The organism is Amycolatopsis sp., from assembly GCF_036008905.1.
Classification (GTDB): Bacteria; Actinomycetota; Actinomycetes; order Mycobacteriales; family Pseudonocardiaceae; genus Amycolatopsis.
In genome coordinates this window covers 1-54,940 of the sequence record NZ_DASYMU010000135.1, presented here as the reverse complement: position 1 = coordinate 54,940, position 54,940 = coordinate 1, and the positions used below count along the sequence as shown (strand labels likewise).

Below are 54,940 nucleotides of genomic sequence, written 5' to 3'. Positions count from 1 at the left end.
GTTGAGGCCGCCGGTGTCATCGAGGCGGTGGGCCCGGACGTGAGCGACTTCGCCGTCGGCGACGAGGTGCTCGGCTGGCCGCTGACCGGATCGTATGCCCAGTATGCGCTGGCCAGCTTGCTGATCGCCAAGCCCGCCGCGCTCGACTGGGACCGGGCCGCGGCGTTGCCCGTTGTCGGTGAGACCGCGCTGCGCGTGGTGGCGCTGCTCGGGCTGCGCGGCGGCGAGACCCTGCTCATCCACGGTGCGACCGGCGCGACCGGCGCGATCGCCACCCAGTTGGCCGTCGCCCAGGGCGTGACTGTGATCGGCACCGGCAGCGCCTCCAACAGCGACTACATCGCCTCCCTCGGCGCGACTCCGACGACCTACGGCGAGGGCCTGGTCGAGCGCGTGCGCGCGCTCGCGCCGAACGGTGTCGACGCGGTGCTCGACGCGGTCGGCCACGGCACGCTGCCCGACTCGATCGAGCTGCGCGGCGGCACCGAGCGGATCGTGACCATCGCCGACCCGGCTGTGGCGGCCGCCCTCGGTGTCACCTTCTCCGCCGGCAACGTGCAAGACAGCACCCTTCCTGAACTGGCCAAGCTCGCCGAGCAGGTGGCCAGTGGTGAGATCACCATCGCGCTCTCGCGCACCTTCGCGCTCGCCGACGCGGCCGCGGCGCACGAACTGGTCGAATCCGGCCACCCCGGTGGCAAGATCCTCATCGACCCCAGCTGACCGGCGAGAAACGTACGGGGCACCGAACTCCAGGGCGAGGAGCGCGACCGCCGTCGCATTCCTGCTGTCCGACGAGGCCTCCTGCAGCAACGGCGCATTCCTCGCTGTCTACGGCGGCTTCCTCGCCGTTTGCCGTATCCGTGACGGTCCTCGCCGAACACCCGCTCATGCGACTTAGCGCGGCGGCCCGGTGGATTCCCGGACGACGACCTCGACGGGGTCGGTGACGACCTCGGTGATGGTTTCTTCCGGGCCCCGCTGCGCGAGGAGTTCCAGCGCGCGGCGGCCGAGTTCCTCCAGGGGCATACGCACGGTGGTCAGGCTCGGGACCAGGTGGCTGGCCAGGGCCATGTCGTGCACGGCGATCACCGAGACGTCCCGCGGCACCGACAGGCCCCGTGCGTGCACGGCGTGCAGTGCGCCCACGGCGGAGGCGACGTTCGCGACGAACACCGCGGTCGGCGGGTGGGGGATCGACAGCAGTTCGTGCATTGCGGCGGCGCCACCGGCGGGGGTGTAGTCGGCGTGTGCGATGTGGCCGGGGTCCACGTCCAAGCCGGCCGCGGCCATCGCCGCTGAGTAGCCGGCGCGCCGCCGCCTTGCGGTGTCCGCGCCCTCGGGACCGGCAAGGTGCGCGATGCGCTGGTGCCCGAGCGAGACCAGATGGTCCACGGCCAGCTGGCTGCCCCGCTCGTCGTCGAGGATCACATACCGGTGCGAGCCCTCCGTCCGGCGGTTCACCAGCACCCATGGCACCTTCGACGCTCGCAGCTGCTCCAGGTCGTGCCCGGACTCCTCACCGGCGAACAGCAGCCCGTCGACCCTGCCTTGGCCGAGCAGGTCGAGGTAGTGCCGCAAACCGATCCGCACCCCGTTCGAGCTCGCGGTCATCAGCCCGTAGCCGAGCTGCCCCGCGGCCTGCTCGGCGCCCTTGATGATCTCGGCATATACCGGGTTCGCGAAGTCCGGGATGAACAGGCCGTACACGTAGGCGCGCGCGGTGCGCAGACTGCGCGCCGCGGCGTTGGGCCGGTAGCCGAGCTTGTCGATGACGTGCTGCACCCGGGTACGGGTTTCGGGTCGGACACTCAGGTTCGGGTCGTCGTTGACGACCCGCGACACCACGGACCGGTCGACTCCCGCCAGCCGCGCGACGTCGTTGAGCGTCACTTTGGCCGGCCGTGCCGGTTTCCGCATATCCGGCATAGGCCTCCGCCTTTTCCGCCTGAAGCATTCCTGCCCACCCTAACTGTCGCGAGCCGGAGGTTGGGCAGGCCGGGCTGGGCCGTGCGATGCCCGGCCGGTGGTACCGAAGCGGTCCGCACCGCCGCCGAAGACAGGTACGCGGTCAGAAGAGGCACAGGGGGTTGACGGGCGATCCGGTCCCGCCGGGGACGCGCAGCGGTGCGACGGTGAGCAGGAATTCGGCCGTGCCGAGCTCGGCGCAGACCTCGACCAGTCCGGCGAGGCGCGGGCAGTCGAGCAGCACCAGCCCCATCGCCACCAGTCCGATCTGGTGCAGCGGCAGCGGGACGGCCTTACTGGGGAACGGGATCTGGTCGACGCAGTCACCGCTGTACACGGCGACTTCGCGTTCGTGCAGCCAGGGCAGGCAGCTCGCGTCAAGCCCGGCGCGCACGCTCGGGTCCTCGGTGCCCTGCTCGGCTTCCCGGCGCTCCAGGCCGACGTGCACGAACACCGCGTCGCCGGAGGTGACTTCGGTTCCGGACAGGCGCTCGGCGGCGGTCAGATCCTCGGCGGTGACGGCCTCGCCCGGAGTCAGGAACGGCACCCCGCGCACGGCCGTGACGTCCAGCAGGACGCCGCGGGTGACGATCCCGTCCCGTTGCGCGTGGATCGAACCGGACCGCAAGCCGTCGGGCCGCAGCAGCTCGTCCGAGCGGCGGCCGTTGTAGGCGTTGCCCTCCCAGAACACGTGGGTGATCGCGTCGAGGTGGGTGATGGCGAATCCGTGCGGAGCCAGCTCGAAACTGTCCAATGCGGACGTCGGGGACGTCGAATCGAACAACATCCGGTGCCGCAGCGGATCCGCGTTCAGCTGATCGGCCACTGTGGACAGATCACGGCCGATGGACACGCTGCGGCCGTGCTTCACCAGTGCGGCGGCCGCATGCCGTGTGGCGTCGGTGATGTAGTTCAGCGTGCCGAGCTCGTCGTCGGCACCCCACTTGCCGGTGTTGGAACAGCGGTCGAACAGGGCAACGATCTCGTCGTCGGTCACTGATTCGCTCCTTCGTCCGGGTTCAGCCGGTGTGCGGGCGGCTGGACCATTTCGAGCACGATCTGGTCGGGATCCTCGAAGTAGCAGGTGAATCCGCCCGCGTTGATCCCGGCCGTGATGTCGTTGGGCGGCGAGTAGAACTTGACGCCCGCCGCGGTCAGAGTCCGGTAGCGGTCGTGGATGTCGTCCACGGTCAGCGCGAGGTGCGCGGCACCGGGATTGCGGATCTCGGCCTCGCCGCGGGTGCCCTTCGGCTGCAGATACTGCACGAGCTCGAGGTCGTGGCTGGACAGGCCGCGCGGCTGCCCGGGCACCACCAGCTGCGCGATCCGCAGATGCGCGTCGGGATAGCCGACCAGCCGGCGGGTGTACTCGTTGCTCTGTTCCTGGGTGTGGATCAGGTCGAAGCCGAGCTGGTCGGTGTAGAACGCCACCGAGGTGTCCAAATCGGACACTGTGAAACTGAAATGCCAGACGCCGTGCAACACGTGAACTCTCTCAATCCATTTCGAGGCCGCCGCAGACGTTCACGGCCTGCCCGGTGATGTAGGAAGCGGACGGCGAAAGCAGGAAGCCCACTGTCTCGGCCACCTCCGCCGGGGAAACGATGCGCCCCAGCGGGATCTGGGCGGCTTGCTTGTCGAACGACTCCTGCGGGGTGATGTGCTCGATCTTCGCCTTCGTCTCGTGGATGGCGCGGGTCATTTCGGTGTCGACCACCCCGGGACAGATCGCGTTGACGTTGATCCCGAATTCCGCGAGGGCCTGGGCCGCCGAGCGGACGACGCTGATCACGCCCGCCTTGCTCGCCGCGTAATCCGCGGCGGTCGCCCGGCCACCGCGCCCGGCGACCGAGGCCACCGCGACCATGGCTCCGCCGCCGTGCTCGCGTGCCCGCCGGGCCACCGCCTGCAGCAGCAGGAAGGTGCCCTTGAGATTGACCGACATCGTCAGGTCCCAGCTGTCCTCTGGCAGTTCGAGGAATGGCCGGTTGCGGATCATCCCCGCGGCGCTCACCGCGAGGGTCAGCGGCCCCAGCTCGTTTTCGGCCATGGCCACGACCTGCTCCACGGCTGCGCCCGAGGTGACATCCACGGGATAGACGCGGGCCACGCCACCGTCGCCGGTGATCAGGTCCGCGGTCTCCTGGGCCGGCCCCGTCGCGATGTCGGCGACGGCCACCTTGGCCCCTTCCGCGGCGAGCAGCCGGGCGCACGCGCGCCCGATCCCGCCACCCGCACCGCTGACGATCGCGGTCTTTCCGTCGAAACGTCCCATTGAACCTCCTCGTTCTTGGGGCTTCTGCCTTTAGATTTCTGTGCTCCACAACGCGAGTGCTGCGTTGACGGTCTCATGTGGACGGCCGAGATAGGACTCGGGCGGCAGCTCCTCGATCGTCGCGGCCACCTCAGCCGGCAAGGCATGGCGCAACGCCGTGAACAGCGGTTCGCCGGTCGCGCGGCAGTGGCCCACGGCTTCGTAGACCACGTCGTGGGCGCGTTCGCGGCCGAGCCGGTCCGCCAGCCGCATCATGTACGCCTCCGCCATCACCAGGCCGCCATCGGCACGCAGATTGGCGCGCATCGCTTCCGGGAACACCTGCAGCCCGGCCGCGATCGAGGCGGAGGTGCGCAGCGCGGCCGCGCTCAGGCAGACCAGCTGCGGGAGTACCTGCCACTCCGCCTGCCATTCGCCCGCGGCGCGCTCGTGCCCTGCCTCCATCACCCGGAACAGTGCCGAACTCAGTGCCCCGGTGGTGGCCGACAGGCCGATCACCGCCTCGGACTCGATCGGGTTGACCTTCTGCGGCATCGTCGAGGACGCGCCTCGGTGGTGCCCGGAGGCCTCGCCGACCTCGGCGATCTCGGTGCGTGACAGGTCGACGACCTCGCGGGCGAAGCGCGCGCAGGTCCCGGCGAGCAGGGAGCAGACCAGCCCGAACTCGGCGAGCCCGTCGCGTGCCACATGCCACGGGACGTCCGTGGTGCGCAGGCCGAGCAGCTCCGCGACCCTCGCGCGCAGCGCCACCGCGCGGTCGCCGTACGCGGCGGAGGTCCCGCCCGCGCCGAACAGGGACACGACCGCGAGCCTGGTGCGAGCCGCCGCCAGCCGGTCGCGGTGGCGCGCCAGCTCACCGACGTAGGTGGCGAGCTTCGCGCCGAACGTCGTCGGCACGGCCTGCAACGCGTGGGTGCGCCCGGCGATCACGGTCTCGACGTGTTCCTCCGCCAGCCGGGCCAGCGAATCGCCGAACTCGGTGAGCAGCTCGCCGAGCCGGGCGGCGGCCTCGTCCAGCTGCAGGGCCAGCCCGGAATCCATGATGTCCTGGGTGGTGGCGCCGTAGTGCACCCGTCCCCGGTGGACCTCGGGCAGCGCGGCGTCGATCTGGCGGACGAGCGACAGGATCGGGTACCCGACCGTGCGGGTCTCCTTCCAGAGCCGTTCGTGATCGATGTTCCCCGGCTTCGCGGCGTCGGCGATCGCCCGCGCGTCGGCGGCGTCGAGTACGCCCAGTTCTCCCTGTGCGGTGGCCAGTGCGGCCTCGACGCGCAGCCACGACCCGACTGTCGCCTCCTCGGACAGGACCTGCGCGGTGCGGTCGTCGCCGTACAAGCCGACGAGCATCTCGAAGCGCTGCGGACTCATCGCCCTCCTTCTTGCTCGGTAGTCGATCAACATGCAGTCAATCGATTGTCTAATCCTACGGCGGCTCAGAGTCAAGCTCAATGCACACCGGGTTTGCAAGTCTCGGAACCCTGTGTTTTAGTGAGATCAATCGTTTGACTAACCGAGCGGGACACCGCGGTGGTGGAGGTATCGATGACAACGGATCGGCTCGCAGCTGACCTGCGCGCGATGTGGCGGATCAGGGCCTTCGAGGAGAAGATCCAGGCCCTGCACAAGAACGGGGACGTGCGAGGCTCGGTCCACCTGTGCATCGGCCAGGAGGCCGGCCCGGTGGGTGCGTGTGACGCGCTCGGCGAGCCCGACGCGCTGTTCGCGACCTACCGCGGGCACGGCTGGGCCATCGGCCGCGGGACGCCGCTGCGCCCGCTGTTCGCCGAACTGCTGGGCCGCGCCACCGGCGTCAACGGCGGCCGGGGAGGCTCGGCGCATTTCAGCGCCCCCGAGTACGGCTTTTACGGCGAGAACTCCATCGTCGGCGGCGGGGCTTCGCACGCCGTCGGGGCCGCGCTCGCCGGCAAGTACGACGGCACCGACCGGCTCGCGATGACCGTCTTCGGCGACGGCGCGATGAACCAGGGTGCGGTGCACGAGGCGATGAACTTCGCCGCGGTGTTCGGCCTGCCGGTGCTGTTCCTCTGCGAGAACAACCGGTACTCCGAGCTGACCCCCATCCGCGACATGGTCCGCAACGAGCAGCTGACCGACCGCGCCACCGCGCTCGGCATGCCCGCCACCCGCATCGACGGCAACGACCCGGCCGTGGTCCGCGAGACGGTCGCCGATCTCGCCGAGGCCGCCCGCGAAGGCGGCGGGCCGGCGTTCGTCGAGCTCACCACGCAACGCCTTGTCGGGCACTACATCGGCGACGTGCAGCAGTACCGCACCAAGGAGGATCTCGAGGCCGACGCTCTCGTCGAGCCGATCGTGGTGGCGACCAAGAAGCTCGCCGAGTCCGGTGTGGACACCGACGCCATCGAGCGCGAGGTCCGGGAAGAAGTGGAAACCGCGGCGCGGCAGGCACTCGCCGATCCGGCCGCCGACGTCAGCAAGGTCAAGGAGCACCTCTATGCCTGAGCTCAACTACTCCGGCGCCGTCAACGCGGCGCTCCGCCGCTGCCTCGAAGAGATCCCGGAAACCCTGCTGTACGGCGAAGACGTCGCCAAGCCCGGCGGCGTGCACGGCGTGACCCGCAGGCTGTGGAAGGACTTCGGGGATCGGGTGTTCGACACCCCGATCAGCGAGTCGGCGATCCTCGGTTCCGCGATCGGCGCGGCCATGCTGGGCCGGCGGCCGATCGTCGAGATCATGTGGGCGGACTTCTTCCTCGTCGCGCTCGACCAGATGGTCAACCAGGCCGCCAACGTCCGCTACATTTCCGAGGGCCGGCTCACCGCACCGCTCGTGGTGCGCACCCAGCAGGGGAACTCGCCCGGCGCCTGCGCGCAGCACTCGCAGAACCTCGAGGCGCTCTTCACGCACACACCCGGCCTGCGGGTGGCGATGCCGTCGACCCCGCAGGATGCCTTCGACATCATGGTGTCCGCCGTGTACAGCGACGACCCGGTGGTCGTGATCGACAACCGGACGCTGTACTTCGGCGACAAGCAGGAGGTCGTCACCGACGCCGCGCCCGCCCCGATCGGCGGCAGTCACCTGCGCCGCACCGGTGACACGGCCACCGTTGTCACCTGGGGCGCGATCACCCACCAGGTGCTCGCCGCGGCGGACCGGCTCGCCGAAGAAGGCGTGCAGGTGACCGTCCTGGAAACGCCGTGGCTCAACCCGTTCGACCACGACGCGCTGCACCAGTCCCTTGCGTCCACCGGCGGACGGCTCGCCGTCGTGCACGAGGCCAACACCACCGGCGGGTTCGGCGGCGAGGTCATCGTGCGCGCGCTCGAAGCGGGAGTCCTTTCCGGACGTCCACTTCGGATCGGCACGGACGATTCGCGGATCCCCGCCACTCCCGAACTCGCCGCCGCCCTCATCCCGGGCGCCGACCGGATCTTCACCGAGCTGAAGCAGTTCCTCACGAGGTGAACTGAACCCCCTGGAGTCCCCCCTTCCTGGAGTCAATGATGACCAAGGTTCGTTACCAGGTGTTCGCGATGAACTTCGTGGCCTGCCTGATCAACTACGGCGACCGCATCGCCCTGTCCGTCGCCGCACCGTTCATTCTCGCCGAATTCCATTTCTCGCCCGCGCTGTGGGGAATCATCCTCAGCGCGTTCTTCTGGACGTACTCGCCGTTCGCGCTCCTCGGCGGATTCATGGTCGACCGGATCGGCGTCCGCAAGGCGTACACGATCTGCATGCTGGTGTGGTCGCTGACCATCCCGCTCACCGCGAGTGTGTGGAGTGCCGCGTCGCTCATCGTCGCCAGGCTGCTCTTCGGGGCGGGGGAGGGGCCCCAGGCGCCGATCAGTACCAAGCTGACCGCGAACTGGTTCCCGATGCGGCAGACCTCCACGATGCTCAACCTGGCCCAGTCGGGCACCACGATCGGGCCGATCATCGCGACCCCGCTGGTGGTGTGGGCGTGCACGACCATGGGCTGGCGGCCCGCCTTCGTCATCCTCGGCGCCCTCGGGATCGTGTGGTGCGCGGTGTGGTGGTTCGTCGCCAGGGACCGGCCGCAGGACCATCCGCGTGCCGATGCCGCCGAGCGGGCCTACATCACCGCCGACCACGAGACCGTGCCGGGCACGGCGAATGAAGGAAAGGTCCGGTTCTGGGCGCTCCTGCGCACGCCGTACGTCCTCGCGTTGGCGATCGCGTTCTTCGCCTACTCCTGGGTCCTGTTCATGTTCCTCACCTGGTACCCGACCTATCTCGTCGAGGCGCGCGGGGTGAACAAGGCCGACCTCGGCGGGATCGCCACCCTCCCGTGGGTCGCGGCGACGGCAGGCTTGATCGCCGGCGGGTTCATCGCGGACAGGCTCATCAAGCGGTCCGGCAGCTTCGTGAAACCGCGCAAGTGGATGATCGTCGGCTGCCTGGTCGCGGTGGCGGTCTGCTTCGGGCCGTCGCCGTTCGTCCAGTCGCCCACACTCGGACTCGTGCTGGTCTGCGTCGCGATCTTCTTCCTGCTCGCCAGCTACCAGTACCAGGCGCTAGTCGTCGCGCTGGTGCCCGAAAGCCATCGCGGCCGCCTCGCCGGTGTGATCCAGATGTGCTCGACACTGGCCGGCATCTTCGCGCCGATCGTGACCGGCGCGGTGGTCGAGGCGACCGGCAGCTACACCCCGGCGTTCGTGGTCGGCGCCGCGCTGGCTGTCGTCGGCGCACTCGCGGTCCTGGTGCTCGTGCGGGAGAAGCGGATCGTGTCCCCGGCGAGCCCGGTAACGGCCGCCGCACTGGCCTAGTGTTGCGTAACCCTGCTCGTCTTACGATTTGCTGGGGCTCAGGCGGCGCCTCGCTGCGTTGTCGAACAACCAGGTACAACAGAGGTACCCGGTTGTCCTCCGCCTTGCGATGCATCCACCTGAATCCCCAGCAAATCGTAAGGAAGCAGGATTACACAACACTAGGTCGTGTCGGCGGCGAGCGGGTGGGTCGCGAGCGCGGTCACGGAGATGTCGGCATAGCTCCACACCGGCAGGCTGGTCAGTGCGTCGTGCAGCTCGTCCGGCGTCGATGCCGACCAGATGCCGACGTTGGCCAGCCGGCCGGGAATCCGCCAGATCTGGCGCAGCGTGCCGGAATCACGGAGCACCCGGCCGCGCTCGGCCTCACGCCGAAGCAATGTGGCCCGCTCGGCCTCCGCCAGCTCTGGTGGCAGGCTCACCTCGATCCGCACCAGGAAGTCCATCTGCCGTCCATTCAGTCCAGTGTGGATTTGATTCGTCGTGCGGCGGCGGCCGGTTCGTCCGTCGAACCGGCAACCAGCCGCCCGCCTTGTCCGATGTGGACAAACGTTTGCCCGATCGTAGGCCTGGCTGTTGGCGGCGGTCAACCAGCGGCGGCAATATGGCTATTGACAAGAGATCGGGCACGGGTGAGGCTGTTCACACCGATCCAGTCAATCGTTTGTCCTGGCCTCGTGTCGAGCGTTTGCTCGAGGCCGCCAAGCACGTCGTTTCCGGTGCTTGTGTCCCAACCACCCAGCAACCTGATTTCGAACGGGGTCAAACCAGTGAGCGCAGTCATGCACAGAGCAGTGCGGAAAGTAGTGCGCAGGAGATTTCCGGCCCTCGCCGCGGGAGTCGCTTTGGTGGCGTTCACGGCGGCGTGTGCGTCGCCCGATGCCACCACGCCGGGCAGTTCGTCGAACTCCGGCGGTCCCTTCACCATCGGCTTGGCCAACCAGCAGGAGTCGGTGACCTTCCCGGCCGCGATCACCAAGGGCGCCAAGGACAAGGCGGCACAACTCGGTGACAAGCTGGTCTCCCTCGATTCCCAGGGCGATCAGCAGAAGCAGGCCAGCCAGGTCCAGGACCTCATCGCTCAGCAGGTCAGCGCCATCCTGCTGGTGCCGCTTTCGCCGGGACCGGCGCAGGCACTGGTGGATCAGGCGAGTGCGGCGGGTATCCCCATCGCGACCGTCCACGGTTACGTCGGAGCCGATCGCGCGGTCGACGACCCGTACTCGAAGCTCAAGTTCGTCCTGGACGAAAACGAGGCCGAATCGGGCGCGACGGCCGGCCAGATGGCGTTGAAGGCCTTCCCCGCGGGGGGCCAGGTCGCCGTGATCACCGGTGCCCCCGGCTTCGTCGAGAACACGACCCGCGTCACCAAGTTCCAGGCCGCACTCGACGGCGCTGGGGCGGGCAAGTACAAGATCGTCGCGAACCAGCCGGGCAACTGGACCAAACAGGACGGTCAGTCGGCCTGTCAGAACATCCTCGCCGCCAATCCCGCGGTCGGCCTGCTCTACGCGATTTCCGACGACATGGCCGTCGGCTGTGCCGCCGCGGTCAAGTCGGCCGGGTCGAGTGCGAAGGTCATCGGCATCGGTGGTTCGGCGGCCGGCATCGAGGGCATCAAGTCCGGTGAGCTCTACGGAACCGTCTGCTACAAGCCGTATGACGAAGGCGGCATGGCGGTGCAGATGATGCACGACGCGCTGGCAGGCAAGACTTCCACCCCGCCGAAGACGACCTTCTACGACACACCGGGCGTGACGGCCGACAACGTGTCGAGCTGCGTCCCCCAATGGTGACTCCCGTGGCCCCGTTGCTTGCCGTCGAGGACGTCCACAAGGTCTACTCCAGTGGCACCCACGCCTTGCGCGGTGTCTCACTCGCTGTCCGGCCCGGCACGGTCCACGGGCTGATCGGTGCGAACGGCGCGGGGAAGTCGACGCTCATCAAGATCATCTCCGGGGTGGAACCACCCAGCAGCGGCGGGCTTTCCTGGAAGGGCGAGCCCGCCACCTGGACCAGCCCACTCGGCGCGCTTGACGCGGGCTTGGCCGCGGTCCACCAGCACACCCCGCTGGTCGAGCCGATGAGCGTGCTGGACAACGTGTTCCTCGGCCGGCGTGAGTCGGCCCGCTGGGACGCGCCGGCCCGGCGGCAGGAGCTGCGCGAACTGTGCGAGCGGATCGGGTACGACCTGGAGCCCGACGAAGCCGTCGGCAAACTCTCGGTCGGTGGCCGCCAGATGGTGGCGATCCTGCAGTCGCTGGCCAGGAATCCCGCGCTGGTGCTGCTCGACGAACCCACAGCCGCGCTGTCGCCCACGGAACGGGACATCCTGTTCCGGTCCGTGCGGCGGCTGCGCGAGCTGGGCACGACCTTCATCTACGTGTCGCACTTCCTCGACGAGATCCTCGATCTCACCGACCATCTCACCGTGCTGCGGGACGGCCAGGTCGTGGTCGACGAGGACACGAGTGCCACCACCGAACAACAGCTCGTCACCGCGATCGTCGGTGCCCGGCTCGCCCGGATCGAGCAGAGCGGGCCCACGCCCGCGGCTGCGCTCGGCGAACCGCTCCTCACCGTCGAAAACCTGTCGTCGCCCGGCAACTTCGGCCCGGTCAGCTTCACCGTGCGTGCTGGTGAAGTCGTGGGGATCGCGGGGCTGCTCGGCAGCGGCCGGACCGAGCTGCTCGAAGCGATCTTCGGCGCGGACGCCGCCGCGAGCGGCAAGGTCCGGATCGGTGAGCGGACCTTGCGCGGGCGATCACCGCGCCGCGCGGTCCGGGCCGGGCTCGCCCTGGTCCCGGAGGACCGGTCGCGGCAGGGCCTGCTGCGGGACTGGGAGATCTGGCGGAACACCTCGCTGCCGTACCTGCCGTCGATGTCCTGGCGTTCGCTGGTGCCCGATCGTGACCGTGAACGCGGCTTGGCCGGGCGGGCGGTCGCCGATCTCCGGATCGCGGCAGGCTCGGTCGAGACGCCCGTCGGCGAACTCAGCGGCGGCAACGCCCAGAAGGTCGTTTTCGCGAAATGGCTCTACGGCCCCGCGAAGGTCTTCCTGCTGGACGAGCCTTCGGCAGGGGTCGATGTGGGTGCTAAGGCCGACATCGTCGGGCTCATCCGGAGCCTGGCGGCCGACGGCAAGGCAGTGCTCATCGTCTCCTCCGAGTTCGACGAGCTGCGCGGCGCGTGCGACCGGATGCTGGTCATGCGCAGGGGGCGGATCGTCGCCGAACGATCCTCGGCCGCCACCGATCTCCATGAACTGACCGCTCTCGCCAGCGGCCTCTGACTCAATCAACAACGACAGAGAGCGAAACCCATGAGCTCCGCCACCACGACCGGCGACCGTCCTTCGGGCGGGTGGCGCCGCGCGTTGTCCCCGCGTTCGGCAGGCGTCGTCTACGCGCTGCTCCTCTTGGTGACCATCTTGACGATCACGACGTCGGCACAGGGCCGCCCGCCGTATCTCAGCAGCGTCAACCTGAGCAATATCCTCGATCAGGCCTCCCTCATCGGGATTCTGGCGATCTTCATGACGCTCACACTGATCACCGGCAACTTCGATCTCTCCGTCGCGTCGACCGCGGCGCTCGCCGGGACGGTCGCGTTGAAACTCGTCGACCAGTACGGCGCGCTTTTCGCGCTCGTCGCGGCCCTGCTGACCGGTGCCGTGGTGGGATTCGTGAACGCGGTGCTGGTGCAGAAGGTCGGCGTCAACGCCTTCATCGTCACGCTCGGCACCTTGACCGCCGTCCGCGGTGTCGTGCAGGCGATCCTCGACGGGCAGAGCATCACCGCCAAGAACAGCTCCTTCCACGATTTCGCCACCGCGCGGTGGGCCTTGCCGTCGGTGGCCGCCGTCGTCATCGGTGCCCTGCTGGTGATCGCGGCCGTGGTTCTGGCCCTGCGCAAGGAAAACCGGATCGCCGGGCTGGGTGCGACAGCGCCCTTGTCCCTGTCCGGCATCGCGCTGGCCTTCATCGCCATCGCTCAGCCCAAGATGCTCACCCAGACCACACCGGTCTGGATCATGCTCGCGCTGACCGTCATCGTGAGTCTTGTCCTGCGGCACACGGTCGTCGGGCGCAATCTTTACGCCACGGGCGGCAATTCCGAGGCCGCGAGGCTTTCCGGCATCAGCGTCGACCGCTACAAGATGGGTGCGTTCGTCCTCAATGGACTCGTGGCCGGCGCCGTCGGCGTGCTGTACGCGGGCCGGTTCAACTCCGTCGACCCGACCGTGCTGACCGGAGGCGAGCTCACCGTCATCGCCGCGGCCGTGCTCGGCGGAACGTCGCTACTCGGCGGTTCCGGGTTCGTCTCGAAATCCGTGGTGGGCACACTCATCCTGTTCACCTTGAGCAACGGCTTCAACGTGCTCAACATCGGCTCCAACTACCAGAACGTCGTCCAGGGCGGGGTGCTGGTGGCCGCCGCGGCGTTGTACACGGCGACCAGTTCCCGTGGCCGTTCTGTGGTTCGTTCGTGGTTTTCGCGGCGCACCCCCAGCGGTGGCACGGCCGGGGTACCCGCTGTCGAAGCAGAGCAGCCGAAAACCGCCGCGGACGCCGGGGAATTGGGTGGCTTGCGGCGGTGACCGGTCACGTCGGCGGTCTCACCTCGGTGGTGCCGTGCTGTCCCGGACGATCAGTTCCGTGGTGTCGCGCACGACCTTTTTGATGTCCGCGCCGACATCCTCGTCGAGCAGGGCGAGGATGCCGGCACGGCCCATCTCGGCCAGCGGCATGCGTACGGTGGTCAGCGCCGGCGCGAGGTTCGCCGCCAGCGCGATGTCGTGGATGGCGACCACGGACAGCTCGTCGGGGATTTTCACCCCGGCCGAGCGTGCCGCGGTGAGCGCGCCGATCGCGGCGGCCACGTTGGCGACCAGCACCGCGGTCGGGCGCTCGGGCATCGCGAGGAGTTCCCGCATCGCTTCGGCCCCGGCCTCGCTCGTGTACCCGTTTCCGACGACCAGGGCGGCGTCGGGCTGTAGCCCGCCCGTGCGCAGCGCCCGGCGGTAGCCGTTGAGGCGCCGCCGGGCGGTGTCGCTTTTCACAGGGCCGCGGATATGCGCTATGCGCCGGTGGCCGAGTTCGATCAGGTGCCGCACGGCGATCCGGCTCGCCCGTTCGTCGTCGGCCAGGATCATCCGCTGGACGCCGGGAATGCGCTGGTTGACCGAGACGACCGCGCGGCCGGTCGCGATCATCGCTTCGATGGCGTCCGGCGGAATCCGGTCGGAGGCGAGGAGAAGTCCTTCGACGCGGCCCGAGGCGAGCATCCGCACATACCGCTCGGGACGGTCCTCGAGCGCGGTGCCGGTCAGCAGCAGCGCGTCATGCTCGTCGGCGGCCTGCTCAGCGCCCTTGATGATCTCGGCGTAGATCGGGTTCGCGAAATCGGGAATCAGCAGCCCGAAGGTGCCCGACTGCGCTGTTCGCAGGCTGCGGGCAGCGGCGTTCGGGTGGTAGCGCAGCTCCTTGATCGCCGCGACGACCCGCGCGCGTGTCTCGTCCTTGATGACCAGCCGCTCATCGCCGCTGATGACCCGGGACACCACAGAGGGGTCGATGTGGGCGAGCGCCGCCACGTCGGCAAGGGTGACTCGAGTGGGCCGCTGGTTTCTTGGCACGGTCACCGCGCCGGAAGTGCTTGTGTGGCACCGGAATCGATAGCCGCGTAGCAGGCCTCGACCAGCCGCAGGGTGTCGAGGCTGTCGGCGCCCGTCGTAGGTGCCGGGGTGCCGTCGGCGATCGCGGCGAGCAGCGCACGCATGGGGCCGGCGAACGCGTCGGGAATCCAGCGGGTGGTCACCGGGTAGGGGACCCAGCCATCGGTAGGGAGCGCGATGCTGTTCACCTCCAGGGTGTCGGGACGGCCATCCGGATAGTCGTACAGCAGTCCGATGGTCCCGCGCACACTGCCCTGCGAACCATCGACGCGCAAGCGGGCGTAGTGGTCTCCGGTGATGTTCTCGTGGTTGACGTTCACCAGTGCGCTGCGGCCGTCGTCGTACAGGAGCGTGGTGGTCGTCCTGGTCTCACCGGCCGCGAGCTGGCCGGGGCGCCGCCCGGCGGCGCAGAAGACGCGCTGGGGAGTGCCGAGAATCGAGCGGATCGAGTCGAAGTAGTGGATCGAGTGGTACATCAGGTCCAGCCGCGGCGAGGTCACCAGCCAGTTCCACGCCGACCAGTCGGTGCTGATGTTGACGTCGATGGTGACCGAGGTGAGCTCACCCAGCCAGCCCGCTTCGGCAATGGCCCGGGCGGCCGCGATTCCTTCGCCGTAGCGCATCTGCTGGTTCACCACCAGTTTCCGGTCCAGTTCCGCGGCGAGCTCGACGAGTCCGCGGGCCGTGTCACTGTCCACCGCGAGCGGTTTCTGTGCCAGGACGTGCTTTCCGGCGCGCAGCGCGCGACGCGCGATCTCGGGCTGGGCTTCCGGCACCACGGCGATGTCGAGCACATCGATCTCGGGGTCTTCGAGCAGTTCGTCCAAACTGGACACGCGTGGCACGCCGAACCGGTCGGCGACCTCTTTCGCGAGGTCCTGGTTGAGATCGCAGATCGCGGCGACGGGCAGGCCGGCCTTGCGATACGCCGGCAAGTGTCCGACTTGGACGATCGCACCGGCGCCGACCACGCCGATCTTTCGGTGATGGCCGGGCGGAATGGTCAGCTCGCAGGCGGCCGCGATAGGGGCGAACATGTCGAGCACGGAGGGTCTCCTGGATATCTCGAGCGAACTTCGGATGGCGGATCTCTTCCTCATTTGACCACCGCGTGATAGGAACAGTCAATCGTTTGAGTGGAAGGTGTGAATGGATGTCAGAGACGACGTCGCTGGTAGTGCTCGGCCGGAAATTCGAGGGGTTCGACCGCGCGCTGACCGCGCAACTGCGAGAGCTGTCCGAAGTGGACGCACGCTTCGAGCTGGTTGAGATCGGCGATCTGCAGCACCAGATCCTCGACGGCAACGGCACGTCTTCGGGCGAGTACGACGTGCTCATGCTCATCACGGACTGGCTGCCGTCGCTGATCGAATCGGGCAAGCTGGTGCCACTCGATGAGTATTTCGACGCCGATCCTCCGGAGGGCTGGCCGTCGGCATGGGTGCCGTCGCTGCGTGACCTGCAGAAAGGACCGGACGGCAAGACCTACGGCGTGGCCTACCACGACGGTCCGATGCTGCAGCTCTACCGCACCGATCTGTACGCCGACCCCAAGGAACAGGCCGGTTTCGCCGAACGGTTCGGCTACCCGCTCGCACCGGCCGCGACCTGGTCACAGTTCCATGACCAGGCGGTGTGGTTCAACCGGCCGGAAGAAGGCTTGTACGGGACGGTTCAGGCCGGTTTTCCGGACGAGCACAACAACGTCTACGACTTCCTCACGCACCTGTGGAGTCGCGGGGGAGAACTGGTCGACGCCGACGGCCGCTCGGGCCTGGACCAGCCCGCCGCCCGCGAGGCCATCGGCTTCCTGCACGACCTGTGGCACGTGAGCAAGGTCGTCGACCCGGCTGCGGCCGAGTGGGACAGCGTGGCTTCCGGAGTGCATTTCGCGGCCGGAGAAGCGGCGATGATGGTCAACTGGTGTGGTTTCGCCGCACTGTCGGCCGATCCGCAATCGCCCACGCACGGTCTCGTCGGGTGCGCGCCCACCCCAGGCCACGACGGTGCCAACGGCTCCGCGGTGACCATGAACGCCTACTGGGTACTTACCGTGCCCCAGGGCGCGCGCGAGCCCGAGCGGGCCGTCGACCTGGTCCGCAAACTCGCGACCCACGAGATGGACGTCCTCACCGCGATCGGAGGTGGCTCCGCGACCCGGCGTGACTCCTGGGCGGCTCCGGAGGTCCAAGCGATCGCGCCGTACTACGAAGTGCTGGAAGAGGCCCATGCCCACGCACGGTCGGTGCCGGTCGACTCTCGCTGGCCGCAGATGGCGGCGATCCTCAACGAGATGATGCGGGCAGTTGTTTCCGACGTTGCCGGGCAGCAGGCACTCGACGTCGCGCACCGTGAACTGGAGGCACTCCTCCGCCGTACCGCGTGAACCGGATTGCCTGGCGACCGGACGGCGCCGGTCGCCAGGCAATCCCGGCCCCTCTCCCGTGTTTCCAAGCCTGTCATGATTCCGCGTCGGGTTCGTTGGTCGTCGGGCGCAGTGCGGGGAGCCGCACGGTGAAGGTTGTGCCACGGTTCCCGGTTTGCGGGTCGGTGATGGTGATGGCGCCGCCGTGTGCGGTGGCGATGTCGCGGGCGATGGAGAGTCCGAGGCCGGTGCCGGTGGTGTCGCCGGCTTTGCGGGTGCGCGCGGCCTCGAGTCGGACGAACCGGTCGAAGACTCGGTCGCGGTCGGCGGGGTCGATGCCGGGGCCGTCGTCGGTGACCTGGATGACGGCGTCACCGCTGGGGCCGGTGGTGACGGTGAGGCTTACGGACGTGGCGGCGTGGCGGTCGGCGTTGTCGAGCAGGTTTCGGATCAGGCGGGTGAGCTGGTCGGGGTCACCCGTCACGCGGACGCCCTCGGCAACCTTGACCTCGACCGGGATGCGGGCCGACGCGGTGTCGACGGTGGTTCGGGCCACGACGGCCAGGTCGAGCGGTTCGCGGTGGCGATCGAGGGCGTTGCCATCGGCGCGGGCGAGGAGCAGTAGTGCGTCGACCAGGTGTTGCATGCGGGCGGTCTCGGTGACTGCGCGCCCGGCGAGCTCGGGCCAGGGCGCCCGGTCGGGGTGGGCGAGGCCGACCTCGAGAGAGGTGCGGACGGTGGCGAGTGGGGTGCGTAGTTCGTGGGAGGCGTCGGCGACGAAGCGGCGCTGGCGGGTGGCGGAGTCCTCCAGGCGGGCGAGCATGGTGTTCAAGGTGCGGGCCAGGCGTCCGATCTCGTCGTGGCTGCTCGGTTCGGGGACGCGGCGGTGCAGGTCGCTGCCGGTGATCTCGGCGGCTTCCACCCGCATGCGCTCGACCGGGCGCAGCGTGCGCCCGATCAGGAACCAGGAGATGGCGACCGCGCCGATGAGGACCGGCGGCAGGGCGTAGAGGAGTTTCCCCTGGAGGTCGTCGGCCAGGATGCCGAGAAGGCGGGTGGAGCTGCCGGCGTAGATGACGACCGGCGTGGTGCCGATGACGTAGCGCTGGGCGACGACGCGTTCTTCGCCGCGTCCGGCGCCGGACGCTGTGGGCTGAGGCGTGGTGCTGCCGCTGGGCAGGGTGTACAGCGCGGGCCGGGTGTCGACGTTCGCAGTGGCGGCGACCACGGTGCCGGAGGAGTCGACGACCTGCGCCCACATGCTGGGGTCGTCGGTGGCGGCGGGCAGGTTCGCCGGCCAATCCTCCTCGGTGGCGGAGCGGGCAATGGAGGCCGCGTAGGCGTTGAGCGTGGTGGTCACGTTCGCCCGCACCGAGTTGGCGAGCGCGATGACCAGGATGGCAGTGGCCAGTGCGGCGGTGACGGCAATGGCGAGGGTGGCCAGGACGGTGAGCCGCAGCCGCAGCGAGCGACTCGACCTAGGGTTGTGGGTCAATGCGGTACCCCGTTCCTCTGACCGTCTCGATGGTGCGGACGCCGAAGGGCACGTCGATCTTGCGGCGCAGGTGGTGGATACGGACCTCGACGACGGCCGGGTCGCTGTCGGACGTGGCGTCCCAGCAGTGTTCGAGCAGTTCGGTCTTGGAGACGGCACGGCCGGCCGCGCGCAGCAGGTACTCCAGGACGATGACCTCGCCCATGGTGAGCGCGACCGGCTGGTCACCGCGGCGGACCTGGCGGGTGGCCGGGTCCAGCGTCAGCTCCCCGGCTCGCAGCAGCGCCGGCCGGGCGGGTGCGCCCCGGCGCAGCAAGGCACGCAAGCGGGCGAGGAGAACCGGATACGCGAAGGGTTTCGTCAGGTAGTCGTCGGCGCCGAGGTCGAGTCCCTCGGCCTGGTCGAGATCGGCGTCCATGGCGGTGAGCATGAGTACAGGCGTCCACCTGCCGGCCTCACGCAGCCGCGCGCACACCTGGTAGCCGTCGAGGCCAGGCAGCATGACGTCGAGGATGATCAGGTCGAAGTCGTGCTCGGTGGCTTCCCATAGGCCGTCGGTGCCGTTGGCGACGAGTTGCACGGTGTAGCCCTCGGCGCGTAGTCCCCAGGTCAGGGAAGCGCCGAGGGCCTCGTCGTCCTCAATCACGAGGATGCGCATGGCTCAAGCATGCACGGACGGCTGCTTGTCCGGCCTGTTCAACGCTCTGTCGTGGTCGCCGGCCGCGCCGCCTGGCCGGACGCGTAGCAGGCGTGCCGCCCAGGCGGGCAGATACCAGTTGGCGCGGCCGAAGAGGATCACGAGCGCCGGTGTGAGCAGCGTGCGCACCACCAGCGCGTCGATGAGTACTCCGCTGGCCATGCCGGTGGCGACCATCTTCACCGTCACGTCCGGGGAGGACGCCAGCGCGGCCAGTGCCAGGAACAGGATCAGTGCCGCGCTGGTGACCAGACGTCCGGTACGACTGACCCCCTCGACGACAGCGGCACGGGTGTCGCCGTCGCGGTCGTAGGCCTCGCGGACCCGGGACAGGATGAACACCTCGTAGTCCATGGAGACCCCGAACAGGAAACCGAACATCAGCATCGGCACGAACGCGGCGATCGACCCGGTCGCCGGGATGCCCCAGAACGCCTGGGAGCCGTAACCGAGCTGCCAGACCAGCACCAGCACGCCGTAGGCCGCGCCGACGGACAGCAGGTTGAGGGCGACGGCTTTCGCGGGCAGCAAGAGCGACCGCATCCCACGGGCCATCAGCAGGAAGGTCACCAAGGCGACCACGGCGAGCAGTATCGGGAACCAGCTGGACAGGATGCCGGCGACGTCGGCGGCCTGCACCTGGTTGCCGCCGATCATGGCGTTGTGCGGGGCGGCCGCGTGCAGGTCGGCCACCGCCGTGCCGGTGTCGGCGGTGCCCGTTTCGCTCTTCGGCAGCGCCATGATCACCGAGCTGTTCGTCTGTTGCCAGGCGGGGGTGTTGGCGACGAGCACGCCGTGCACGTCGGGCAGGGCGCGCAGTGTCGCGGCGGTCGCGGCCGGGTCGGTGCCTGCCGGCAGTTCGATCGGGACCGAGGTGAGCACACCGGTCGGGAAACCGTCGTGTTGAAGAGCCTCGAGTCCTTGCTGGGCCGGGCCGCCGGCGGCGAGCGAGGTGCTCGCGGGCGACGCGATGCTGAGGGTCAGACCGAAGCCGGCGAGCACCGCCAGGATCACCCCGCCCAGCGTCGCCGCGGTCTTGGGCCGCGCCACGATCGTGCGCGCGATCCGGGTCCACGTCCGGTCATCGCCGGCGGCCCGGCGGCGCCACAGCCGGATCCGGTCGAGCCGCGGACCGACAGTGGACAGCAGCACGGGAACGACCGTGAGCGCCACCAGCGCCGCGATGGCGGGGATGAACACGCCGGACAGCCCCACTCCCTGGACGAACGAGACGGGCACCACGATCAGCGCGAACAGGCCGAGCGAGGCGATGACCGCGCTGACGGTCACCGAGTGCCCGGCCAGGCGGGTCGCGCGGCGCACCGCCTCGTGGTTGTTCGCGCCCTGCTCGCGTTCCTCGCGCCACCGGTTGACCATCAGCAGCGCGTAGTCGATCGACAGACCGAGCCCCAGCAGCGCGACGATGAACTGGACGGAGGGATTGATGGCGATGTCGGTGGCGTAGGTCAGGCCCCAGATCGCGAGCTGCATGGTCAGCACGGACACGATCGCGGACAGCAGGGGCAGCAGGGCGAGCGCCGAGCCGAACACCCATGCCAGAACGAGGAGGGCGAGGCCGACACCGACCAGGAGCTCGGAGAACACGCTGGCCCCACTACCGGGGGAGTCGGCTTTGAGCTGCTCGATCCCCGTCTGATGCACCTGGGCGCCGGGGACGGCATGGGTGAGCGCCGAGCTCATCGCGTCCATGATCGGCGCCGGGACCGCGCTGCCCATCCCCGGCGGGTACACCATTACCAGCGTGGACGCACCGCCGGTACCGACCAGCGTGCGGTCGGCGGTGTTGGCGTAAGACAGACTACGAATCCCCGGTACGGACGCGGCGGTCTTGTCAGCCGCGTCGAGGCCGGCCTTGACGGCCGGTGAGTCAGCGGTGATACCGGACGGCAGATCGACCACCAGCACGCTCGGATTGGCGGCCACCCCGCCGTAGTCCCGCTGGAGGGCGACGTTGGCGTCGTAGCCGGCGCTGCTGATGGTGGTTCCGCCCCTGAGGCGGTCGGCGACATGCGGTGCCATCAGCACCCCGGCCACGGTGACGGCGAGCCAGACCAGGCCCACCCACAACCGGTGCCGCATCACGAATTCGGTGAGGCGCTCCACATCGGACTCCCTGATCTTGGGGCCGCCCCAAGCCAGGGCCGGCGACGGCGCCGACCGTAATCGCCGCCACCTTACGATTCCCTTAACCAGCCGCGGCGCCGATTGTTCAGCCTCCGAAGTGCGGCATAGATTCGCTCGCGCCGTTCTCCAGTTCGACGCTGACCGACCAGGTTTACCTCTGAGAACCTATGAGAGAACGTTCATGAGCAGCTACCTCATCAGCCGGGAATGGCATCTGGTTGCCCGGCCGGACGGGTCGTCCGCAACCTGCCGATTTCGCTCTCCGGGAAGGCACGGTGGCCGCCCCTGTGGGTGAGCAGGTCCTTGTCCGCAACCGGTACCTGTCGGTCGACCCCTACATGCGTCGGCGGATGGACGATGTCGAGTCGTACGTGCCACCGTTCCGGCTGGGCCGCCCGATGGACGGCGGTGCCGTCGGCGTCGTTGTCGAGTCCGCATCGGACAAGTTCACGGTGGGACAGCACGTGCGGCACATGCTGGGCTGGCGTGAATACGCTCTGCTCGACGCGGATGAGGTGACAGCCGTCGACGCGGACGCCGCCCCGTTGTCGGCGTACCTCGGCGTGCTGGGCACGACCGGGCTGACGGCGTACGCCGGACTGCGCAGGATCGCGCAGCTGAAGGCCGGCGATGTCGTCTTCGTCTCCGGCGCGGCCGGCGCAGTGGGCAGCCAAGTCGGCCAGCTCGCGAAGCTCCTTGGTGCTTCCCGGGTGATCGGATCCGCAGGAGCGGACGACCGGTAGTGGACATCGAATGGCCACTACCGGTCATGATGGGACGATGGCGAACACCTCACATCGGGCGTTGCGGCTGCTGTCCCTGCTCGGATCAGGACGGCAGTGGTCGCTGCGCGAACTCGCCACCCGGCTCGGGGCCAGCGAACGCACTGTCCGCCGCGACATCGAAACCCTGCGCCGGCTCGACTACCCGGTCGCCACCATCCACGGCCCCGGCGGCGGCTACCGGCTTGGCACCGGGCGAACCCTGCCGCCGCTGCTGTTCGACCACGACCAGGCCCTCGCGGTCGCGGTGGCCCTGCAAACCGCGCCAAGCACGATGTTCGGCCTCGGAGACGACACGGCGCGGGCATTGGCCACCCTGCACCAGGTCATGCCCCCTGCGCTGCGGGCATCGATGGAATCACTGCGCCTGACCCGGCTGCAGAACTATTGGGAGTTCCCCGCGCCCCCATCGACCCGGCCGCCCTCACCGCCGTCGGAACCGCGGTACGCCACCGCCACCTCCTTGTCACCGAGACACTGCGTCCCGACGGCACACGCCCCGAACCAGGTGACCCCGACTTCCTGCCCGCCCACCGCATCGAGCCTCACCGCCTGGTCGTCTGGGCCGCCCGGTGGTACCTGGTCGCCTATGACCTCACCGATCACCAATGGCGAGTGCACCGCGTCGACCGACTGCACCCCCGCCCCACCACGCAGCACTTCTCCGCCCGCGCGCTTCCCGGCGACGACCTCGCTCACTTCGTGATGAGCACCCACGACCGCGGCGACACCTCCGCCGCCTGGCAATGCACCGGGACCGCCCGACTCAACCTGCCCGCTCACATCGTGGCCCGCTGGGCACCAGGCGGCTCCGTCGTGGAACACGTCGACACCGAGCACTGCCGGCTGACTCTCGGCGCCTGGTCCTGGGCCGCATCGCCGGCATCCTCGCCACCTTCGATACCGAACTCACCGGCCTCCATCCACCCGAGCTCGTCCACGCGTGCCGACGCCTCGCACGCCGATGGGCAACTATTGCCGACACCGGAGAGAACCTGGGCCATTTCTCATAACTGGTCAGGTGTGACAGTTCTGACCAAGAGGGATCCGAGGCGAAGAACAAGCTCACCGAATCCTTCGTGACCACGATGATGGCGAGCTCACCGCCGGCAGCAACTTCACGATCGCCGACGTGGTGGGGGACTGGCTGTCGTACGGGCTCAATGGGCGCGAGGAAACACCAAGCGGAACCGGACGATTCTTGCTGAGGGGCTCACCACCCGAACGGGAACGTCACAGAGCAGATCTACCGGCATTAGCACAACCCGATGATGGAGAAGGGGCTACAGCGATGAACGAGATCTTCCCCGCCGTGGTGCTGAGCTGGAGGCGTAGCCACTCAGTTATTGATGGGAAAGGCGAATGTGGCGTGGCTCGGGATGTCGCAAACGGGCCGTTAGTGATGTTGAGCCCGTAACGGCGCGTTTGCGACATCGCCGATCAACGGTGCAATGTGAAGCGGACAGTCGGGAGTGCGAAACGGTCGTGCGGACGGTTCCGCTGGGCAGGTGGGTCGTGAGTGGCAACGAGTGTTCTAACACTTGTTGCCACTCACGAGCCACCCACGCGGCCGCCTGACCTGCGATGCCCTGAACGGCGCGTTCGTGTCACTCGATGACCTCAACGCGTCGTTCAGGGCATCCTGCGACACGCCACGTTGCCTTACCCGCCAATAGTCAATCGGAGGCGAATCGGGAGTTGGCGGCTCCACAGTGGACAAATGAAAAGTACCGCTGACCGTGCTGGCCAGGGGTACTTTTCACGGTGGTGCGCCCTCGTTCCGGCGGGTTCCGACGCGCGCGACCGGAGGACATCCGCTGCGCTATCGAACCTCGCCACCGCTGAGCCAGAACGCTGGATTCCGTCCTGGTGACCGCCCGCGGCATCGGTGTGGGCGACACCGATGCCGCTGATCCCTCAGCGCACCTGAGGGAAGATTTCCTTCTGCAGCCAGGAGTACAGCTCCCGGGCTTCGTCCACCGCGCCGAAGGTCGGGACGATCAGCTCGTCCAGGCCGGCCTCGCGCCAACGGCCGATCGCGTCGACGATCTGCTGTTCGGAGCCACCGACGACGAATCGCCCAGGCGTCGACGTCTCCTTCCCGGGCTGCAGCATCGCCTGCGTGGTGCGGCGGATGGACCGCGGGTCGCGGCCGATCCGCTCGCAGTGCTCGTCGAGGACGGCGGACTTCTGCGCGAAGACTTCGGGCGTCGACCAGCAGTTCCACTCATCCGCGTGTTCGGCGACAATGCCGAGCATGCGGCGTTCCCCGCTGGCGCCGATCAGGATCGGAACCCGTGGGCGGACGACGGGTACGCGCGGCGCGTCGGTGATCGTGTAGTACTCGCCGGCGATCGTGGTCCGCGGCTCGGTCAGCAGTCCCCTGAGCACGGTCAGGCCTTCCTCGAACCGGTCGATACGCTCACGGACGGAACCGAGCTGGATGCCGTAGGCGGCGTGCTCGTTGAGCTGCCAGCCCGCGCCCACACCGAGCACCAGGCGGCCGCCGCTGAGCGCGTCGATGGTCGCCGCCGTGTTCGCCAGTACGGCCGGGTGCCGGTAGGTGATACCGGCGACCAAGCTGCCCAGCCGGACACGGGGCACCGCCGCCGCCAGCGCGGCCAGCAGGCTGAAGCACTCGTACATCACCGGCTCCGCGACCTCCTCGGTACCGGAGTTGGCCATGAAGTGATCCGCCATCCACACGCTGTCGTAGCCGGCCTGCTCGGCCTCACCCGCCACTGCCAGCACGTCCTCGGGGGACCACGCGGGACTCACCCACGCCCCGACCGCCAGTTCCGCCACGAAGTACTCCTCTCGTCGGGCCACATCTACGAGGGCCCTGTCCTCACCTTGCCACAACGGGGAATCCGGTGCGGGGCGGCGGTTGCGTGCCTCCGCATTTGTTCATCGGAGAGCGCCCAGGAACGAATCAGGGAACAGCTACACCCGACGAATCGACGTTAAGAATGGGCGTGCCGTATGCCGCAATTGAGGGCTGACATGAAAAGGTCGACGCCGATGGTCATTCGCGCGACAAACTCTTCTCGAGTGGTCGCTTCGTGCTTGATGCCACCGGCAGTGCTCAGCAACGTCCGGGCCATGTCCTCTGCCATACCTGCGCGCTCAGAAGGCAGGTCGGCCGCGATGGCAGCAGTGACCATCTCGAGAAAACGCTTGGGATAGTCGATGACAATAGGGCCCAGCAGTTCCGGATTGGTCTCGATCAAGATGGCGACCTCTTTCGCCATGGGACCGATGTAACGCCCGGTCCATAAGTCGAACGCTTCGATCAGCCGATCGCGAAGCGGGCGCTTACTGTCTGCCAGAGACCGCTTCGCGGCATCGACATCGCTGTTGAGGGCGTGGGTGACGGCGGCCCGGAACAGGTTCTGCTTCGAGGTGAACAGGAAGTACAGACCGGGCCGGGAGATGCCGGCAGCCCGGGCGACATCATCCATTGACGCCTTCCTGTACCCGTAGCGGGCGAAGGTCTCGAGAGCGGCTCCTAGGACGTACTCCCGTCGGCCACTCTCATTCTGACCCTCTTCGACGATGACGGACTCCGGGTCGCTCACGGGCGCTAGCGTACCACCAGCGAGACGACCTAGACAAACTAAGCCGATAAAGTATAGTCGGTTCAGCCGGGACTACTGCCGGTTGGTTGTCACGCGGATAGGACCCGATCGGCCTCCACCGCGGTGAACGTTCGTCCTTCAGGAGGCCTCCATGCCAACACCTCATCGACTGATCACAACCCGATTCGATGCCAGCAGCACCGCTGACGACGTCGTGGCGGGCCTCGACCTCGCCGGCGTCCGCGCCATCGTCACCGGCGCGTCGTCGGGGATCGGCGTGGAGACGGCCCGCTCCCTCGCGCGCACCGGAGCAGAGGTCACCCTCGCGGTCCGCAACACCAGCGCCGGCGCGAAGACTGCCGAGGACATCGCGGAGTCGACCGGCAACGGCAAGGTTCACGTCAGCGCGCTGGATCTCGTCGACAGTTCCTCCATCGCCGAGTTCACCCACCGGTGGACCGGGCCACTGCACATCCTGATCAACAACGCCGGCGTCATCGTCAGCGACCTTGTCCGAACCTCGGAAGGCTGGGAACTTCAATTCGCCACAAATCACCTTGGCCACTTCGCCCTGAGCCTCGGCCTGCACGAAGCCCTCGCCAAAGGAGCCCGCGAACGGGGTGAGGCCCGTATCGTCTCGCTGAGTTCCACGGGACACATGAGGTCGCCGGTCGTGTTCGACGACATCCACTTCGAGCGGCGCGAATACGACCCTCAGGCCGCGTACTCGCAGTCCAAGACAGCCAACTCGCTCTTCGCGGTCGAAGCCACGCGCCGGTGGGCCGCCGACGGCATTGTCGCGAACGCGGTCAACCCCGGGGGCGTCTCCACCGGCCTGCAACGGGACTTCACCCCAAAGCAAAAGGACTATTTGGCCGCAGCCGAGGCATCTGGAGTCTTCGTCTACAAGACCGCCCAGCAGGGGGCCGCCACGACACTCGTCGCGGCGGTCGCCCCCGAATTCGCCCGAACCGGCGGCCACTACCTCGATGACGGACGCGAGGCCTACACCGTAGGCAACGACGCGGATCTGTTCGACAACAGCCACGGTGTCAAGGAATGGGCGCTCGACCCCGACGCCGCCCAGCAGCTGTGGACGGTGTCGCTGGACCTCATCGGCCATCCCGCAACACGCGAGACGGCGGCGTCGTAGAGGAGACCGCCACCGGCGGCGTCGACTGTCGGCGTCGGGAACACAACACTCCCTCTGGAGCCTCCAGTGACGAGCGCGTCTTCCTGGATCAAGGACGTGTGGCGGGGATGCGAGACCGCGGCTTCGGCCGACCCGCGTCGTGGGTGGCCGGGCGCCTGCTGCAGCAGGCTGGGCGCCGTCCGCACCCGCCGGTCCCGCTACCAGCCGTCGTGCTGTGGCTGGTGGTGGCGATCCCGTCGATGCCGCAATTCGTGTTCCCTCCGCTGCTGCGCGCGCTCGAACGCGAGCCGAACCAGATTGAACACCACGGCCAGGTCTGGCGCGTGCTGACGTACGTGGTGGTCCAGGACGGCGGTGTGGTGGGGACGGTGAGCAACCTGGTGCTGCTGGCGGTCGTCGCGCTGGTGACGGCGCAACGATGCGATCGGGGACCACCGTCGGTGTTTTCGTGCTCGGCGCACTGTGGTTCGCCGGGGTGAGCCTGGCGTTCGGACGTGCCGGGATGGGGAACTCCGGCGCGACTTTCTGCCTGGGGGCCTGCCTGGGCGGTCTGGCGGTGATCCGCGGCCGCGACATACTGACCCGCGTGCTTCCGGCCATCCCGGGGATCGTTCTGTCGCGCTGTCCGATACGCACGGGTACGCGCTGGTGTTCGGCACACTGGTCGGTCTGCCGCCGGGCGGCACCCTCCGCACGCAGGTTCGCAGGGTCGCTCCTCGTCGACCTACCCGCGAAACTACCCTCGACGAGGCCATGGGATAACCTGGGACCTACCGTCACTAGGCGTCAGCGACTCGTTCGGCTCCTGACCTGGAGTGACCTCGGCTGCGGTGTTTCAGTCCGCCCGCATCGACACGCTCCCGGCACATCAAAGCGGTGAGCACTTTCGAACGCTCCCACATCCCCAGCTCGTTCCAGTTTCTGGATGCGTCGACGTTGTCCGCAATCCCACACTCAACCGCAGCCTTGTCGCCAACCACGCCGACCGAGGCAGGACCACGCAGATTTCTCAGCCGCGCAAGAGAATGGAGCGAAAACCCATGAGTACCAACAGAATTACCAATGGCGTCGAGCGAGCGATCATCGAGAACATGCTCGATCGCAACCGCGAAGCCCTGACCGAGACCGCACGCGGCTTCTCCGAAGCCGACGCCCGCCGACGACTCGTCCCGTCACTGACGACACCGATCTCATTGATCAAGCATGCCGCGGCCGCCGAACGGATCTGGTTCCAACGATTCTGGGCGGGACTCGACGAATCCGAATGCGACGGATACTCGAACCGAGACGAGGGCACCTTCACCGTCGCAGACGACGAATCCCTGGCCGACGTGATCGCCGAGTTCGAGCGTGCAAGCCAACGATCACGTGTGATCGCCTCCCGCTTCAGCCTCGACGACACCAAGGACAATCCCCGTGAAGGAACAGTCAGCATGCGATGGACCCTGCTCGCCATGATCGAAGAATTCGCCCGGCACGCAGGACACGGCGACATCCTTCGCGAACAGATCGATCAGACCCCATCTCGACAGCCAAACCCGTGAAACTTCGGCGCTACCAAGCACGTGTCCCCGGCGCTGCAGTGGTCGGTGGAGGACGACGAGTGGAAGTCGTGGACTCCCTGCGACGACTGCAAGACATCCCGTGTCCGGACACGCCGATGAAGCTCGCGGAGCGGCGTTGGGCCTCCTATGCCGATGACCCGATGCTCTTCGCCGGTGACCACCTGCTGCACACCCGTACTCTTCGGTGCTGGTCGAAGGTCCTGAGATCGCGATCTCTCCGGTGGGTATCCCGCAAGGCTCGTGCAGGCGACAGTCGGTGAAGGTGGCGATGGCTGCTGTCGCCTGCACAGGTACTGCACTCGGTTCGTGAATTCCTGCCCAGTTGGCGTCAGTCTGTCGGGTCGAGTCCGGCGAAGTACGCGTTGAGTGCTTTCCAGCCGTGCCAGGCCCTTGTCACGCCGAACTGGGCGTTGAAGCGCAGGACGGCGCGGACGTCGTCACGGGAAGCGCCGCCGCGCACGGCGCGGCCGATGTGCGCGTGGAACGTCTCGTCCAACGTCTGGTAGTGCACGTCGACGCTCAGGCTCGCGAATCCGCGCTCCCGCTCGGTGAGTGTGTCCGGACCGTGTCCGGAACGCATCCGGGATTGCAGGTCGAAGTGCTCGAGGAAGTGGTCGTCCAGTTCGCTCAGTTGGGTGCGGACCGCCTCCGGCAGCGGGCTGGGTGCCGCGCCAGGGCCGGTCGTGAGGAGGTCGTCGGACAGCGGCTCGACCTCCGGGCGTGGAATGCCGTTCCCGGCTTCGAATTCGGCGAGCCGTTCGAAGCCTGCGGTGGCCGCGTGGTACCCGCAGTCGTAAGAAACGAAGCGCAACAGTGCGCGAATGTCCGCAGTGGACACGCCGTGGGCCAAGCCCGTTCTGACGTGTGCCTCGAACGCGAATCCGAGGCTCGCCTGGCAGACGTCGGCCACCACGCACAGGAAGGTCTTCTCGCGGTCGGTCAGTTCGGGAATCGCCCGGGCGTGCCCGGCGGTGGCGCCGACCATCTGGGCGAACACTGGGTCCACCGCGGCCAGCCGCTCCAGGTTGGTCGCGGGGTTCGTCTCGGTCGTAGTACTCAAGGGAACTCCTGTAGGTAGACGGTCGTAGCGCTACACCTGTAGTCTGAAGAGACACTACAGGTGTAGCGCAATGGTTGTCCAGCTACACTGGCGAGATCATGGGACAGACCTCGAAGCCCGCTCCCCGACGGCGGCCCAACGCGCGAGGCCACGGTGATCTGCTGCGCGAGGAGATCACCGTGGCCGCCGCGAGGATGCTCGACGACATCGCCGACGACGAGGCACTGTCATTGCGTGCCGTGGCGCGCGCGGTGTCGATCGCCGCGACCTCGGTCTACCTGCACTTTCCGGACCGGGACGCGCTCGTGCTGGCGGTCCTGCGGCGCTGCCACGAACAGTTGGTCGATGCAGGCGACGCGGCCGCCGCGGAATGCGGTGACCCGGCGGCCGCGCTACGCGCACGCATCCTGGCGCAGGCAGCATGGGCGCAGGAGCATCCCGGCCTCTACAAGGTGCTCCACGAAAGCAAGGTGCACCGGCGGCTGGGCATGCCGTTCAAGAAGGTACTGGCCGAGCGCACCAGTGTGGCCGTGCAGGACTGCATGGACGCCGGACTCGCCCCGGCCGACGACGCGGCCACCGTCACGATCGACCTCCGGACCGCCGTGAACGGCATGCTGACGCAACGCATCAACGAGCCCGACTTGCCATGGCCGCCCGCCGAGGAACAGATCGACCGCTTCCTCGCCAAACTCGTCGGCCTCACCCCGCCGGCCGCGGCCGCGGATCCTGACGTCGTCCGGTCGACGTAGCCGGCGAACCGCAACCGCCGCAAAGGAGCTCCCGAACTCCAACGAGTCGGCATCCGACGCCCTCCAGTCAAGGTTATGCGCTCTGCACGGCTACTTGCGGTGGTGCAACGCCAACGCCCGCCATCCCGATGTCCTCGCCGCCCAACGCCGCGAACGGCAGCTGGATCAGGCGGAAGCTCGCTGACAGCCGCGTTGGAAGTGTCCTCACCGACGATCCGGGCGTACGTGGTGGTGTCTCTCCTCGCGGGCGCTCGGACCGAGGAGATGCGCACGCTCACGTGGTCGCACGTTGATCTGCAAGGGAATCTCGACGCGACGCCGCCGCTCCTGCCAGCATCCGGGTGTGGAGGTCGGTCCGGGGCGACGGCGACACCAAGACCCGGAAGTCTCGCCGAACGTTGGCGATGCCCCAGCGGTGCGTGGATGCCCTGGAGGACTTGCGGGGGCGCAGGGAAAGGTTTGGACTCGAGTGGGGGAGAAGTGGCAGGACAACGATCTGGTCTTCGCCACCCGAACGGGCACCGAGTTGCTGGCGGGCAATGTCCGCCGGGCGTTCCGGTTGGTGGCGAAGGCGGCCGGGCTGGAAACGGGGGAGTGGACCCCACGTGAGCTACGACACAGCTTCGTCTCACTGCTATCGGACAGCGGCGTGCCGATCGAAGAGATCTCTCGCCTTTGCGGCCACAAGGGGTCGGCCGTCACGGAGCAGATCTACCGGCATCAGCTCAACCTGATGAAGTCAGTCACTCGGCAGCGAATCGGGCCCTGGCAGTTCCACTGTGGACAAAAGAAAAGTACCCCTGACCGTGCTGGTCAGGGGTACTTTTCATGGTGGTGCGCGATACTGGGATTGAACCAGTGACCTCTTCCGTGTCAGGGAAGCGCTCTCCCGCTGAGCTAATCGCGCGAGGCGGAGGCGGGAATCGAACCCGCGTACAGGGCTTTGCAGGCCCTTGCCTGAACCACTCGGCCACTCCGCCATAATGCCGGAGTACCATATCTCGGTAGGGCTTTGGTACCTTACAGCCCTACCTTATACGGCCCCTGCTGCGGGGTGTTGCCGCAGTCGAGCGGACGACGAGATTCGAACTCGCGACCCTCACCTTGGCAAGGTGATGCGCTACCAGCTGCGCCACGTCCGCACTCCATGACTCCGTTTTTGTGACTCTGTAAGAGCCGCAACCCCGTCGCCGTGGTGTGTTAAAACCATATCGGACCCCGATTCGGCCCCTGCACGGGGGGTGGCCATTCGGTGTCGGAAGCCTGTCATCAGCTCAAATCGTTGGGGATGAGGTGGGTGAGGGCGTCGTCGACGTCGACCCACAGGTGCTCGTTGCCGGGCAGCACGACGTCGTAGGTCCGGTCGAGGAAGTCGGCCAGTTCCTGTGCCGACGCCTCGAACATGGCGTGGCCTGACGGCGAGTTCAGTTCGATGACGACGGCCTCGGGGTCTTCCACCGAGGGGCGGATGCGCACATCGCCGTCTCCGGCGTCGGCGAGGAGGCCGTCGGCGAGGAGGTCCCGGGCGTAGACCCATTCGACCCAGCCGGCGCGACCGGTCCGGAAGGCGGCGACGACCGCGTACGGGTCCCGGGTGTCGTAGCGCAGCTCCACCTTCACCGGAACCGCGGGCGTCCGCGGGGCCAGCAGGTCGAAGACCGCCGTCGAGCGGAGCGTCACGTGATCGTTGCGCATCGTCCTACCCTTCCTCCCTTCCCGGCCGGGTTGACCGAGTGCTGATGATGTGACGCGCGAGAACGTCGATTCCGTCATGGGATCTCCGCAGATCACCCGTATGGGTCGTCAACGTCTTCGTCCAGCCATCATCACCCTCGACGCGCAGCCGTCGGCATCCACCCCTGCTGGTCGTCCTCTGTACATACTGACCGGTTTACTTCCCGCGCGGTAGCACCGTCGCACGGATGTCGGAGCCGTCACTTTCGCCGCCGCATCCGCACAACCTCGGTTAGCTCGGGTTTGTTCGTTCCGTGGCGGCCCGCCGACACACCGTGCCCGCGGTGAACCACCCGTTTGCCGGGGCCTGAAAGTGGTGCGGTAGAGTTCCTTCCACACCGCGAGCGGGCGATTAGCTCAGTGGGAGAGCGCTTCGTTCACACCGAAGAGGTCACTGGTTCGATACCAGTATCGCCCACCAGCTTTAGCGTGTTCAGGGCCCCGATCTGCGTCGGGGCCCTTTTCATGTTATACGCCCAATGGTCATGCCTGGCGGCTTTCAACGGTCGTCGTCATGGCGGGCGCGGTCCACTTGCGAGTGCGCCGCGTCGGGGCTTTCTGTTGTGCCCCTACGGTTTTTCGGGCATCGGAGTTGCCTGATCGGGCAACTTCAGCCGAAAGGCGGTGTTGTCGATGAATCGCGTCACATCGGCGGCGGCGGTCAGCGGGGCCAGGTGTCCCGCACCCGGGAGCAATTCGAGCCGCCCGTCGCGACAGGCGGCGACGAATTGCCGCTCATCGGTACGGAAATGGTCCTTGGCGCCATTGACGAGCCACGCCGGGCCGGGATAGCCGCGCAGGTCGGCGAGCGGGTTCCGGGCGAGGATGGCGTCGACGACGTCGGGGATCGCGGCATTGGAGACGCCGCCGCCGGTGAATGCGGCGGCGGTCTCGCGGCCCAGTAGAGCGGTGCTCAGGAATCGCGTGAGGCGGGCCCCGCTGTCGGGCCGCCGGGCGAACAAGCCCGCGGCCAAGAGATAAGGACGCGCGCGGGCGGGCGTCGGCAAAGTGGTGCAGCCGAAGGCCACGAGCCCGGCGACCCGCTCCGCCACATCGTGCCGCTCACCCGGATGCCGTGCACGAGGACCACTGGCAGCGGATCGTCGGTCATGAGCGCGTCCCTTTTTTTCGGAAATGCAACGCAACGTTGCGTAGTGTTTCCGGGATGACCGCGCATGCGATGAGTGGTGCCAGGCGCCCCGGGAGCGGCCCGAGGCAGGCTGAGGCGATCTTCACCGCCACTTTGCAACTGCTGGAGCACGGTTACGACGGGTTGACCATGGAGGGAGTGGCGGCACGCTCCGGGGTCAACAAGACGACCATCTACCGCTGGTGGCCCGCCGAGGACGCCCTGCTGGGTGCCGCGCTGCTCGACTCCTCGCTGCTGGAGCTGGCGGTGCCCGACACCGGCAGTCTGCGCGGGGATCTGCTCGGCTTGACCGAACACGTTCTGCGACTGCTCCACACCGAACCGACCGTGGCGGTGATCGCCGGCGCGCTCGCGGCCAATGTGGGAAGGCCGCATCTCGCCGAGCTGGCGAAGACGTACTTCGCGGACAGGCTGGCGAAGGAGTTGGTCGTTTTCGAGCGCGCCGAAAGGCGTGGTGACCTGCGCGCGGGAGTGGATCCGATGCTCGTTCTCGACCTGCTCGCCGGTGCGGTGTGGGCGCGGGTGATGATCCGCCAGGCGGCCCGTGCCCGACGATTTCGCCGCGCAGGTCGTCGACCTGGTGGTCGCCGCGGTGGCGGCGTGACACGCGGTTCTCCTGTGGGGCCGGTCACAATGTCGCCAGTGGGCGTTCGGCACTGGTCCGCTCGCGACGGACGTCCCGCTCGCCGTGACGGATTGGTATGTGACGAAATATTTGTCGAATGGCTCATCACTGACGAACGCCGATGCGGGCCGCGATGATCGCGGGGGCGGGCGGCAAAGGATCCACAAAGGCGTCCGGTGTCCCCTTTCGTCCTCATTGGACGAAACCGCACTGAAGTGTCCACTGTGGAAAATGCACCACTGATCCGCCAATTGGAGTAATACCCGCCATTCGGCGTAAGTCATTCATTTTCTGGCTACGTTGCGTAGTTGTTTAATCCAGACCCGCCTGTCACCCGTCGTCATGTTCTCGTTATCTTCCGGGTGGTCGTTTGCGCGACTCGGCGGCCGAAATCCGTTTGTGACCGGTGTAACGCTGCCGTGAGAGTCACCGATACCTTGGCGTGTGTCGCCCGTTTGGTAACTGATTGTATAGCTCAGTCGGTTACTCTCCGAAGTCACTTTCGTTCACTCGAAGTGATGCGCGAACTCACATCAGTCAACGATGCGGGAGGTCCCATGGACGAGTCGGTGCGGTCACCATCACCGATTAGTGACGTACTTCCGCATATCGATCTTCAGGCGATTCCCCGCCCTTCTCCACGACCGGTCCGCGTGGCGGAGGCCGCCGCGACAGTCGAAAAATCGGCACCCAGCACGCCCTCGACGGCCTGGGAGGCCCGCTATCGGGCGTGGGTCATCGCCAGTGACGTTTTCGCCACCGCGCTCGTGATCGCCATCGCCGCGGCGATCATCGACAAGTTCGCCCCGCATGACATGCACGCGCTCGGCACGGCCGCCGCCGTCCTGTGCTCCCTGCCGATCAGCCGCGCCTGGAGCCAGCGGGTGCTCGGCGAGGGGGCGGAGGAGTACCGAAGACTCGGGCGAGGCCTGATCACCGCCGGGGTGCTCGTCGCACTGGGTGGCCTGCTCTTCGGCGCGCTCGGCGTCCAGGCGTGGGTGTTCATCGTCGTCCCGACCATCGCGCTCGTCGCCTTCCCCCAGCGTTACGTCCTGCGGCGCGTCCTGCACCACCAGCGCCGCCACGGCCGCTGCCTGCTGCCCGTGATGGCCGCGGGCAGCCCGGAGACCGTCCGCGACCTCATCGAGCGCACCCGGATCGAGCCGCACGTCGGCTGGCGCGTCGAAGCCGTGTGCACCTTCACCGGCACCGGCGCGGATCGCGGCGACGGAGAGGTCGACGGCGTCCCGGTCGTCGGCAGGCTCGACGAACTCGCCGCCCAGGTCCGCCGTGGCGGTTACCGGGTGGTCGCGGTGACCGCCGACCAGTACTGGACCCCGCGCCGCCTCCAGCAGCTCGCCTGGGACCTCGAAGGCACCACCGCCGAGATGGTCGTGGCACCGGTGCTCATGGAGGTCGCCGGTCCGCGTCTCAACGTCTCCGGCGTGCTCGGGATGCCGCTGCTGCGCGTCACCGCGCCGATGTTCACCGGTGGCCGCCGGCTGGTGAAGGAAATCGTGGACCGGTTCGCCTCGGCCCTGATGCTGACGCTCTTCGCGCCGCTGCTGCTGGTCATCGCCGCCGCCATCAAGCTCAACGACCGCGGGCCGGTCATCTACCGGCAGCGCCGCGTCGGCCGCGACGGTGACACCTTCACCATGCTGAAGTTCCGCACGATGGTCACCGACGCCGACAAGGCCCGCAAGGACCTCGAAGCCTCGAACGAAGCCGCCGGGCCGTTGTTCAAGATGCGCAAGGATCCCCGGATCACCCGCGTCGGCTCGCTGCTCCGCCGGTACTCCCTCGACGAGCTGCCCCAGCTCTTCAACGTGTTCTCCGGCAAGATGTCGCTGGTCGGGCCCCGGCCGCCGCTGCCGGAGGAGACCAAGACCTACGCCGCCGACGCCCGCCGCCGCCTGCTCGTGAAGCCGGGCCTCACCGGATTGTGGCAGGTCAGCGGCCGCAGTGACCTCTCCTGGAACGAGAGCATCAAGCTCGACCTGCGTTACGTCGAGGACTGGTCGCTCGCGCTCGACATGGTCATCCTCTGGAAGACCGTGCGCGCCGTCGTCGTCGGCCAGGGCGCTTACTGAACCACCAGGACATCCGCGAGCCCGGCGATTTCCTGCCGGTAGCGCTCCACAGCGAACCGGACACCGGCGTCCCGCTGTGCGAGCTCGGCCCTTTCCCTTGTGGCGGGCCAGTCTTCGACCAGTGACTCGATCGCCGCGGCGAGCGCGGCGGGATCCCCGGCGGGCACGACGGTGCCGAACCGGCCATTGTCGACCGTCTCCGGCAGGCCCTGCGCGTCGCTCACGATCACCGGGACCCCGGCGAGCTGAGCCTCGACCGAGGTATTGCCGAACGGCTCGACGAGCGAAGGCACGATCGCGATGTCGGCGTTGCGGTAGGCCTCCCAGACGTCGCTGTGGAAACCGTTGAGGCGCACCGAATCCCGGAGCAGCCCGGCGTCGATCAACTCGAGAACGCGCTCCTCGAACCATTCGTAGCCAGGGAACACCGAGCCCAGGATGTCCAGGTTCGCCCTGGTGCCACCGCGTCGCAGCAACGTCATCGCCTCGACCGCGACGTCCGTTCCCTTGCGCGGTGAAACCCGGCCGACGAGCAGGATCCGCAGTGGTTTGGCCGGTTCCTGTTTGACCTCGGCCTCGGCGGGGCCGGGAACGCCGTTGTAGACCAACGCCATTCGCCCCGCGAGCACTTGCTGTGCGGCCATCAGCACTTTGAACGTCGCCAGACTGTTCACCACCACGGTGTCCGCGAACCGCAGGGGCCAGGCGAGCGCGTAGCGGATCGGCCAGGGCACCGCGTCCTCGGCCTCGTGCACGTGGGCGATCACCTTCGCTTTGGCCAGCCTGGCCAGTGGAAGCCACAACGGCACCGTGACCGTGTTGACGTAGACCAGATCGGGGTAGTGGTTCCGCAGGAGCCGCCACGCCGGGGCGATGCCTTTGACCGTTTCGGCGAGCAGCCGCAGCAGTCCGGCCGGGCGCAGCGCGGCCTTGCGCAGCACCGGTGTCGGGCAAAAACTGACCATGGCACCGGCTTTTTCGACAGCGTCGACCAGCGGTCCGGGCTGTGGCAGCGTCACCACGACTTCCCAGCCGGCTTCGACCATCGCGATGACCGATTCGAGGAAGACCCGGTCCGAACCGTAGAGCTCCGAAGAGGCGTGGGCCATCAATACGAGCCGTGGCGGCAAAGTCAAAGCCGTTCGCCTTCCGCGCGTTTCACCGTGAGGTTCACCCAGGCGACGATGACGAACAGCCAGGTGCAGGCCACGTTGGCCGGGGCGCCGAGCCCTTCGGTGAACACCGAGTTCGCGATCATCGCGAGCGTCAGCGCGAGGATCATCCCACGGTCGACCTGGAATCCGGGCCGGGAACGGGAAAGCCGGGTGGTGGTGAGCAGGATCGTCGCCAGCAGCGCGAGCCAGGTGAGCGCGCCGAGGATTCCGGTGTCCATCAACAGGTTGACCAGTGCGTTGTGCCCGCCGCCGAGCCCGATGCTGTCGAGGAAGAGCCCGCGTGACGCCGTCAGCCCGAACCCGTAGAGCGGGTGCTGCGGGAACAGTTCGAAGGCGTAGCCCCACAGATCGGTGCGGGAATTCAAACTCGCCAGCCGGTCCAGCGACTCGCCGCGGGCGAAGAACGACTCGATCGCCGCGGAACTGGTCAGCGCGATGGCGATCAGCACCACCGACAGCACCACCCCGGCTTCGACCTTGCGCTGCCCGCGCCATCTGGTCCAGACCAGGACCAGCACGCCGACGATCGCGCCGATCACCGCGCCGCGGGTCTTGGTCGCCAGCAGGCCGCCCCCGCAGATCGCCAGCAGGACGAGGTAGACCGGCAGCCGCCACCGCGGGCCCGCCCGGTCCAGCCCGGTGGCGACCAGGTATCCCGCCAGCAGCACCACGGCTATCGCCAGCATTTCCCCGGCCTGCACGGGATGGACGTGCAGCCAGGTGAACCGGCCGGCCTGGGTCCGCAGCTGCGGGAACGGGACGAGCACCCCGAACAGCACGGAACCGGTGATCAGCAGGATGAACCCGTGCGCGATCCGGTGGATGTCGGCGAGGTTCCCGTGCCGCGCGATCGACCGGCCCAGCGCGAGGATCACCAGCACCTGGGCACCTCGCACGAGCGCGAGGGAGAGATACGGCGAATAGAGCGCGGATCCGGCCAGGATGAAGGCGTAGGCGAAACCGAGGAACGTCAGCACGTTCACCCGGCGCACGCGGGTCGTCGGGCGGAACTTGACGAAGAGGAAGCACGCGACCAGCGCGTAGACGGCGATCTCGAGCAGGACGAACGGGTCCGCGTTACCGGCCACGGACTGGTCGTTGGCGCGGAGCCGGAACTTGAAGTCGCTGGCGACGACGAGCGCGAGCACGCAGACGACCGGCCACACCCGTGTCGACATCGCCGAAGGGCGACCGCCGTTGAGAGTCAGGTCACTAAGCGGGGAACGGCGGCTCAGGCTCATTGGTCCCTTCGGGGCCGCGCTGATAACGATTCCGGCAGTCGGGCTACTCCGCGCCAGCGAACGGTGTAACGAATGACTGGACCATTGATATTACTATGCTGACACTCATCCAGGTGATACCGGCCGGTCTGCCCGGTGCGTGGTCTCCGCTTTGAGCCGATCGAGTGACTTGATTAACCGGAGTCGGCCCGCACGAAACGAACGGGGAACGATGCGCATAGCGATGATTGGCACTCGGGGCGTGCCGGCACGCTATGGGGGTTTCGAAACCTGCGTCGAAGAGGTCGGTCACCGGCTGGCGAAACGGGGACACGACGTCACCGTGTACTGTCGCCGCGCGGACGGTTCCGAAGGCGGTGACACCGCCGAGATCGAGGAGTACCTCGGGATGCGGCTGGTTCATTTGCCCGCGCTGCGCCGGAAAACCCTCGAGACGTTGAGCCACACCGCCCTGTCGGTCCGCCATGCCTTCGTCGAACGACCGGATGTCGCCTTCGTCTTCAACGCCGCCAACGCGCCGTTGCTCCCGTTCTTGCGCCTGCGCCGGATTCCGGTGGTGACCCATGTCGACGGGCTCGAGTGGAAACGCGCCAAGTGGAATGGCGCCGGGCAGCGTTACTACCGGGCCGCGGAGTCGCTCGCGGTGCGCTGGTCCGACGCGCTGATCGCCGACGCGGCCGGCATTCAGGACTACTATTCCGACCGGTTTTCCGTCTCGGCCGACTACATTCCCTACGGCGCCCCGATTCTCGTTGATCCCGGTCGGGGAAAGATCGCCGAACTAGGGCTGCTTTCCGGTGAATACCACCTCGTGGTCGCGCGTTTCGAACCGGAAAACCATGTCGACCTCGCGGTCGAGGGATATCTGCGCAGTACCGCCCAGCGTCCCCTGGTCGTCGTGGGCGCCGCGCCTTACGCCGACCAGTACACCGCGAAGATCAAGAAGCTCGCCGCCGGGGACAGCCGGGTCCGGCTGCTCGGTTCGGTGTGGGACCAGGGTCTGCTGGATCAGCTCTACGGCAACGCGCTCACCTACATCCACGGGCATTCCGTCGGCGGCACGAACCCCTCGCTGCTGCGCGCGATGGGCGCCGGCGCCGCGACTTCCGCCTTCGACGTCAACTTCAACCGCGAAGTGCTCGGGGAGTTCGGCCGCTACTTCACCGGGCCCGACGACGTCGCCGCGCTCTGCGAACAGGCCGAGGCCGATCCCGCGGGGACGGGCAAACGCGGACGCGCGCAGATAGCTTCACTCGATCGCTACGAGTGGGACGACGTGGCCGACAAGTACGAGACGCTGGCCTACCGCATGAGCGGCAGCCGCGACCGCAGCCGGAGCCCCGTGGACTGAATTTGCTGTGTCTTCTGCAGGCAAAGCCAAAGACCGAATTACTCCCCAACCCCCACCGAAAAAAGGAATACCGCATGTCTCGTTTCCGTAGGCAGGTGTGCGCTGCCGCCGCCGTGCTCACCGGGATGGCGCTGACCGTCGCGTTGCCGCCGGCGCCGGCCTCGGCGGCCGAGTCGATCCCGACCGTCACGGCGGGAGCGATGCCGACCCCGCAGGTCGACGGCATCGTCTTCACCGTCGCGATCGTCGGCAACACCGTCTACGCCGGTGGCCGGTTCTCCAAGGCCCGTCCCGCCGGCGTCGCACCGGGTGGCCCCGGCGAAGTGGACCGGACCAACCTGCTGGCGTTCGACCTGACCACCGGTGACCTGCTGCCGTGGGCGCCGGTCGTCGCGGGCACGACGTACACCTCGGCCAACAACCCAGGCCCGTACTGCAAGACCGTCGGTACCAACACCTATCTCTGCGACACGGTGTTCCGGATCAAGAAGTCGCCGGACAGCTCGAAGATCTACGTCGGCGGGGACTTCGACAAGATCAACGGTGTCCGCCAGGCCAAGATCGCCGGCTTCACCGTCGCCGACGGCTCGATGGACACCGGCTTCCGCCCGGTCGTGAACAGCCGGGTGCGCGGCATCGGCGTCACCGCGGACACGGTCTACGTCGGCGGCGGGTTCACCACCGCCAACGGCGCCACCCGCACACGGCTGGCGGCTTTCGGCACCGACGGTTCCCTCAAGCCGTGGGCTCCGACAGCGGACAGCGAGGTCTTCGCCGTCGCGGCGGCCGCGCCCCAGGGCAAGGTCGTCATCGGTGGCGCTTTCGGCAAGCTCAACGGTGTTTCCCGCCGGGCCATGGGCGCGGTCGACGCGACCAGTGGCACGAGCGTGACCTGGCCGGCTTCCCCCGGCGCGGGCAGTGTCGTGACCGACATCGTCACCGACGGAAACGGCACCGCGTTCATGGGCGCCTACGACTTCTCCGGCGTGAACCCGCGCTTCGAAGGGCGCGGCGCGGTCGACATCGCTTCGGGTACGAAGAAGTGGTTCGACGGCTGCCTCGGCGACACGCAGGCCGTGACGGTCAGCAACGGCGTGGTCTACAGCGGATCGCACACCCACGACTGCGCCCCGTTGAACGCGGCGCCGGCCGGCGGCCCGATCACCTACTACCGGCTCGTCGCCGAAACAGCGGCGGTAAGCCGGACCTCGACGATCAACTTCAACCACGTCAACGTCGGCGACCCGCTGCCCGAGTTCCTGCCGTGGTTCCCGAACACCAACGGCGGCCCGCCCGGATCCACCTGGGACAACGGCCCGTGGTCGCTCGACTCGAACAGTGAGTACGTCGTCGCCGGTGGCGAGTTCACCACCGTCAACGGCCAGGCGCAGCAGGGTCTCACCCGGTTCGCGGCACGCGGCGTCGCGGGCGCGGTGAACAACGGCCCGCAGGTGCCGTTCACGGCGCCGACGCTGACCAAGAACGCCGGCAACCCGGTGATCTCCTGGACCACCACCTGGGACGCGCAGAACTCCGACGTCACCTACCAGGTGATGCGGGTCGGGACTTCGGGCCCGATCTACTCGGTGACCCAGAGCTCGCGGCCGTGGCTGAAGCCGCAGCTGAGCTACATCGACCGCGCGGTCACCGGTGGCACCTACTACGTCCGCGCGGTGGACGCCGACGGCAAGGCCATCGGCTCGCCGCAAGCCACCATCTAGCCCCGAGGTACGCGGCAAAACGCTATGAAGGGTCCCTTCCTCCCATTTTTCGAGAGGAACGGACCCTTCATAGCGTTGTAGAGCTTCGCCATCTGTCGACAGATGGCGATCTCTTAGTTCGTAAGAGGTCAGGTGATGTCGACATCTCGCGGCTAGCCGCCGCTTACGGCTTTTTGAGGGCGCCGATGTCGGGGGTGGCGGTGGGCGGGAGGCCGAGGGCGGTGGCGATGTCGGCGGGCAGGGGGCGTCCGGCCTTGAGACACGGGGAGCCGGGGCGCAGGGTGTAGTCGCCGTTGGCGGGGTCGGTGAACGGTGACGCGTCGAGAGCCAGGCTGCGGGTGTCGCTTCCGGTGCCCTGCGAGAACTCCGCCAGCGAACCGTACTCAGTGGACTGACCCGACCCGCGCACCCAAATGACCAGCGGTGCCTTATTTCCTTGCGTGGAGCGGAAATAGGCGTTTCCGTCCGAGGAGGACACGAAGGCCGGGTTCGCCGCCGGGGAAGCCTTGTAGTCGGCCGATTCCACGATCGGCCGGGTGGCGTCGGTACCGGCGTAGAGGTTGTTCACCAGCGTGACGTTGTCGGTGCGCCACGAAAGCCCGAGCTGCTTCGAGTACGGATCGGACTCCGGGCCGCGTTTGTCGTTGTACAGCCCCAGTGTCGTCCCGTTGCCGGCGAACGTGTTCTGGTAGACACGCACGTGGTCCGAGCTGGAGATCTTCAACCCGCGCGCGGCGTTGCCGGTCATCGTGTTCGATGCGATGAGCGCGCGCGAGGAGACCTCGTAGTACAGCCCGTTGACGGCGTTGCCCCGTGCCACGTTGCGGATCACCGTCGCGTCGGTGCAGCCGAGGTCGCACCACCAGCCGTTGCCGATATTGTCGGCGAAGCTGTTGTCGGCCACGTAAGGACGTTTGGTGCGGGTCAGCTTCGCCCCACCGGCACCGATCGCCTCACCGCTGAGCGAAAACCGTTCCTGGTTGTTGGCGGTGAAGCTGTTTCCTGTGAGCCGCAGGTCGTCCGCGCGGTTCGCGACGAGCCCGACGAGCCCGTTGTTGCGGAACGCGCCGCCGGTGACCTTGCCACCCGGCTGGAACACCGCGAGCCCGCTGGACGCCGACCACGCGAAGGTCGCGTTTTCGATCGTCACGTCCGGCGCGTTGACCACGACCATCGCGCCACGCTTGCCGTAGTCCTGATTGGACCCGTACTGGGCGACACCGATACCCCGCAGCACACTGCCGCCGGAGTTCGTGTCGAACTGCAGGAAACGGTCGAAAACCGTGGCCTCCACCAGTTTCCCGTTCGGATCGTCCCCGACGAACAGTGCCTTCGCGGCCCGGTCCACGAAGAACGTCCCTGGCCCGACCTCGTCGGTACTGCCGACCTGCCGCAGCGCTTTCCCGTTGACGAAGGCCATGTCCGGCGAACCGGCGAGAGAGTGCTCGGGGTCGATGATCTCGGGGGTGAAGCAGTTCTGGCAGAGGTCGGTCGTCCAGCCGTCGTGGCGCCACGCCTTGTCCGCGCGCGCCCAGGACGTCACGACCAGGCTGCCTTTGAGCCAGACGTGCTCACCCGGGTACGGCTGCAGGGTGATGCGTTTCTTCACCAGCCCGACGGTTTCCCGGTAGGTGCCGCCGCGCAGCACGACCGTGCCGCCGGGGGCCACCAGCGCGATGGCCGCGGCGACCGAGCGCAGCGGCTGGTCCGCGGTTCCCGGCGCGCCGTCCTTACCGGTGGGGGAGACCAGGATCGCGCCGGGCGGGACCGGATAGTCGGTGCCCGCCAGCGGGAGGTCGGCCGCGGGGGTGCCCCCGCCCCCGTTCGCGGAGCGCCACGCGGGGTTCCCGGCGGGTGTCGTCGCCATCGCCAGCACGACGACGAGCGCGAGCACGCCGAGGGACAGCGCACCCCACAGGAGGAACTGTCTTCGGGAACGGTTGGGCATCGGGTAAGTATGGCTTGGGTCTGGTCGTGTCCCTTGATCGGTGGTTTAAGACGGCACAGCGATCAGCTTGCGCAGTGCGGTGCTCGACGTGTGGATCGTGTAGGGGAAATACACGATCCGGGCGCCGACCGACGCCAGTTCGCCTTCGAGCTTGATCCCGCGTTCGGTGCCACGCCAGTCGTCGCCCTTGAAGAGCACGTCGAAGCGCAGGTGCCGCCAGGCGTCGAACTTGTCGACGTGGAGATCCGGCACCGCGTCGTCGACGTACCGGATGCTGCGCACGATCTCCAGCCGTTCCTCGAACGGCACGATCGGCAGCTTTCCCTTGGCCTTGAGCACCACTTCGTCGGAGACCACACCCACGACGAGCCTGTCGCACTCCGCGGCCGCCCGCTTCAGGATGTTCAGGTGTCCGATGTGGAACATGTCGTACGCCCCCGGGGCGTAACCGACGACCGGCATCGCCGCCCCTTCCGTTCGGTTTTCCGTCTCGCTCATGCGTCCAGTGCCGCCATATCGGTGTACCACTTGCGTAACGCGGCGACGAGGAACAGCAGATTCGTCACGAAGAGGACCCCATAGGCTATTGCGAACACCGACGGGAAGCCGAGCAGCAGGAATGAGAGGCAGAACAGCCCGTAGTCGGTCGGGACGACCAGGAGCGACCGCACGATCGACGGCTTGCCCGAGGTGTCGCGTTTGACCCCGTGAACGCGCCGCAGCTGGTCGTTCAGGATCATCGCGAAAAACATTACCGCCGCGACGATCTGGAAAGCGATCGGCACCAGCAGGTAACCGCGTGGCAGGTCGAAGAAACGGTAACCCGAGACGAGCACGGCCAAATGGAGTGAGGAAATCTTGGCCGCGTCGACGATGTGGTCGAGCCATTCGCCCGAGGTGCTGCCACCGCCGCGCAGCCGCGCGAGCTGGCCGTCCGCCGCGTCGAGCGCGTAGCCGATGACCAGCGCCAGGCAAACCACGATGCCGATTGGTACGGACGGCTCGGCCAGCGCGATCGTCGCTATTCCGGCGAAGGTGAACAGGGCGCTGACACCGGTGATCTGATTCGGCGTCATACCGAGCTGATACGCGGCCGCGGCGAGATAGCCACCGGCGCGGCGGTTCACGAAACGGGAGTACGCCGGCGCTCCTTTGGCGGTCTTCTGCGCGGCCGGAAGCCGCTCCAGCGCGGCTCGGAAACCCGTCTTCGGCGGCTCGGTAACAGTTCGGGCAACGGGTTCGGAGGAGCTCATTCATCGCCCGTCGACAGGCGCGGGGGCAGCGCGCGGATATGGCAAATCATGGGCGGCGTACTCACGGTCGGGGAGGGTGGTGAAGCTTCGGTTATCCGGACTAATCTATCAGCGGGCCCCGATCGTTACAGCCGCGATCAGATCACACTTTCGCCTGCTCACGCGGCGCGTTTTCGCCGTCGCTGAGCCGAAAACTCCGGCGTCGGCCGTCGGGTGGGCCGGAACCCGGCTGTTATATTCTGATTCGCCACGCTCGGCTTAACGATCGGACACAGAACGCATGGACGACCAGCCGTCACCGAAGATCCTCGAAGCGCTCTGGAGGTATCGGTGGAGTTCGCTGGCGATCGTGGTCGGTGTCGTCGTCCTCGGGGTGCTCGCCGCGTTCGTGGTCTCCGGCAACTCCACCGCGCTGGCCCGGATCGTGTTGAAGGCCCCCGACAAGGCCGGTGTCGTCGGTGTCGACGCGAGCAGTGAGTCCGCGTTCGTCCGTTATGTGAACCAGCGCGCGCTGTTCGTGGTGTCCGACCGCGTGCTGAGTGTCGCGAGCGCGAATCTCGCCAACTCCGTTTCGGTGGACACGCTGCGCAAAGAGGTCACGGCCAAGGCGTCGTCGAACGGTGAGGCCATCGAACTGACGGTTTCGGGCGGCGGCCAGCCGTCCTCGATCACCATCGCCGACGCGGTGAGCCGGGCTTACCAGTCGGAGTCGCGCGCCGACGTGCAGGCGTCCGGCCAGAAGATCCTCGACGCGCTGGCCGCCCGCCGCCGCGACGTCGTCGCCTCCATTCCGCCCGAGGCGGTCAACCGCCCGTCCGACCCGAACAACCTGGCCGCCGGCCAGACGCTGAGCGACCTGGACCGCCAGGCGACTTCGGTCCGGGTCGCGGCGGACCAGTTCGGGGACGGTGTGTCCTTTGTGGACAAAGCCGTCGAGGACACGTCCGCCGGCTTCGGTTCCCTGTTGCGGGACAGCGCGATCGGCCTGGTGCTCGGCGCGCTGATCGCCGCGGTCGTCGCCTGGGCCCGGGCGGACCGGGATCGCCGCGTCGGTGATCCGGACGACCTCGCCGCCGCGACCGGTGAGCCGGTGCTCGCCGAGATCGAGACGCTCGAAGAGTCCGAGGTCGCCGCACTCAAAGAGGTCGGCAGCCCGCCGCTGTGGTCGTACCAGTTCGCCGCCTCCGGCCTGCGCACGGCCGTCGACAGGGGCGTGGTCGTCGTGACGTCCAGTGCCCCCGGCGACGGTGGCACCACGTCCACACTGCAGATGGCGACCGCGGCGGCGCTGAGCGGCGCCAGGGTGCTCGTCGTCGACGCGGCGGTGCGTTCGCACGGCCTGTCCGACGTGCTGGGCCTGCGCTACGACCCCCACGGCCTGACCTCCATCGCCGTCGGCGCCATGCGCGCGGACGACTGCACCCGGGTCGTCGACCTCGGCGACCGCGTCTACCTCTGGGCGATCCCGGCCGGGCAGTACCAGGAAGCCACTCTCGACCACTTCCGCTCGAGCCTGCTGCAGAAGGCGGTCGCGTCGATGCGCTCGGCGTACGACCTGGTGCTCGTCGACTGCGCGTCCCCGTCGATCGCGCCGGAGGTCACGCCGATCATCCGCGAGTCCGACGGCGTGGTCGTGGTGGTCCGCCGCGATCGCGAGACCCGGGCGGTACACAAGCTGCGGCAGCAGATCGGCCTGCTCGGCGGCGTGATCACCGGGTACCTGTTCACCTTCGCCCGCGCGCGCCGGGACGCGCCCAAGCGGGCCGTCCACCCGGTGCGCCCGGCGCCCGCCCCCGCGCCGGCGCCGGTCTCGACACCGACCCCGCTGCCGTAGCCGGATGCGCCGGATCCTCGCGAAGGTCGGCGCCCCGGTCATTTCCCAAGGCCTGACCGCCGGGACGAGCCTGCTGCTCCAGGTGGTCGCCGCCCGGGGACTGGGGCTCGACCAGTACGGCGTTTTCGCGCTGTTCCTTTCACTCCTGGTGAGCGCGACGGCGTTGTACACCGGTTATGTCGGCGACAGTCTCGCCGTGCTCGACAGGCACGACCAGACGACCCGGTCGGCCCTGTCGGCCAGCGCGCTGACGGCGTTGCTGCTGTGTTTCGCGGTCGGTGTCGGCAGCGTGGCCGTGGTGCGTGACGGTGACTGGATCGGCGGGCTGGTCTACGCCGCGATGCTTGTCGTCTGGCTGGTCGAGGAGACCTTCCGGCGGCTGCTGATCGCCCGGCTGGAGTTCTGGAAGCTCGTCGTCAACGACCTCGCGTACCTGCTCGGCACCGCGCTTTCGCTCGCCGCGTGGTTCGTGTCCTCGGGCAAGGTCACACTGGTGATGCTGTTCGCCGCGATGGGGGTCGGGGCGGTGACGGCCGTCGTGGTCGGTTTCGCGCAGGTCCCGCCGCGCGAGCTGCGCCGCCTGAGTCCCAGTTGGGCCGGAGCCCGCGCGGTCGCGTCCTTCGCCGGGTGGCGGTCGCTCCAGGCCGCGCTCCGGCCGCTGGCGTTGCTGCTGTCGCGGCTGCTGGTGGCGAACCTGGTGTCGCTGGCCGCGGTGGGCTTGCTGGAGGCCGGGCGGCTGGTCGTCGCGCCGCTGCAGGTGATCATCAACGGCGCCGGGAGCTTCCTGCTGGCCGGGTTCGCGGCGGGGGAGCGCAGTGGTGACGGCAGCACCAAGACGCTGGCCAACCGCGCGGCGCTGATGCTCGTCGGGGTGACGGTGGTCGGGGGCGCGCTGATGGCGTTGTTCGCCCGCCCGCTCGGCAAGCTGATGACCGGCACCGAGGTGGAGCCAATGCTGCTGCTTGGCTGGGTGGCGTATCTCGGCGTCTGGGCGGCCGGGCTGCCGTACGTGACGGAGGTCGTCGCCCGCAAGCTTTCCCGGGCGGTGTTCGTGACCCGGCTGATCGACTCGGTCGCCGGGCTCGCGCTCGTCGCCGCCGCGCTTTCGGCGGGGCTTTCGCTGACGTGGGTGCCGTGGCTGATGGCGCTCGGCGGGCTCTACTCGTTCTGGCGGCTCCGAGCACTGGCGTTGCGGACCAGGAGCATCGAGCCGGTGAGCCGTGGCCGCGTCGACTACGAGGCCACGGTGATCATTCCGCACGTCTGACGCGGCTGGCTTCCCGTCAAGGGGAATGCGCGCGAATTCACTACCGGCTGACGACTAGCATCTAGGAGTCATCAGCTGTACCCGTGTGTTCGAAGGAGTCACCGTGTCCCATCCGTCGTCAGCCGCAGTCGTATCCGCAGCGAGCGTGGCGGTTCCGGCGGGCACTACGGCGGGTTCCGTGGTCCGCGAAGCCGGGTTACCGACCAAGGGCGCCGACGCGATCGTCGTCGTCCGCGACGCCGAAGGCAAACTGCGCGACCTCACCTGGGCGCCGGAGACCGACGTCGAGGTCGAGCCGGTACCGGCGAACTCCGAAGACGGCCGCGGCGTGATCCGCCACTCCGCCGCGCATGTGCTCGCGCAGGCCGTGCAGCAGCAGTTCCCGAAGGCCAAGCTCGGGATCGGCCCGCCGATCCGGGACGGTTTCTACTACGACTTCGCCGTCGAGACCCCGTTCACCCCCGAAGACCTGCAGGCGCTGGAGAAGCGCATGAAGCAGATCATCAAGGGTTCGCAGCAGTTCTCGCGGCGCGTGCTGGATTCGGTCGAGGCGGCCAAAAAGGAACTCGCCGACGAACCGTTCAAGCTCGAACTCGTGGACCTCAAGTCCAGCGACTCCACAGTGGACACTTCCGAAGTCATGGAGGTCGGCGGCGCCGAGCTCACCATCTACGACAATCTCGACCCGCGCACCAAGGAACGGGTCTGGAGCGACCTGTGCCGTGGCCCGCACGTGCCGACCACGAAGTACATCCCCGCGTTCAAGCTGACCCGCGTCGCCGCGGCGTACTGGCGCGGCGACGACCAGAACCCGCAGCTGCAGCGGATCTACGGCACCGCCTGGGAAACCGGCGAGGCATTGGACGCCTATCTCGAGATGCTGGCCGAGGCGGAGCGCCGCGACCACCGCAAGCTCGGCGCGGAACTCGACCTGTTCTCGTTCCCCGACGAGCTCGGCTCCGGACTGCCGGTGTTCCACCCCAAGGGCGGCATCATCCGGCGTCAGCTGGAGTCCTACTCGCGCGACAAGCACGAGGCGCACGGCTACGAGTTCGTGAACACCCCGCACATCTCCAAGGGCGGGCTGTTCGAGACCTCGGGTCACCTCCCGCACTACGCCGACACGATGTTCCCGCCGATGAAGTTCGACGGCGCGGACTACTACCTCAAAGCGATGAACTGCCCGATGCACAACTTGATCTTCAAGTCGCGCGGACGGTCCTATCGCGAGCTTCCGTTGCGGATGTTCGAGTTCGGCAGCGTCTACCGCTACGAGAAGTCCGGTGTGGTGCACGGCCTGACCCGCGTGCGCGGCATGACCCAGGACGACTCGCACATCTACTGCACCAAGGAGCAGATGCAGGGCGAGCTCCAGTCGCTGCTGACCTTCGTGCTGGACCTGCTGCGTGACTACGGTCTCGACGACTTCTATCTCGAGCTGTCCACCCGCGGCGATTCGGCGAAGTTCATCGGCGAGCCCGAGGAGTGGGAAGAGGCCACCGAGGCGCTGCGCGAAGCCGCGACCGCGTCCGGTCTCGCGCTCGTCCCGGACCCGGGTGGCGCCGCGTTCTACGGCCCGAAGATCTCCGTGCAGGCCAAGGACGCGATCGGCCGGACCTGGCAGATGTCGACCATCCAGGTGGACTTCAACCAGCCGAAGCGGTTCGGTCTCGAGTACCAGGCCGGCGACGGCACCCGTCAGCAGCCGGTGATGATCCACCGCGCGCTGTTCGGCTCGATCGAGCGGTTCTTCGGCGTGCTCACCGAGCACTACGCCGGCGCGTTCCCCGCGTGGCTCTCGCCGGTGCAGGTGGTCGGGATCCCGATCACCGAGGACCAGGTCGAGCATCTGCGCGGCGTGGAGAAGGCGTTGCGCGCCAAGGGAATCCGCGTCGACATCGACGCGAGTGACGACAGGATGCAGAAGAAGATCCGCACGCACACCACCCAGAAGGTGCCCTTCATGCTGCTGGCGGGCGCGAAGGACGTCGAGGCGGGCGCGGTGTCGTTCCGGTTCCGCGACGGCGGCCAGATCAACGGCGTGCCGGTGTCGGACGCGGTGGAGGCCATCGCGGGCTGGATCGCGCGCCGCGAGAACGGCTCGCCCAACGCGGAGGTGCTGGGAGCGGTTCTTGCCTGAGCCCGAGCTGGTTCGCCAGGACGGTGTCGGGGTCGTGGACGCGTTGCAGCGGCTGTGGACCCCGCATCGGCTGGCCTACGTCCAGGGGGACCGGACGCCCGTCGGTGACGAGCCGGCCGGGTGCCCGTTCTGCCGGCTGGTGGACATGGACGACGTGTCGGCGTTGATCCTCGCCCGCGGGAAGACGGTGTACGCGGTGCTGAACCTGTACCCGTACAACCCGGGTCACCTGATGGTGGTGCCGTACCGGCACGTGCCGGACTACCCGGAGCTGACCGCGGACGAGACCGTCGAGCTGGCGCAGTTCACGCAGCGGGCGATGACGGTGGTGCGCAAGGTGTCCGCGGCGCACGGGTTCAACATCGGGATGAACCAGGGCTCGGTCGCCGGGGCTGGGATCGCCGACCATCTGCATCAGCACGTGGTGCCGAGGTGGGGCGGCGACGCGAACTTCATGCCGGTGCTCGGGCACACGAAGGTGCTGCCGCAGCTGCTCGGGGAAACCCGCGAGCTGCTCGCCGGTGCCTGGTAGGAAACAGCGAAACGCCGAAGGGGATCCTCCTTGCCCTCCCCGGTGAGGAGGATCCCCTTCGGTGCGCCTGTGGTGTTTCAGGTCGTTCAGGTCGTTCAGGTCGTTCAGGTCGTTCAGGACTGGCGGGCGGCCTGGACCTCGATGACGATCTTGACCTTCTCGCTGAGGAAGCCGTTGCCCTCGGTGCCGATGCCGAAGTCGCGCCGGTTGATGGTGGCGACGGCGGAGACACCGATCGTGTCGACGTTCTCGTTCGCCGGGTTCGGGCCGATGCCGTTGAACTCGGCATCGAGGGCGACCGGGACGGTCTTCTCGCGCCAGGTCAGCTCACCGTCGATGAGGTAGTCGCCGTTGTTCTCGCGGATGCCGGTCGACTTGAACGTGATCGTCGGGTGGTTGGCGACGTCGAAGAAGTCGCCGCTCTTGATGTGCTCGTCACGGGGGCCGAAGCCGCTGGCGACCGAGGACGCGTCGATCTCGATGGAGACGGCCGAGTCGAGGATGTTCTCCGCGGTGACGATCTCGCCGGTGAACGACGTGAAGTTACCGCGCGTCTTCGCCAGGCCGAGGTGCTTGAGGCTGTAGGCGACATCAGAGTGGATGGCGTCGACGGCCCAGGTGCCGGTGATGTAGCCGGGAATCTGCGTGGTGGATGCACTCATCGGAGTTCTCCTAGATTGGATCAGGTTTCGTGAGCACAGTTGGTTGAGCCCTCAACATGACCGTAGCGCAAGATGGTTGAGGGCTCAACTGGAGGTATCATCACTCTCATGTCCGACACCCGATGGCTGAGCGACGAAGAGCAGGACGTCTGGCGGAACTTCGCCGCGGCCACCTCGATGCTGCAAGCGCATATCGAAGCCCAGCTGCAGCGTGAGGGCGGAATGCCCCACACGTACTACGAGGTACTCGTCGCGCTGTCGGAAGCACCGGGACGCACCTTGCGCATGAGCGAACTCGCCGACGCGCGATTTTCCTCCCGCAGCCGGTTGTCCCACGCCGTCGCCCGGCTCGAAGCCAACGGCTGGGTCCGCCGTGAGGCCTGCCCGACGGACAAACGCGGCGCCTGGGCGGTACTGACGTCCGCGGGCTTCGCCGCGCTGGAAGCCGCCGCGCCCAGCCACGTCGAAACGGTGCGGCAGAGCCTTTTCGACCCGCTGTCCCCGGAACAGGTCGAGCAGCTCGGGGAGATCATGGCCGCGATCCGGGCGAAGATGTCGCCCTCCTGCGAGGCCGCGATGGAAGAGTGCCCGTCCACCCAGTCCTGCTGAAAAGTCCACTCCACGGACCGGCGCGCAGGTAGTGCCGGGGTGGGTGGATAGGCTCTCCTGGCCCACCCGCCCCCGCAGCTAGGTGCCTGAAGAACCGATGCTCAACATCTTCGCGCGCGCTTCCGTCTCCCGCGTCACCGATCCCATCGGCAAGGCGCTGGTTCGCGCCGGCCTGACCCCGAACGCGATGACCGTGCTCGGCACAGCCGGTGCGGTGATCTGTGCCCTCGTGTTCTTCCCCAACGGTTACCTGCTGGCGGGCACGTTCACCGTGTGGGGCTTCGCCATGCTCGACCTGCTCGACGGCGCGATGGCCAGGGCCCGCGGTTACGGCACCCCCTTCGGCGCCGTGCTCGACGCCACCTGCGACAGGCTGGTCGACGGCGCGTTGTTCGCGGCGATCGCCTGGTGGTGCTTCGTCCAGGACGACAACCACCCCGCCGCGGCCGCCGCGCTGATCTGCCTGGTGCTGGCGCAGGTGATCTCCTACGTCAAGGCCCGTGCCGAGGCGTCCGGCCTCGAAGCCGACGGCGGCCTGATCGAACGCGCCGAGCGCCTGATCATCGCGCTCGTCGGTACCGGGTTGCACGGCCTCGGTGTGCCGTACGCCGTCGACATCTCGTTGTGGCTGCTGGCCGTGCTTTCGGTCGTCACGCTGCTCCAACGGGCCAATGGCGTCGCCAAGTCTGCGCGGGAGGCGCAGACGTGAGCGCCCTTTCGCAGCGGTTCAGCGAGTTCGGGTACGTCGCCGGTTGGCGAGCCTCACGCATGCTGCCGGAGTCGGCGGCTTCCACTCTTTTCTCCTTGGGCGCGGATTTCGCCGCCCGCCGTGACGGCGCCGGCGTCCAGCAGCTGCGCCGGAACCTCGCCCGGGTGGTGCCGCAGGCCGACGACGCCGAGCTGGACGAGCTCACCCGCCGGGCGCTGCGCTCGTACGCGCGGTACTGGCAGGAGACGTTTCGCCTGCCGTCGATGGATCACAAGGAAGTCAGCCGCAAGGTCGCGGCGTCGATCACCGGCGTGGAGAACCTCGACGCCGCGCTCGCCGAGGGCAACGGCGCCGTGATGGCCCTGCCGCACAGCGGGAACTGGGACGCCGCCGGGGTCTGGCTCGCCGACTATCTCGGCGGGTTCACCACCGTGGTCGAGCGGCTCAAGCCGGAGTCGCTGTACAAACGGTTCGTGGAGTACCGGGAATCGCTCGGGTTCGAGATCGTGCCGCTGACGGGCAGCAGTACCGCGATGCGGGTCCTGCTCAAGCGGCTGCGGGAGAACAAGGCGATCTGCCTCGTCGGCGACCGCGACCTGACGAACTCCGGGATCCCGGTCAAGTTCTTCGGCGAGCAGACCAGAATGCCCGGCGGGCCCGCCCGCCTCGCCGCGACGACCGGCGCCGCGCTGATCCCCGCGGGCTGCTGGTTCACCGAGGACGGCTGGCAGATCCGGCTGCACCCGCGCATCCGGGTCAACGCGCGCGAAGAGGTCCCGGCGGCCACCCAGGCGCTGGCGGACATCTTCGCCGGCGACATCGCCGCCCACCCCACCGACTGGCACATGCTGCAGAAGTTCTGGATCGCCGATCTGGAACAGGACCAGCAGGACGCACTAGGCGAAGCCACGAAATCATGAAGATCGGCATCGTCTGCCCCTACTCGTTCGACGTGCCCGGCGGAGTACAAGGGCATGTCGTCGATCTGGCGAAGGCGCTGCTGGCCAGAGGACACACCGTTTCGGTCCTCGCGCCCGCCGACGAAGACGCCGACCTCCCCGACTTCGTGCATCCCGCCGGCAAGGCGCTCGGCATCCCGTACAACGGCTCCGTGGCGCGGCTGCAGTTCGGCCCGGTGTCCTACGCCCGGGTCCGGAGATGGTTGCGGGACAACGCCTTCGACGTCCTGCACCTGCACGAGCCGACGGCGCCGAGTCTGTCGATGCTCGCGCTGAAGGTCGCCGACGGGCCGATCGTGGCGACCTTTCATACGTCTACACCGCGCTCGCGCACGCTCTCGGCGTTCCAACCCGTTCTGCGGCCGCTGCTGGAGAAGATCACCGCGCGGATCGCTGTGTCCGCGCTGGCCCGGCGCGTCCAGGTCGAGCATTCCGGCGGGGACGCGGTGGAGATCCCGAACGGGGTCGACGTCGATTTCTTCGCCCGGGCGAAGCCGTTGGACGGTTATCCGCGAGCGGGCGGGACGGTCGGCTTCGTCGGGCGGTTCACCGAGTCGCGTAAGGGGATGGAGGTTCTGCTGGAGGCGTTGCGGCAGATCCTTCCGGAGTTCCCCGAGCTGCGCCTGCTCGTCGTCGGCCGGGGAGACGAGGACACGCTGCGCCGTGAGGCGGGGCCGGAACTTTCGCCGCGTATCGAGCTGCTGGGGCAGGTCGATCACGAGACCAAGGCCCGGGCGCTGCGCAGCGTCGACGTCTATTGCGCGCCGAATATCGGCGGGGAAAGTTTCGGGATGATCCTCACCGAGGCGATGGCCGCCGGAACCCCGGTACTGGCCAGCAATCTCGACTCGTTCCGGCGGGTACTGGACGACGGGCGCGCCGGGGTGCTGACCGAGACCGGCGACCCTGGTGCGCTGGCGGACGCTCTGCGGGATCTGCTGACCGACCCGACTCGGCGAGCCTCATTGGCCGCGGCGGCGGGGGAGCGCGTGGCGATCTTCGACTGGTCTGTGGTGACCACTCAGGTGCTGCGGGTTTACGAGGCCGCGATCGCGGCCGATCCCCGGCGGGTGGTTTCGCAGTGACCGTCCTCGAGTGGCTGTTGATCGTCGTGGCTGTTGTCGTGGTGCTGGGTGGTTTGCTGCTGGTCGCCACGGCGAATCGGCTGGACCGGCTGCACGTGCGGATGGACGCCGGGTGGGCCGCGCTCGACGCCGCGCTGGCTCGTCGGGCGGTGGTGGCCCGGGCGGTGGCGGTGGCCGCTCCGGGGGCGTCGACTTCGGAGTTGATCCGGCATGTGGCTGAGCGGGCCGAGGCGGCTCCTCGGCCTGAGCGGGAGGCTGAGGAGAACGAGCTGACTTCGTTGCTGGCTCGGTTTGATCGGTCTGTGCTGCCTGCTGTTTTGGCGGATGAGCTGACTGACGCTGAGCACCGGGTGGTTATTGCCCGGCGGGTTCACAATGATGCGGTTCGGGATACTTTGGCGCTGCGGCGTCGGCGGAAGGTTCGGTATTTCAAGCTGGCGGGGACGGCTCCGCGGCCGGAGTACTTTGAGATCGCGGAACCTGTTTAGGGGGCCCCGTGTTCGTGAGTGGGCGCGGCTGGGTGGGTGGGTCGTGAGTGGCTACGAGTGTTCTAACACTTGTTGC

General features: G+C 67.9%; 49 protein-coding genes, 4 tRNA genes and 2 pseudogenes. 30 read left to right on the top strand and 25 right to left on the bottom strand.

Annotated elements, in window-relative coordinates:
* On the top strand, positions 1-723 hold a 723-nt coding region (locus VGP60_RS23775; protein ID WP_327550275.1), incomplete at its 5' end, for an NADP-dependent oxidoreductase.
* 174 nt (positions 724-897) lie between these two features.
* On the opposite strand, the gene VGP60_RS23770 is transcribed toward VGP60_RS23775, so the two are convergent.
* The 5 genes from VGP60_RS23770 to VGP60_RS23750 all read right to left on the bottom strand — a co-directional run bounded on the left by VGP60_RS23770 (position 898) and on the right by VGP60_RS23750 (position 5,611).
* A complete protein-coding gene (locus tag VGP60_RS23770) occupies positions 898-1,929 on the bottom strand; it encodes a LacI family DNA-binding transcriptional regulator (protein WP_327550274.1) in 1,032 nt (343 codons plus the stop codon).
* A gap of 142 nt (positions 1,930-2,071) precedes the next feature.
* Entirely contained in the window at positions 2,072-2,965 is an 894-nt protein-coding gene (locus VGP60_RS23765; protein ID WP_327550273.1) for a cyclase family protein, read from the bottom strand.
* Entirely contained in the window at positions 2,962-3,453 is a 492-nt protein-coding gene (locus VGP60_RS23760) for a VOC family protein (protein ID WP_327550272.1), read from the bottom strand. Before VGP60_RS23760 ends, VGP60_RS23765 begins: the two co-directional genes overlap by 4 nt.
* A 10-nt stretch (positions 3,454-3,463) precedes the next feature.
* Positions 3,464-4,243 (bottom strand): SDR family NAD(P)-dependent oxidoreductase, encoded by a 780-nt coding sequence (locus tag VGP60_RS23755; protein ID WP_327550271.1) that lies wholly within the window; start codon positions 4,241-4,243, stop codon positions 3,464-3,466.
* Between the two features lie 30 nt (positions 4,244-4,273).
* Entirely contained in the window at positions 4,274-5,611 is a 1,338-nt protein-coding gene (locus tag VGP60_RS23750) for an adenylosuccinate lyase family protein (RefSeq protein WP_327550270.1), read from the bottom strand.
* A 174-nt stretch (positions 5,612-5,785) separates the two neighbouring features.
* On the opposite strand from VGP60_RS23750, the gene VGP60_RS23745 reads away from it, so the two are divergent.
* From VGP60_RS23745 to VGP60_RS23735, 3 genes are read left to right on the top strand one after another with little or no spacing between them, the layout of a single operon-like run.
* Positions 5,786-6,727, top strand: a complete 942-nt coding sequence (locus VGP60_RS23745) for a thiamine pyrophosphate-dependent dehydrogenase E1 component subunit alpha (RefSeq protein WP_327550269.1) — start codon at positions 5,786-5,788, stop codon at positions 6,725-6,727.
* The gene (locus VGP60_RS23740) at positions 6,720-7,694 is read left to right on the top strand and encodes an alpha-ketoacid dehydrogenase subunit beta (protein ID WP_327550268.1); all 975 of its coding nucleotides are present in this window, start codon (positions 6,720-6,722) and stop codon (positions 7,692-7,694) included. Before VGP60_RS23745 ends, VGP60_RS23740 begins: the two co-directional genes overlap by 8 nt.
* A 38-nt stretch (positions 7,695-7,732) precedes the next feature.
* The gene (locus tag VGP60_RS23735; protein WP_327550267.1) at positions 7,733-9,019 is read left to right on the top strand and encodes an MFS transporter; all 1,287 of its coding nucleotides are present in this window, start codon (positions 7,733-7,735) and stop codon (positions 9,017-9,019) included.
* Between the two features lie 161 nt (positions 9,020-9,180).
* Here the strand turns inward: VGP60_RS23735 and VGP60_RS23730 are convergent, their stop codons facing one another.
* Positions 9,181-9,465 (bottom strand): muconolactone Delta-isomerase family protein, encoded by a 285-nt coding sequence (locus tag VGP60_RS23730; RefSeq protein WP_327550266.1) that lies wholly within the window; start codon positions 9,463-9,465, stop codon positions 9,181-9,183.
* 402 nt (positions 9,466-9,867) lie between these two features.
* Here VGP60_RS23730 and VGP60_RS23725 point away from each other — a divergent pair, with 402 nt between their 5' ends.
* From VGP60_RS23725 to VGP60_RS23715, 3 genes are read left to right on the top strand one after another with little or no spacing between them, the layout of a single operon-like run.
* The gene (locus tag VGP60_RS23725) at positions 9,868-10,815 is read left to right on the top strand and encodes a sugar ABC transporter substrate-binding protein (RefSeq protein ID WP_327550265.1); all 948 of its coding nucleotides are present in this window, start codon (positions 9,868-9,870) and stop codon (positions 10,813-10,815) included.
* Between the two features lie 5 nt (positions 10,816-10,820).
* On the top strand, positions 10,821-12,311 hold the full coding sequence (locus VGP60_RS23720; protein ID WP_327550264.1) for a sugar ABC transporter ATP-binding protein: 1,491 nt from the start codon (positions 10,821-10,823) through the stop codon (positions 12,309-12,311).
* A 30-nt stretch (positions 12,312-12,341) separates the two neighbouring features.
* A complete protein-coding gene (locus tag VGP60_RS23715; protein ID WP_327550263.1) occupies positions 12,342-13,619 on the top strand; it encodes an ABC transporter permease in 1,278 nt (425 codons plus the stop codon).
* A gap of 18 nt (positions 13,620-13,637) precedes the next feature.
* Here VGP60_RS23715 and VGP60_RS23710 read toward each other — a convergent pair whose 3' ends face one another.
* Positions 13,638-14,615 (bottom strand): LacI family DNA-binding transcriptional regulator, encoded by a 978-nt coding sequence (locus tag VGP60_RS23710; protein ID WP_327550262.1) that lies wholly within the window; start codon positions 14,613-14,615, stop codon positions 13,638-13,640.
* Positions 14,616-14,659: 44 nt separating this feature from the next.
* Positions 14,660-15,733 (bottom strand): Gfo/Idh/MocA family oxidoreductase, encoded by a 1,074-nt coding sequence (locus VGP60_RS23705; RefSeq protein ID WP_327550278.1) that lies wholly within the window; start codon positions 15,731-15,733, stop codon positions 14,660-14,662.
* A gap of 116 nt (positions 15,734-15,849) precedes the next feature.
* Here VGP60_RS23705 and VGP60_RS23700 point away from each other — a divergent pair, with 116 nt between their 5' ends.
* Positions 15,850-17,082: an extracellular solute-binding protein gene (locus VGP60_RS23700; protein ID WP_327550261.1), complete on the top strand. Its 1,233-nt coding sequence runs from the start codon at positions 15,850-15,852 to the stop codon at positions 17,080-17,082.
* A gap of 73 nt (positions 17,083-17,155) precedes the next feature.
* Here VGP60_RS23700 and VGP60_RS23695 read toward each other — a convergent pair whose 3' ends face one another.
* Genes VGP60_RS23695 through VGP60_RS23685 form a run of 3 tightly spaced genes read right to left on the bottom strand, consistent with a single transcriptional unit; the run spans position 17,156 to position 21,377 of the window.
* Positions 17,156-18,556: a HAMP domain-containing sensor histidine kinase gene (locus VGP60_RS23695; RefSeq protein ID WP_327550260.1), complete on the bottom strand. Its 1,401-nt coding sequence runs from the start codon at positions 18,554-18,556 to the stop codon at positions 17,156-17,158.
* Positions 18,540-19,214, bottom strand: a complete 675-nt coding sequence (locus VGP60_RS23690; protein ID WP_327550259.1) for a response regulator transcription factor — start codon at positions 19,212-19,214, stop codon at positions 18,540-18,542. The genes VGP60_RS23695 and VGP60_RS23690 overlap by 17 nt, the downstream gene beginning before the upstream one ends.
* A 3-nt stretch (positions 19,215-19,217) precedes the next feature.
* Complete coding sequence (locus tag VGP60_RS23685) at positions 19,218-21,377, bottom strand: MMPL family transporter (RefSeq protein ID WP_327550258.1); 2,160 nt, start codon at positions 21,375-21,377, stop codon at positions 19,218-19,220.
* A 202-nt stretch (positions 21,378-21,579) separates the two neighbouring features.
* Here VGP60_RS23685 and VGP60_RS23680 point away from each other — a divergent pair.
* The 3 genes and pseudogenes from VGP60_RS23680 to VGP60_RS23670 all read left to right on the top strand — a co-directional run.
* Positions 21,580-22,132: pseudogene (locus tag VGP60_RS23680) on the top strand (NADP-dependent oxidoreductase); the annotation flags it as partial.
* Between the two features lie 19 nt (positions 22,133-22,151).
* Positions 22,152-22,304, top strand: a pseudogene (locus VGP60_RS23675) (HTH domain-containing protein); the annotation flags it as partial.
* Positions 22,238-23,263, top strand: a complete 1,026-nt coding sequence (locus VGP60_RS23670) for a WYL domain-containing protein (RefSeq protein ID WP_327550277.1) — start codon at positions 22,238-22,240, stop codon at positions 23,261-23,263. The pseudogene VGP60_RS23675 and the gene VGP60_RS23670, both read left to right, overlap by 67 nt.
* An 834-nt stretch (positions 23,264-24,097) precedes the next feature.
* Here the strand turns inward: VGP60_RS23670 and VGP60_RS23665 are convergent.
* The gene (locus VGP60_RS23665) at positions 24,098-24,985 is read right to left on the bottom strand and encodes a TIGR03560 family F420-dependent LLM class oxidoreductase (protein ID WP_327550257.1); all 888 of its coding nucleotides are present in this window, start codon (positions 24,983-24,985) and stop codon (positions 24,098-24,100) included.
* Between the two features lie 158 nt (positions 24,986-25,143).
* Positions 25,144-25,758 carry a TetR/AcrR family transcriptional regulator gene (locus VGP60_RS23660; RefSeq protein ID WP_327550256.1) on the bottom strand — a complete coding sequence of 205 codons (615 nt, stop codon included), beginning with the start codon at positions 25,756-25,758 and terminating at the stop codon, positions 25,144-25,146.
* A gap of 151 nt (positions 25,759-25,909) precedes the next feature.
* Here VGP60_RS23660 and VGP60_RS23655 point away from each other — a divergent pair, with 151 nt between their 5' ends.
* From VGP60_RS23655 to VGP60_RS23645, 3 genes are all read left to right on the top strand, one after another.
* Positions 25,910-26,911, top strand: coding sequence for an SDR family NAD(P)-dependent oxidoreductase (locus VGP60_RS23655; RefSeq protein ID WP_327550255.1), 1,002 nt, complete (start codon positions 25,910-25,912; stop codon positions 26,909-26,911).
* 107 nt (positions 26,912-27,018) lie between these two features.
* On the top strand, positions 27,019-27,390 hold the full coding sequence (locus VGP60_RS23650; protein WP_327550254.1) for a hypothetical protein: 372 nt from the start codon (positions 27,019-27,021) through the stop codon (positions 27,388-27,390).
* Positions 27,391-27,951: 561 nt separating this feature from the next.
* Positions 27,952-28,455, top strand: coding sequence for a DinB family protein (locus VGP60_RS23645; protein WP_327550253.1), 504 nt, complete (start codon positions 27,952-27,954; stop codon positions 28,453-28,455).
* 349 nt (positions 28,456-28,804) lie between these two features.
* Here the strand turns inward: VGP60_RS23645 and VGP60_RS23640 are convergent, their stop codons facing one another.
* A complete protein-coding gene (locus VGP60_RS23640) occupies positions 28,805-29,536 on the bottom strand; it encodes a carboxymuconolactone decarboxylase (protein WP_327550252.1) in 732 nt (243 codons plus the stop codon).
* A 74-nt stretch (positions 29,537-29,610) separates the two neighbouring features.
* Between VGP60_RS23640 and VGP60_RS23635 the strand changes: the two genes are divergently transcribed.
* Together VGP60_RS23635 and VGP60_RS23630 are read left to right on the top strand one after the other, a co-directional pair.
* Positions 29,611-30,288 (top strand): TetR/AcrR family transcriptional regulator, encoded by a 678-nt coding sequence (locus tag VGP60_RS23635; protein WP_327550251.1) that lies wholly within the window; start codon positions 29,611-29,613, stop codon positions 30,286-30,288.
* 469 nt (positions 30,289-30,757) lie between these two features.
* Entirely contained in the window at positions 30,758-31,150 is a 393-nt protein-coding gene (locus VGP60_RS23630; RefSeq protein WP_327550250.1) for a site-specific integrase, read from the top strand.
* On the opposite strand, the gene VGP60_RS23625 is transcribed toward VGP60_RS23630, so the two are convergent.
* The 4 genes from VGP60_RS23625 to VGP60_RS23610 form a co-directional block, all read right to left on the bottom strand.
* Positions 31,121-31,195 (bottom strand) — tRNA-Val (locus VGP60_RS23625). The genes VGP60_RS23630 and VGP60_RS23625 overlap by 30 nt on opposite strands.
* Position 31,196: 1 nt before the next feature.
* A tRNA-Cys gene (locus VGP60_RS23620) sits at positions 31,197-31,268 on the bottom strand.
* Between the two features lie 89 nt (positions 31,269-31,357).
* Positions 31,358-31,430, bottom strand: a tRNA-Gly gene (locus VGP60_RS23615).
* 127 nt (positions 31,431-31,557) lie between these two features.
* A complete protein-coding gene (locus VGP60_RS23610; RefSeq protein WP_327550249.1) occupies positions 31,558-31,983 on the bottom strand; it encodes an SsgA family sporulation/cell division regulator in 426 nt (141 codons plus the stop codon).
* Between the two features lie 385 nt (positions 31,984-32,368).
* On the opposite strand from VGP60_RS23610, the gene VGP60_RS23605 reads away from it, so the two are divergent.
* Positions 32,369-32,443: transfer RNA gene (locus VGP60_RS23605), tRNA-Val, on the top strand.
* Positions 32,444-32,591: 148 nt separating this feature from the next.
* On the opposite strand, the gene VGP60_RS23600 is transcribed toward VGP60_RS23605, so the two are convergent.
* Positions 32,592-33,074 carry a hypothetical protein gene (locus tag VGP60_RS23600; RefSeq protein ID WP_327550248.1) on the bottom strand — a complete coding sequence of 161 codons (483 nt, stop codon included), beginning with the start codon at positions 33,072-33,074 and terminating at the stop codon, positions 32,592-32,594.
* A gap of 113 nt (positions 33,075-33,187) precedes the next feature.
* On the opposite strand from VGP60_RS23600, the gene VGP60_RS23595 reads away from it, so the two are divergent.
* A complete protein-coding gene (locus VGP60_RS23595) occupies positions 33,188-33,934 on the top strand; it encodes a TetR/AcrR family transcriptional regulator (RefSeq protein ID WP_327550247.1) in 747 nt (248 codons plus the stop codon).
* A 420-nt stretch (positions 33,935-34,354) separates the two neighbouring features.
* The gene (locus tag VGP60_RS23590; protein WP_327550246.1) at positions 34,355-35,890 is read left to right on the top strand and encodes a sugar transferase; all 1,536 of its coding nucleotides are present in this window, start codon (positions 34,355-34,357) and stop codon (positions 35,888-35,890) included.
* Here the strand turns inward: VGP60_RS23590 and VGP60_RS23585 are convergent.
* Together VGP60_RS23585 and VGP60_RS23580 are read right to left on the bottom strand one after the other, a co-directional pair.
* A complete protein-coding gene (locus VGP60_RS23585) occupies positions 35,884-37,026 on the bottom strand; it encodes a glycosyltransferase (protein ID WP_327550245.1) in 1,143 nt (380 codons plus the stop codon). The two genes, VGP60_RS23590 and VGP60_RS23585, sit on opposite strands and share 7 nt — an antisense overlap.
* Positions 37,023-38,243, bottom strand: coding sequence for an O-antigen ligase family protein (locus VGP60_RS23580; protein ID WP_327550244.1), 1,221 nt, complete (start codon positions 38,241-38,243; stop codon positions 37,023-37,025). Before VGP60_RS23580 ends, VGP60_RS23585 begins: the two co-directional genes overlap by 4 nt.
* A gap of 304 nt (positions 38,244-38,547) precedes the next feature.
* On the opposite strand from VGP60_RS23580, the gene VGP60_RS23575 reads away from it, so the two are divergent.
* Both VGP60_RS23575 and VGP60_RS23570 read left to right on the top strand, forming a co-directional pair.
* Positions 38,548-39,657 carry a glycosyltransferase gene (locus VGP60_RS23575; RefSeq protein ID WP_327550243.1) on the top strand — a complete coding sequence of 370 codons (1,110 nt, stop codon included), beginning with the start codon at positions 38,548-38,550 and terminating at the stop codon, positions 39,655-39,657.
* Positions 39,658-39,731: 74 nt separating this feature from the next.
* Complete coding sequence (locus VGP60_RS23570) at positions 39,732-41,378, top strand: delta-60 repeat domain-containing protein (protein ID WP_327550242.1); 1,647 nt, start codon at positions 39,732-39,734, stop codon at positions 41,376-41,378.
* Between the two features lie 163 nt (positions 41,379-41,541).
* Here VGP60_RS23570 and VGP60_RS23565 read toward each other — a convergent pair whose 3' ends face one another.
* The 3 genes from VGP60_RS23565 to VGP60_RS23555 are packed head-to-tail and all read right to left on the bottom strand — an operon-like array spanning position 41,542 to position 44,453.
* Positions 41,542-43,326, bottom strand: coding sequence for a right-handed parallel beta-helix repeat-containing protein (locus VGP60_RS23565; protein ID WP_327550241.1), 1,785 nt, complete (start codon positions 43,324-43,326; stop codon positions 41,542-41,544).
* Between the two features lie 45 nt (positions 43,327-43,371).
* On the bottom strand, positions 43,372-43,824 hold the full coding sequence (locus VGP60_RS23560; RefSeq protein WP_327550240.1) for an adenylyltransferase/cytidyltransferase family protein: 453 nt from the start codon (positions 43,822-43,824) through the stop codon (positions 43,372-43,374).
* A complete protein-coding gene (locus VGP60_RS23555; RefSeq protein ID WP_327550239.1) occupies positions 43,821-44,453 on the bottom strand; it encodes a CDP-alcohol phosphatidyltransferase family protein in 633 nt (210 codons plus the stop codon). Before VGP60_RS23555 ends, VGP60_RS23560 begins: the two co-directional genes overlap by 4 nt.
* Positions 44,454-44,859: 406 nt before the next feature.
* On the opposite strand from VGP60_RS23555, the gene VGP60_RS23550 reads away from it, so the two are divergent.
* The 4 genes from VGP60_RS23550 to VGP60_RS23535 all read left to right on the top strand — a co-directional run bounded on the left by VGP60_RS23550 (position 44,860) and on the right by VGP60_RS23535 (position 50,352).
* Positions 44,860-46,413: an AAA family ATPase gene (locus VGP60_RS23550; protein ID WP_327550238.1), complete on the top strand. Its 1,554-nt coding sequence runs from the start codon at positions 44,860-44,862 to the stop codon at positions 46,411-46,413.
* A 4-nt stretch (positions 46,414-46,417) separates the two neighbouring features.
* Positions 46,418-47,680: a hypothetical protein gene (locus VGP60_RS23545; RefSeq protein ID WP_327550237.1), complete on the top strand. Its 1,263-nt coding sequence runs from the start codon at positions 46,418-46,420 to the stop codon at positions 47,678-47,680.
* Between the two features lie 103 nt (positions 47,681-47,783).
* Positions 47,784-49,820, top strand: a complete 2,037-nt coding sequence (gene thrS / locus VGP60_RS23540) for a threonine--tRNA ligase (RefSeq protein WP_327550236.1) — start codon at positions 47,784-47,786, stop codon at positions 49,818-49,820.
* Complete coding sequence (locus VGP60_RS23535) at positions 49,813-50,352, top strand: HIT domain-containing protein (protein WP_327550235.1); 540 nt, start codon at positions 49,813-49,815, stop codon at positions 50,350-50,352. Before thrS ends, VGP60_RS23535 begins: the two co-directional genes overlap by 8 nt.
* Positions 50,353-50,465: 113 nt before the next feature.
* On the opposite strand, the gene VGP60_RS23530 is transcribed toward VGP60_RS23535, so the two are convergent.
* Positions 50,466-51,014 carry a YceI family protein gene (locus VGP60_RS23530; RefSeq protein WP_327550234.1) on the bottom strand — a complete coding sequence of 183 codons (549 nt, stop codon included), beginning with the start codon at positions 51,012-51,014 and terminating at the stop codon, positions 50,466-50,468.
* 108 nt (positions 51,015-51,122) lie between these two features.
* Here VGP60_RS23530 and VGP60_RS23525 point away from each other — a divergent pair, with 108 nt between their 5' ends.
* The 5 genes from VGP60_RS23525 to VGP60_RS23505 all read left to right on the top strand — a co-directional run bounded on the left by VGP60_RS23525 (position 51,123) and on the right by VGP60_RS23505 (position 54,864).
* Entirely contained in the window at positions 51,123-51,623 is a 501-nt protein-coding gene (locus VGP60_RS23525; protein WP_327550233.1) for a MarR family winged helix-turn-helix transcriptional regulator, read from the top strand.
* Positions 51,624-51,720: 97 nt separating this feature from the next.
* The gene (gene pgsA, locus VGP60_RS23520; protein WP_327550276.1) at positions 51,721-52,332 is read left to right on the top strand and encodes a phosphatidylinositol phosphate synthase; all 612 of its coding nucleotides are present in this window, start codon (positions 51,721-51,723) and stop codon (positions 52,330-52,332) included.
* Positions 52,329-53,252 carry a phosphatidylinositol mannoside acyltransferase gene (locus tag VGP60_RS23515; RefSeq protein ID WP_327550232.1) on the top strand — a complete coding sequence of 308 codons (924 nt, stop codon included), beginning with the start codon at positions 52,329-52,331 and terminating at the stop codon, positions 53,250-53,252. The genes pgsA and VGP60_RS23515 overlap by 4 nt, the downstream gene beginning before the upstream one ends.
* Positions 53,249-54,376 (top strand): glycosyltransferase family 4 protein, encoded by a 1,128-nt coding sequence (locus VGP60_RS23510; RefSeq protein ID WP_327550231.1) that lies wholly within the window; start codon positions 53,249-53,251, stop codon positions 54,374-54,376. The genes VGP60_RS23515 and VGP60_RS23510 overlap by 4 nt, the downstream gene beginning before the upstream one ends.
* On the top strand, positions 54,373-54,864 hold the full coding sequence (locus VGP60_RS23505; protein WP_327550230.1) for an NUDIX hydrolase: 492 nt from the start codon (positions 54,373-54,375) through the stop codon (positions 54,862-54,864). The genes VGP60_RS23510 and VGP60_RS23505 overlap by 4 nt, the downstream gene beginning before the upstream one ends.
* The last annotated feature ends 76 nt before the right edge of the window (positions 54,865-54,940 follow it).

Bases quoted from the DNA above. Each gene is read 5' to 3' on its own strand.
- VGP60_RS23770 (WP_327550274.1), bottom strand. From the start codon at position 1,929: ATGCCGGATATGCGGAAACCGGCACGGCCGGCCAAAGTGACGCTCAAC.
- VGP60_RS23755 (WP_327550271.1), bottom strand. From the start codon at position 4,243: ATGGGACGTTTCGACGGAAAGACCGCGATCGTCAGCGGTGCGGGTGGC.
- VGP60_RS23750 (WP_327550270.1), bottom strand. From the start codon at position 5,611: ATGAGTCCGCAGCGCTTCGAGATGCTCGTCGGCTTGTACGGCGACGAC.
- VGP60_RS23745 (WP_327550269.1), top strand. From the start codon at position 5,786: ATGACAACGGATCGGCTCGCAGCTGACCTGCGCGCGATGTGGCGGATC.
- VGP60_RS23740 (WP_327550268.1), top strand. From the start codon at position 6,720: ATGCCTGAGCTCAACTACTCCGGCGCCGTCAACGCGGCGCTCCGCCGC.
- VGP60_RS23735 (WP_327550267.1), top strand. From the start codon at position 7,733: ATGACCAAGGTTCGTTACCAGGTGTTCGCGATGAACTTCGTGGCCTGC.
- VGP60_RS23730 (WP_327550266.1), bottom strand. From the start codon at position 9,465: ATGGACTTCCTGGTGCGGATCGAGGTGAGCCTGCCACCAGAGCTGGCG.
- VGP60_RS23715 (WP_327550263.1), top strand. From the start codon at position 12,342: ATGAGCTCCGCCACCACGACCGGCGACCGTCCTTCGGGCGGGTGGCGC.
- VGP60_RS23705 (WP_327550278.1), bottom strand. From the start codon at position 15,733: ATGTTCGCCCCTATCGCGGCCGCCTGCGAGCTGACCATTCCGCCCGGC.
- VGP60_RS23700 (WP_327550261.1), top strand. From the start codon at position 15,850: ATGTCAGAGACGACGTCGCTGGTAGTGCTCGGCCGGAAATTCGAGGGG.
- VGP60_RS23690 (WP_327550259.1), bottom strand. From the start codon at position 19,214: ATGCGCATCCTCGTGATTGAGGACGACGAGGCCCTCGGCGCTTCCCTG.
- VGP60_RS23655 (WP_327550255.1), top strand. From the start codon at position 25,910: ATGCCAACACCTCATCGACTGATCACAACCCGATTCGATGCCAGCAGC.
- VGP60_RS23650 (WP_327550254.1), top strand. From the start codon at position 27,019: ATGCGAGACCGCGGCTTCGGCCGACCCGCGTCGTGGGTGGCCGGGCGC.
- VGP60_RS23645 (WP_327550253.1), top strand. From the start codon at position 27,952: ATGAGTACCAACAGAATTACCAATGGCGTCGAGCGAGCGATCATCGAG.
- VGP60_RS23610 (WP_327550249.1), bottom strand. From the start codon at position 31,983: ATGCGCAACGATCACGTGACGCTCCGCTCGACGGCGGTCTTCGACCTG.
- VGP60_RS23595 (WP_327550247.1), top strand. From the start codon at position 33,188: ATGACCGCGCATGCGATGAGTGGTGCCAGGCGCCCCGGGAGCGGCCCG.
- VGP60_RS23590 (WP_327550246.1), top strand. From the start codon at position 34,355: ATGGACGAGTCGGTGCGGTCACCATCACCGATTAGTGACGTACTTCCG.
- VGP60_RS23580 (WP_327550244.1), bottom strand. From the start codon at position 38,243: ATGTCGACACGGGTGTGGCCGGTCGTCTGCGTGCTCGCGCTCGTCGTC.
- VGP60_RS23570 (WP_327550242.1), top strand. From the start codon at position 39,732: ATGTCTCGTTTCCGTAGGCAGGTGTGCGCTGCCGCCGCCGTGCTCACC.
- VGP60_RS23565 (WP_327550241.1), bottom strand. From the start codon at position 43,326: ATGCCCAACCGTTCCCGAAGACAGTTCCTCCTGTGGGGTGCGCTGTCC.
- VGP60_RS23560 (WP_327550240.1), bottom strand. From the start codon at position 43,824: ATGAGCGAGACGGAAAACCGAACGGAAGGGGCGGCGATGCCGGTCGTC.
- VGP60_RS23550 (WP_327550238.1), top strand. From the start codon at position 44,860: ATGGACGACCAGCCGTCACCGAAGATCCTCGAAGCGCTCTGGAGGTAT.
- VGP60_RS23545 (WP_327550237.1), top strand. From the start codon at position 46,418: ATGCGCCGGATCCTCGCGAAGGTCGGCGCCCCGGTCATTTCCCAAGGC.
- VGP60_RS23530 (WP_327550234.1), bottom strand. From the start codon at position 51,014: ATGAGTGCATCCACCACGCAGATTCCCGGCTACATCACCGGCACCTGG.
- VGP60_RS23525 (WP_327550233.1), top strand. From the start codon at position 51,123: ATGTCCGACACCCGATGGCTGAGCGACGAAGAGCAGGACGTCTGGCGG.
- pgsA (WP_327550276.1), top strand. From the start codon at position 51,721: ATGCTCAACATCTTCGCGCGCGCTTCCGTCTCCCGCGTCACCGATCCC.
- VGP60_RS23510 (WP_327550231.1), top strand. From the start codon at position 53,249: ATGAAGATCGGCATCGTCTGCCCCTACTCGTTCGACGTGCCCGGCGGA.